General features: G+C 71.0%; 51 protein-coding genes and 2 pseudogenes (2 of these 53 running past the window's edge). 33 read left to right on the top strand and 20 right to left on the bottom strand.

All coding sequences use genetic code 11. The annotated features are described in order from the left end of the window. The 3 genes from UG56_RS01855 to UG56_RS01845 all read right to left on the bottom strand — a co-directional run. Positions 1-1,630 carry the 5' portion of a DUF5107 domain-containing protein gene (locus UG56_RS01855; RefSeq protein WP_071326832.1) on the bottom strand. The gene continues 251 nt to the left of window position 1, outside the view, so the window shows 1,630 of its 1,881 coding nt (coding positions 1-1,630); it begins with the start codon at positions 1,628-1,630; the stop codon falls past the left edge of the window. A gap of 113 nt (positions 1,631-1,743) precedes the next feature. Continuing rightward, positions 1,744-2,688: a hypothetical protein gene (locus UG56_RS28165; protein ID WP_071326824.1), complete on the bottom strand. Its 945-nt coding sequence runs from the start codon at positions 2,686-2,688 to the stop codon at positions 1,744-1,746. Between the two features lie 420 nt (positions 2,689-3,108). Next, a complete protein-coding gene (locus UG56_RS01845; protein ID WP_045551583.1) occupies positions 3,109-3,549 on the bottom strand; it encodes a hypothetical protein in 441 nt (146 codons plus the stop codon). A gap of 352 nt (positions 3,550-3,901) precedes the next feature. Between UG56_RS01845 and UG56_RS01840 the strand changes: the two genes are divergently transcribed. The 4 genes from UG56_RS01840 (at position 3,902) to recD (ending at position 12,790) form a co-directional block, all read left to right on the top strand. Continuing rightward, positions 3,902-4,261 (top strand): hypothetical protein, encoded by a 360-nt coding sequence (locus UG56_RS01840; protein ID WP_045551582.1) that lies wholly within the window; start codon positions 3,902-3,904, stop codon positions 4,259-4,261. Positions 4,262-4,374: 113 nt separating this feature from the next. After that, on the top strand, positions 4,375-7,740 hold the full coding sequence (gene recC, locus UG56_RS01835; protein ID WP_045551581.1) for an exodeoxyribonuclease V subunit gamma: 3,366 nt from the start codon (positions 4,375-4,377) through the stop codon (positions 7,738-7,740). Then, the gene (locus UG56_RS01830) at positions 7,740-11,036 is read left to right on the top strand and encodes a UvrD-helicase domain-containing protein (RefSeq protein WP_071326823.1); all 3,297 of its coding nucleotides are present in this window, start codon (positions 7,740-7,742) and stop codon (positions 11,034-11,036) included. The genes recC and UG56_RS01830 overlap by 1 nt, the downstream gene beginning before the upstream one ends. After that, entirely contained in the window at positions 11,033-12,790 is a 1,758-nt protein-coding gene (gene recD / locus UG56_RS01825; RefSeq protein WP_071326822.1) for an exodeoxyribonuclease V subunit alpha, read from the top strand. The genes UG56_RS01830 and recD overlap by 4 nt, the downstream gene beginning before the upstream one ends. Before the next feature lie 20 nt (positions 12,791-12,810). Here the strand turns inward: recD and UG56_RS01820 are convergent, their stop codons facing one another. The 4 genes from UG56_RS01820 to UG56_RS01805 form a co-directional block, all read right to left on the bottom strand. Then, complete coding sequence (locus tag UG56_RS01820) at positions 12,811-13,422, bottom strand: amino acid-binding protein (RefSeq protein WP_045547942.1); 612 nt, start codon at positions 13,420-13,422, stop codon at positions 12,811-12,813. Positions 13,423-13,496: 74 nt separating this feature from the next. Beyond that, positions 13,497-13,943 carry a nitroreductase family deazaflavin-dependent oxidoreductase gene (locus UG56_RS01815; RefSeq protein ID WP_045547939.1) on the bottom strand — a complete coding sequence of 149 codons (447 nt, stop codon included), beginning with the start codon at positions 13,941-13,943 and terminating at the stop codon, positions 13,497-13,499. Between the two features lie 45 nt (positions 13,944-13,988). Then, the gene (gene trxA / locus UG56_RS01810; protein ID WP_045547938.1) at positions 13,989-14,324 is read right to left on the bottom strand and encodes a thioredoxin; all 336 of its coding nucleotides are present in this window, start codon (positions 14,322-14,324) and stop codon (positions 13,989-13,991) included. Then, positions 14,321-14,695, bottom strand: coding sequence for a MerR family transcriptional regulator (locus tag UG56_RS01805; protein WP_045547937.1), 375 nt, complete (start codon positions 14,693-14,695; stop codon positions 14,321-14,323). The genes trxA and UG56_RS01805 overlap by 4 nt, the downstream gene beginning before the upstream one ends. Positions 14,696-14,767: 72 nt before the next feature. Between UG56_RS01805 and UG56_RS01800 the strand changes: the two genes are divergently transcribed. Next, positions 14,768-15,715, top strand: a complete 948-nt coding sequence (locus UG56_RS01800) for a 1,4-dihydroxy-2-naphthoyl-CoA synthase (RefSeq protein ID WP_045547936.1) — start codon at positions 14,768-14,770, stop codon at positions 15,713-15,715. Here UG56_RS01800 and UG56_RS01795 read toward each other — a convergent pair. Continuing rightward, the gene (locus UG56_RS01795) at positions 15,709-17,184 is read right to left on the bottom strand and encodes an MFS transporter (RefSeq protein ID WP_045547935.1); all 1,476 of its coding nucleotides are present in this window, start codon (positions 17,182-17,184) and stop codon (positions 15,709-15,711) included. The two genes, UG56_RS01800 and UG56_RS01795, sit on opposite strands and share 7 nt — an antisense overlap. Before the next feature lie 156 nt (positions 17,185-17,340). Beyond that, the gene (locus tag UG56_RS01790) at positions 17,341-18,291 is read right to left on the bottom strand and encodes a hypothetical protein (protein WP_052693342.1); all 951 of its coding nucleotides are present in this window, start codon (positions 18,289-18,291) and stop codon (positions 17,341-17,343) included. A 154-nt stretch (positions 18,292-18,445) separates the two neighbouring features. Here UG56_RS01790 and UG56_RS01785 point away from each other — a divergent pair, with 154 nt between their 5' ends. Beyond that, complete coding sequence (locus tag UG56_RS01785) at positions 18,446-19,111, top strand: TetR/AcrR family transcriptional regulator C-terminal domain-containing protein (RefSeq protein WP_045547933.1); 666 nt, start codon at positions 18,446-18,448, stop codon at positions 19,109-19,111. Between the two features lie 473 nt (positions 19,112-19,584). Here UG56_RS01785 and UG56_RS29090 read toward each other — a convergent pair. Beyond that, positions 19,585-19,791: pseudogene (locus UG56_RS29090) on the bottom strand (TetR/AcrR family transcriptional regulator); the annotation flags it as partial. 48 nt (positions 19,792-19,839) lie between these two features. On the opposite strand from UG56_RS29090, the gene UG56_RS01775 reads away from it, so the two are divergent. Next, positions 19,840-20,274: an ester cyclase gene (locus tag UG56_RS01775; protein ID WP_045547931.1), complete on the top strand. Its 435-nt coding sequence runs from the start codon at positions 19,840-19,842 to the stop codon at positions 20,272-20,274. Positions 20,275-20,302: 28 nt separating this feature from the next. On the opposite strand, the gene UG56_RS01770 is transcribed toward UG56_RS01775, so the two are convergent. Beyond that, positions 20,303-20,827, bottom strand: a complete 525-nt coding sequence (locus UG56_RS01770) for a MarR family winged helix-turn-helix transcriptional regulator (RefSeq protein ID WP_045547930.1) — start codon at positions 20,825-20,827, stop codon at positions 20,303-20,305. Between the two features lie 165 nt (positions 20,828-20,992). On the opposite strand from UG56_RS01770, the gene UG56_RS01765 reads away from it, so the two are divergent. After that, on the top strand, positions 20,993-21,751 hold the full coding sequence (locus UG56_RS01765) for an SDR family NAD(P)-dependent oxidoreductase (protein ID WP_256206389.1): 759 nt from the start codon (positions 20,993-20,995) through the stop codon (positions 21,749-21,751). 7 nt (positions 21,752-21,758) lie between these two features. Here the strand turns inward: UG56_RS01765 and UG56_RS01760 are convergent, their stop codons facing one another. Further along, entirely contained in the window at positions 21,759-22,790 is a 1,032-nt protein-coding gene (locus UG56_RS01760) for a LacI family DNA-binding transcriptional regulator (protein WP_045547928.1), read from the bottom strand. Between the two features lie 94 nt (positions 22,791-22,884). Here UG56_RS01760 and UG56_RS01755 point away from each other — a divergent pair, with 94 nt between their 5' ends. Both UG56_RS01755 and UG56_RS01750 read left to right on the top strand, forming a co-directional pair. Continuing rightward, the gene (locus tag UG56_RS01755) at positions 22,885-24,330 is read left to right on the top strand and encodes a purine-cytosine permease family protein (RefSeq protein WP_045547927.1); all 1,446 of its coding nucleotides are present in this window, start codon (positions 22,885-22,887) and stop codon (positions 24,328-24,330) included. Then, entirely contained in the window at positions 24,327-25,958 is a 1,632-nt protein-coding gene (locus UG56_RS01750; protein WP_045547926.1) for an amidohydrolase, read from the top strand. The genes UG56_RS01755 and UG56_RS01750 overlap by 4 nt, the downstream gene beginning before the upstream one ends. Here the strand turns inward: UG56_RS01750 and UG56_RS01745 are convergent. Continuing rightward, positions 25,919-26,644 carry a PaaX protein gene (locus UG56_RS01745; RefSeq protein WP_045547925.1) on the bottom strand — a complete coding sequence of 242 codons (726 nt, stop codon included), beginning with the start codon at positions 26,642-26,644 and terminating at the stop codon, positions 25,919-25,921. The two genes, UG56_RS01750 and UG56_RS01745, sit on opposite strands and share 40 nt — an antisense overlap. A 63-nt stretch (positions 26,645-26,707) precedes the next feature. Between UG56_RS01745 and UG56_RS01740 the strand changes: the two genes are divergently transcribed. Both UG56_RS01740 and UG56_RS01735 read left to right on the top strand, forming a co-directional pair. Next, positions 26,708-28,351, top strand: coding sequence for an acyl-CoA dehydrogenase family protein (locus tag UG56_RS01740; RefSeq protein WP_045547924.1), 1,644 nt, complete (start codon positions 26,708-26,710; stop codon positions 28,349-28,351). Further along, a complete protein-coding gene (locus UG56_RS01735; RefSeq protein ID WP_045547923.1) occupies positions 28,348-29,115 on the top strand; it encodes a crotonase/enoyl-CoA hydratase family protein in 768 nt (255 codons plus the stop codon). Before UG56_RS01740 ends, UG56_RS01735 begins: the two co-directional genes overlap by 4 nt. Here the strand turns inward: UG56_RS01735 and UG56_RS01730 are convergent. After that, the gene (locus UG56_RS01730; RefSeq protein WP_256206388.1) at positions 29,091-29,762 is read right to left on the bottom strand and encodes a TetR/AcrR family transcriptional regulator; all 672 of its coding nucleotides are present in this window, start codon (positions 29,760-29,762) and stop codon (positions 29,091-29,093) included. The genes UG56_RS01735 and UG56_RS01730 overlap by 25 nt on opposite strands. 131 nt (positions 29,763-29,893) lie before the next feature. On the opposite strand from UG56_RS01730, the gene UG56_RS01725 reads away from it, so the two are divergent. Beyond that, the gene (locus UG56_RS01725; RefSeq protein WP_045547921.1) at positions 29,894-30,286 is read left to right on the top strand and encodes a hypothetical protein; all 393 of its coding nucleotides are present in this window, start codon (positions 29,894-29,896) and stop codon (positions 30,284-30,286) included. A gap of 10 nt (positions 30,287-30,296) precedes the next feature. Here the strand turns inward: UG56_RS01725 and UG56_RS01720 are convergent, their stop codons facing one another. Further along, positions 30,297-30,761: an Lrp/AsnC family transcriptional regulator gene (locus UG56_RS01720; RefSeq protein ID WP_045547920.1), complete on the bottom strand. Its 465-nt coding sequence runs from the start codon at positions 30,759-30,761 to the stop codon at positions 30,297-30,299. Positions 30,762-30,845: 84 nt separating this feature from the next. Between UG56_RS01720 and UG56_RS29085 the strand changes: the two are divergent. Then, a pseudogene (locus tag UG56_RS29085) lies at positions 30,846-31,709 on the top strand (EamA family transporter); the annotation flags it as partial. Between the two features lie 21 nt (positions 31,710-31,730). Here the strand turns inward: UG56_RS29085 and aztA are convergent. Continuing rightward, a complete protein-coding gene (gene aztA, locus UG56_RS28750; RefSeq protein ID WP_256206387.1) occupies positions 31,731-32,366 on the bottom strand; it encodes a zinc ABC transporter ATP-binding protein AztA in 636 nt (211 codons plus the stop codon). A 55-nt stretch (positions 32,367-32,421) separates the two neighbouring features. On the opposite strand from aztA, the gene aztB reads away from it, so the two are divergent. From aztB to aztD, 4 genes are read left to right on the top strand one after another with little or no spacing between them, the layout of a single operon-like run. Continuing rightward, on the top strand, positions 32,422-33,309 hold the full coding sequence (gene aztB / locus UG56_RS01710) for a zinc ABC transporter permease AztB (RefSeq protein ID WP_045547918.1): 888 nt from the start codon (positions 32,422-32,424) through the stop codon (positions 33,307-33,309). After that, positions 33,270-34,490: an ABC transporter gene (locus tag UG56_RS01705; RefSeq protein ID WP_045547917.1), complete on the top strand. Its 1,221-nt coding sequence runs from the start codon at positions 33,270-33,272 to the stop codon at positions 34,488-34,490. Before aztB ends, UG56_RS01705 begins: the two co-directional genes overlap by 40 nt. After that, positions 34,487-35,404: a zinc ABC transporter substrate-binding protein AztC gene (gene aztC, locus UG56_RS01700; protein ID WP_045547916.1), complete on the top strand. Its 918-nt coding sequence runs from the start codon at positions 34,487-34,489 to the stop codon at positions 35,402-35,404. The genes UG56_RS01705 and aztC overlap by 4 nt, the downstream gene beginning before the upstream one ends. 13 nt (positions 35,405-35,417) lie before the next feature. Next, entirely contained in the window at positions 35,418-36,599 is a 1,182-nt protein-coding gene (gene aztD, locus UG56_RS01695; RefSeq protein ID WP_045547915.1) for a zinc metallochaperone AztD, read from the top strand. 84 nt (positions 36,600-36,683) lie between these two features. Here aztD and UG56_RS01690 read toward each other — a convergent pair whose 3' ends face one another. Then, the gene (locus UG56_RS01690) at positions 36,684-37,103 is read right to left on the bottom strand and encodes a MarR family winged helix-turn-helix transcriptional regulator (RefSeq protein WP_045547914.1); all 420 of its coding nucleotides are present in this window, start codon (positions 37,101-37,103) and stop codon (positions 36,684-36,686) included. A gap of 84 nt (positions 37,104-37,187) precedes the next feature. On the opposite strand from UG56_RS01690, the gene UG56_RS01685 reads away from it, so the two are divergent. From UG56_RS01685 to UG56_RS01635, 11 genes are all read left to right on the top strand, one after another. Further along, positions 37,188-37,952 carry a crotonase/enoyl-CoA hydratase family protein gene (locus UG56_RS01685; protein ID WP_045547913.1) on the top strand — a complete coding sequence of 255 codons (765 nt, stop codon included), beginning with the start codon at positions 37,188-37,190 and terminating at the stop codon, positions 37,950-37,952. Beyond that, a complete protein-coding gene (locus UG56_RS01680) occupies positions 37,949-39,928 on the top strand; it encodes an acetoacetate--CoA ligase (RefSeq protein ID WP_045547912.1) in 1,980 nt (659 codons plus the stop codon). The genes UG56_RS01685 and UG56_RS01680 overlap by 4 nt, the downstream gene beginning before the upstream one ends. Next, complete coding sequence (locus UG56_RS01675) at positions 39,925-40,824, top strand: 3-hydroxyacyl-CoA dehydrogenase NAD-binding domain-containing protein (protein WP_045547911.1); 900 nt, start codon at positions 39,925-39,927, stop codon at positions 40,822-40,824. The genes UG56_RS01680 and UG56_RS01675 overlap by 4 nt, the downstream gene beginning before the upstream one ends. A gap of 32 nt (positions 40,825-40,856) precedes the next feature. Next, positions 40,857-42,371, top strand: coding sequence for an acyl-CoA synthetase (locus tag UG56_RS01670; RefSeq protein ID WP_045547910.1), 1,515 nt, complete (start codon positions 40,857-40,859; stop codon positions 42,369-42,371). Further along, a complete protein-coding gene (gene couO, locus UG56_RS01665) occupies positions 42,368-43,258 on the top strand; it encodes a 4-hydroxyphenyl-beta-ketoacyl-CoA hydrolase (RefSeq protein ID WP_045547909.1) in 891 nt (296 codons plus the stop codon). The genes UG56_RS01670 and couO overlap by 4 nt, the downstream gene beginning before the upstream one ends. Before the next feature lie 16 nt (positions 43,259-43,274). Beyond that, positions 43,275-44,279 (top strand): AraC family transcriptional regulator, encoded by a 1,005-nt coding sequence (locus UG56_RS01660; protein WP_045547908.1) that lies wholly within the window; start codon positions 43,275-43,277, stop codon positions 44,277-44,279. 100 nt (positions 44,280-44,379) lie between these two features. Next, the gene (locus UG56_RS01655) at positions 44,380-45,900 is read left to right on the top strand and encodes an aldehyde dehydrogenase family protein (RefSeq protein ID WP_256206384.1); all 1,521 of its coding nucleotides are present in this window, start codon (positions 44,380-44,382) and stop codon (positions 45,898-45,900) included. Then, positions 45,897-47,000: an NAD(P)-dependent alcohol dehydrogenase gene (locus UG56_RS01650; RefSeq protein ID WP_045547906.1), complete on the top strand. Its 1,104-nt coding sequence runs from the start codon at positions 45,897-45,899 to the stop codon at positions 46,998-47,000. Before UG56_RS01655 ends, UG56_RS01650 begins: the two co-directional genes overlap by 4 nt. Before the next feature lie 104 nt (positions 47,001-47,104). Continuing rightward, on the top strand, positions 47,105-48,406 hold the full coding sequence (locus UG56_RS01645) for an MFS transporter (protein WP_045547905.1): 1,302 nt from the start codon (positions 47,105-47,107) through the stop codon (positions 48,404-48,406). 163 nt (positions 48,407-48,569) lie between these two features. Then, positions 48,570-50,402, top strand: a complete 1,833-nt coding sequence (locus tag UG56_RS01640) for an acyltransferase family protein (protein WP_177191400.1) — start codon at positions 48,570-48,572, stop codon at positions 50,400-50,402. Positions 50,403-50,428: 26 nt separating this feature from the next. Beyond that, positions 50,429-51,070: a hypothetical protein gene (locus UG56_RS01635; RefSeq protein ID WP_045547904.1), complete on the top strand. Its 642-nt coding sequence runs from the start codon at positions 50,429-50,431 to the stop codon at positions 51,068-51,070. Between the two features lie 8 nt (positions 51,071-51,078). Here the strand turns inward: UG56_RS01635 and UG56_RS01630 are convergent, their stop codons facing one another. Further along, positions 51,079-52,527, bottom strand: coding sequence for a serine/threonine-protein kinase (locus UG56_RS01630; protein ID WP_256206383.1), 1,449 nt, complete (start codon positions 52,525-52,527; stop codon positions 51,079-51,081). Between the two features lie 62 nt (positions 52,528-52,589). On the opposite strand from UG56_RS01630, the gene UG56_RS01625 reads away from it, so the two are divergent. Beyond that, positions 52,590-53,189, top strand: a complete 600-nt coding sequence (locus UG56_RS01625) for an RNA polymerase sigma factor (protein ID WP_045551677.1) — start codon at positions 52,590-52,592, stop codon at positions 53,187-53,189. A 28-nt stretch (positions 53,190-53,217) separates the two neighbouring features. On the opposite strand, the gene UG56_RS01620 is transcribed toward UG56_RS01625, so the two are convergent. Beyond that, the gene (locus tag UG56_RS01620) at positions 53,218-53,688 is read right to left on the bottom strand and encodes a winged helix-turn-helix transcriptional regulator (protein ID WP_045551678.1); all 471 of its coding nucleotides are present in this window, start codon (positions 53,686-53,688) and stop codon (positions 53,218-53,220) included. A 97-nt stretch (positions 53,689-53,785) separates the two neighbouring features. Between UG56_RS01620 and UG56_RS01615 the strand changes: the two genes are divergently transcribed. Then, entirely contained in the window at positions 53,786-54,250 is a 465-nt protein-coding gene (locus UG56_RS01615) for an SRPBCC family protein (RefSeq protein ID WP_045551679.1), read from the top strand. A 3-nt stretch (positions 54,251-54,253) separates the two neighbouring features. Here the strand turns inward: UG56_RS01615 and UG56_RS01610 are convergent, their stop codons facing one another. Further along, positions 54,254-54,700, bottom strand: coding sequence for a hypothetical protein (locus tag UG56_RS01610; RefSeq protein WP_045551680.1), 447 nt, complete (start codon positions 54,698-54,700; stop codon positions 54,254-54,256). A 296-nt stretch (positions 54,701-54,996) separates the two neighbouring features. Here UG56_RS01610 and UG56_RS01605 point away from each other — a divergent pair, with 296 nt between their 5' ends. After that, complete coding sequence (locus UG56_RS01605; RefSeq protein WP_052694200.1) at positions 54,997-56,184, top strand: sensor histidine kinase; 1,188 nt, start codon at positions 54,997-54,999, stop codon at positions 56,182-56,184. Further along, positions 56,181-56,195: the beginning of a response regulator gene (locus UG56_RS01600; RefSeq protein WP_045551681.1), read on the top strand. It continues 648 nt past the right edge of the window; 15 of the gene's 663 nt are visible here — the first part of the coding sequence; the start codon lies at positions 56,181-56,183; its stop codon lies beyond the right edge, outside the window. The genes UG56_RS01605 and UG56_RS01600 overlap by 4 nt, the downstream gene beginning before the upstream one ends.

The raw sequence follows: 56,195 nt of genomic DNA, 5'->3' as shown, positions 1-56,195 counted from the left end.
GGTCGGAGGCGATCAGCGCGTGGAGCAGCTCGATGGTGAGCTCGCGCAGGTCGGTACGGAGGCGGTGAGCCTCGAGCAGGAGGTCCGCCGCGGGTGGGTCCGCGAGATGGGCGAGCGCGCGTAGGGCCCAGGGGTTGGGGCGATCGGCGACCGACCGCTCCAGGACCGTGCGAGCTGCCGTGCGGTCGCCGTCGGCGAGCCGGAGCAGGCCGAGGTGGTACCACGCGTGCCAGTCGTCGGCCGAGGCCTCCAGCAGCTCTCGCCAGTGCGCGCCCAGGACCGGAGCAGCGGGCGGGTCGCTGATCGGCAGCCGGCCGTGCTGCAGCAGCTCGAGCCAGGGCTCCTGGTCCTCGGCGCAGGTCCCGAACGGGCGCAGCGGGTCCGCCGGCACAGCGCCGGCCGCGACCTCGAGCGCGCCCCACCCGGACCCGTGGGCGAGCGGCTCTGCCGGCCCCGTGAAGCCTCCTGCCGCGCTGAGTGCGTCATCCAGCCGGGTCCGCGGCACGAGCCGCTCGAGCGCCTCGTCCACGGCCGCCCGGGCTTCGTCCCAGGAGCCGTGCGCCCGCTCGGGGGCGACCTCGAGCAGGCCGAACGCCTCGGCCCACTCCCAGGTCTCGCCGCCGGGCAGCGGAAGGTGCTCGAGCTGCGTACGTGCCAGGCCCGCCTGGATCTCGAGGTACGCAGCGCCCGGCCCGGACAGCCACTCCTGCCACCTCCGTCCACCCGCGCCGTTGCCCCACTGGAAGAGCTTGCGGCCGATGAGCCGGTCGGTGGAGGCCTGGACGAGCCCGCTGCCGTCGCGGTCGAGCGCGGCGATCCATCGGCGTTCGCCGCCGGCGACGTCCATGAAGAAGTCGGCCGCCCGGGCGAACCTCGCCGGATAGCTCTGGTCTCCGCCGGCCGTCTCCGGAAAGTCGATCAGCCGCAGCTGCTCCGCGTAGTCGAAGTGGAAGGCCCGCTCGGCCGGCGCGACGACACGTACGTCCGGGCCTTCGGGCACCGCGATGTTGGTCCACCAGTAGACCGGGGTCGGGTTCGGTGCGGGGTTGTGGAGCGAGACGTGCACCAGCAGCACCGGGGATCCGGCGGGCAGCCACGCGTCGATCGTGACCACGACCCGCCGCATCCGCTCCAGCTCGTACATCCGCAGGACGGGGCTCCCGTCCGGCGCGGTCAGCCTCACCGCGTGCAGCGGGGAGCAGGTGAGTGGCCAGTGCCCCGTGGCGCCGAGGTTCCACTCGACCCCGCCGGCCACCCAGGCGTCGCGCAGCGCCAGGTTGGCCGGCTGTAGGACGGGGTTGCGGTGCAGGAGCTCCCGGCCCGACGGCCGGTGCACCAGCGACCACAGCCGCCCGCCGTAGCCGGGCAGGAAGGTGGCGGTGAGCAGCTCGTTCTCCAGCGCCAGGGTCGGCAGATCGCGAGGGTCGCGCCGGCGGGTGTAGGAGTCCTGAGCCGTGTAGGGCAGGAGCGTGCTCGGCCGGCCGTACTCGAGGTTCGCCGCCATGTCCGGATACGGCGCGGCATCGGGCTCGAACCCTGGCCGCGGCACACCGTGCAGCAACGGCAGCGGCCCGTCGACCGGGTCCTCCGCTCCCTCGATCGAGAGCCGGTCCGTCCTCAGCGTGGTCATCTCGACCATCCAACCAGGCTGAGGACGCTGACGCCCGGACAATGCGAACCGCCGGCCTCGTCCACGGCGGTTGGCCGTGGACGAGGCCGGCGATTCAGGTGCGAGCGCTGGTCCTACGAGGGGTTGCGGCCGTTCCTGTCGGTGCCGGAGGCGTCGTCCTGCGGTGCGTTCGGGGCCCAGCCCCGGGCCGTCCCGGGGTCCAGGACGTCGCTCGCCGTCTCGGTCCAGTCGTCGGTGTAGTCGGCCTGCCAGTCCTGGTCCTGGCCGTTCCTCTTGTCGTCCTTCTTGCCGCGGCCGCCCGCGCCGGCTCCGCCACGTCCGCCGCGGCTGCCCGCCCCGGTCGCGCCGCCGCGTCCGCCGCGCGCACCTGCCCCGCGGGCACCTGCGCCAGCGCCACGTGCGCCCGCTCCGCGGGCCCCGGCCCCAGCGCCCGCGCGGGCACCGGCGGCGCCGGCCTTCGCGCCCGCTGCCCTGGCCGTGGCTGACCTCGAGGTCGCTCCGGCGGTCGCTGCCTTCGCTCCGGCAGCAAACTTGCTCGCGAGCGCCTTCGCCACGCCGGCACCCAGCAGAGCCCCGCCGCCACCGATCGCGAGCGCAGTCATCCCGCCGCTCCCGCCTGCCAGCGGAGCGAGGCCGTCAGCCGTCTCGACCATCGCGTACGACGTCGAGGGCGCCGGCGTGCCGTCAGCGTTGATCCACCGGGTGCCGTCCCACTCGGGCTTGTTCTCGGCCTCGTAGCCCGCGATGTTCGCCTTCTCCTGGGCGATCAGCTCGTGGCCCCAGCCTTCGGGGTAGAGCGTGCCGGAGTTGTACTTCTCCATCCGGGCCTTGGACGCTGCGATCTGGCTGTAGGAGCCGGGGGACGAGGGCTTCGTCGGCTTACTGTTGCTCTCGGTGTTCGGCTCATCCGTGATCTCGCGGACGGGGGGATCAGCCGTGTAGTTGCTCTTGTCGACCTGTTCGATCTGCTGGGCCGCAGCCTGCTCGGCATCGGCGATCGCCTGTTCCCGGGCCTGCCAGGCAGCGCGATCCGACTGGAGCGCTTTCTGGTTCTGCACTGCCGTCGCAGAATCGACACCGGTTCCGGTTTGGGCGTACTGCGGCGCCGAGGGATCGGGCGCGGGGCCGTGGGAAGCTGGGAGGGACGCTGCAAGCTGCTTGTGGATCTCCTGCGCCTGCGCTGTGGTTGCGCGTGCTTTACTCAGCGCCTCGACGGCCGCGTCGAGTTGAGCGACCTTCTCCTTCAGGTCACTTGACGCTCGCTTGAACGCCGACTTGGCGGCGTCCGTTGTCAGGGACGTCTCCTCAAAAGCATCGGAAACTCTGTTTCCCGCTAGATCCAGGCTTGAGGCGGCTTCACTCATCGCTCTGCGCGCGCGTCGCCACTCAGCCAAGCGGCTCTCAACGTCCTCGGGGGCCGCATTGGCGACGTATTGCTCCAGCACGATCATCATCGTGCCCTTGACTCCGGTCACAGGTCAGTCCTCCTGGTCCTGGCCAAACTCGGATCGAGACACGATCTCCTGCAAGGCTTCGGGAGACAGCGGAAAGAATGGCAATTGGAAGCCCGGCATGTTCGGGCGATCGTCCTTCGTCAGGTTGTCGAAGAAGGGCTGGTCGATCATTTCGACCGCCAACATCATGTCCTTCTTGAACGCCTCCTCGGCCTCTTCATCAGCGTCCTTCACCGCGCGCACGGCGTCGTCGAGCCCGTCGACAAACTTGATCAGCGCATTGGATGTTTGTGACATTGCGGAGTTGATGCGATCGGTCGCTCGGTTCATCAGGCTCTCGAGCGTCGCCGCCGTCGCGCCGCCTCCGAGGGCTTTAGATGCCGGCTTGTCGACGTGGACCTTGTCGATCTCGACCTTCGCGTCGGTGAGGACCTCTTTGATCGTATTGACCAGAGTCTCGTTCACCCCAGTCGAGCGTGCACCTGCCATGTCGGCCTCCGAGTCAGTTCGCGCGGTAGGCAAAGTCTAGACATGGCCGTAGAAGTTGGTCACGCGCAATCATGAGCGAGGTGTACCTACTACGCTCTCGGGCATGATTCCATCTCGGCCGCACCCGGGGGTCCGTTGGCTCACCGCGCTGACCATCTCCGCTGTCGCAACTGCTGTGCTCTCTGGTTGTTCGAGTGGCAGTGGCACGGATGATCCATCCAAGCCACCGAGCTCGTCGACCGCCGCGACGTCATCGGCCGAGCCGACTAGCGATCCGCAGGTTGCTGATCAGAACGGAGCGCAACTCAGCGCTCCCCCGGAGTGGGACGTGCGCTTCGAGGATCCATATTGGCTGATCGATGCCCCGAAGACGGACGGAAGTTCGCCCGGAGGTGCGGTCCTTGACGCGGACACTGCCTCACTAGCCAGGAACACCGACGAACTGGCAGAGGCCCGGCTCAACGCGGCGGGACCGAGCGGGAAGCGGCTCCCCGACGTCAAGTACGGGGGTTACACCTTCTTCCACATTCGTGAGACGAATGACACCAACACCTTCGAGAACTTCGGGGCGCTTATCGAAGGGCACCAGGTAGCCGTGGAGTGGACATTCACCAACGACTTGGCCACACAAGAACAGATCGATGGCCTGATCAACGATGTCATGCCGACGTTCAAGTTCGTCGGCTGAGTCAGGGCAACTCGACTCGGAGTCCAGGCAGGCCGGAGCACAGCACGAAGGACCCAACTAGCTCGATGGAGTCCTGAGGCGCCCTGTCGGCGGTGCCCGATAGGTTGCGGTCTGTGGTCGTACATCTGCACCGCGCGCCGCGGACCGATCTGCTCGCCGACTCGCTCGGCGAGCTGTTGTCGGTGCCGTTGGGGGATCCGTTCGCGACGGAGGTCGTGGTGGTGCCGGCGCGGGGAGTGGAGCGGTGGTTGTCGCAGCGGCTCTCGCATCGGCTGGGGGCGGCAGACGACCGCCAGGACGGGATCTGTGCGGGCATGGACTTCCGGACGCCGTGGTCGCTGTTCGCCGAGATCGCGGGCACGGGGGACGAGGATCCCTGGGCGCCGGAGTCGCTGACCTGGCCGGTGCTGGCGGCGATCGACGCGTCGCTGGACGAGCCGTGGGCGAGGCCGCTCGCGTTGCACCTGGGGCACGGGGACGCGACGGAGGAAGGCGTACGTCGTCGGGGGCGGCGGTTGGCGCTGGCCCGGCGGTTGGCGCGGTTGTTCGCTGCGTACGCGGACCAGCGGCCGGCGGTGGTGGCCGACTGGAGTGCGGGGCGGGACACCGACGGGCTCGGGAACGAGATCGCCGACGACCTCAGCTGGCAGCCGCCGTTGTGGCGGGCCGTCGCCGGGCTGGTCGGCGGGCCGACGCCGGTGGAGCGGCAGGCGGCGACGGTCGCGCGGTTGAGGGAGGCGCCTGGGGAGTTCGACCTGCCGGAGCGGGTCTCGCTGTTCGGGCACACCCGGCTGTCGGCGACCGACGTCGAGCTGGTCGCGGCGCTGGGGGAGCACCGTGAGGTGCACCTGTGGCTGCCGCACCCCTCCGAGGCGCTGTGGGAGGCGCTCGCGGAGCTGGACGGGGTGGTCGCGCGGACCGCGGACCGGTCCCACGATGCCGTCGGACATCCGCTGCTGGCGACGCTCGGCCGGGACACGCGGGAGCTGCAGCGCTCGTTGAGCGGGTTCTCCGGCGACGCGATCACCGACGGCGTTTTCGACACCGACGGCAGACTTCTCGGGTGGCTGCAGGCGGACATCCGCGGCAACACCCTCGGAGAGGCCGCCGGGCGGGTGCTCGATCCGGAGGACCGCTCGATCCAGGTGCACGCCTGCCACGGCGAGGCGCGCCAGGTCGAGGTGCTCCGCGAGGTGCTGCTGGGGCTGCTCGAGGACGACCCGACGCTGGAGCCTCGGGACGTACTCGTGATGTGCCCCGACATCGAGACCTTCGCGCCGCTGATCGAGGCCGGGTTCGGGCTGGGAGAGATGACCGGCGACAAGGGCCACCCCGCCCACCGGCTGCGGGTGAAGCTGGCGGACCGGTCGTTGACGCGTACGAACCCGCTCCTCGACGTGGCCACCAGACTGCTCGACCTGGCCGGTGGCCGGGCGGGGGTGAGCGACGTACTCGATCTTGCTCATCTCGATCCGGTGCGGCGCCGGTTCGGGCTCAACGACGACGCGCTGGAGCAGCTCGAGGAGTGGGCCAAGGACGCCGGGATCAGGTGGGGCTTCGACGCGGAGCACCGCGAGCCCTTCGGGCTGGAGACGTACGTCGCCAACACCTGGCGCTTCGGGATGGACCGGATCCTCACCGGGGTGGCCATGTCCGAGGACTCGGCGACCTGGCTGGACACGACGCTGCCGTTGGACGACGTGGGCAGTGGCAGCGTCGAGCTGGCGGGGAAGTTCGCCGAGCTCGTCGACCGGCTGGTGGAGGTGACCGACGAGCTCGCCGGAGTGCATCCGCTGGAGCACTGGCTGAAGGTCATCGAGGAGGGGGTCGCCGCCCTGACGTCGGTCTCGGCCAACGACGAGTGGCAGTCGGGCCAGGTGACCCGAGAGCTGTCCCGGGTCCGGGACGCCGCCACAGGCCACGAGGTCGACGAGCTGCGCCTCCCGGACGTGCGCGCGCTCCTGGGGGCGCGGCTGGCCGGTCGGGCGACGCGCGCCAACTTCCGCACGGGCACGCTGACGGTGTCGACGCTGGTGCCGATGCGGTCGGTGCCGCATCGGGTGGTCTGTCTGCTCGGCATGGACGACGGGGTCTTCCCGCGGGTCGGGATCACCGACGGTGACGACCTGCTGGCCCGGAACCCGCAGACCGGGGAGCGCGACCTGCGCAGCGAGGATCGGCAGCTGTTCCTCGACGCGCTGCTGGCGGCGACCGAGACGCTGGTGGTGACCTACACGGGCGCCAACGAATACTCGGGACAGCCGCGGCCGCCCGCGGTGCCGCTGGGGGAGCTGCTGGACGCGTTGGACGCGACCGCGGTCTCCGCGGACGGCAGGCCGGTCAAGGAGGTCGTGACGACCAGGCACCCGCTGCAGCCGTTCGACCCGCGCAACCTCACGCCCGGGGCGCTGGTGGCGGGACACTCCTTCTCCTTCGACAGGGCCGCCGAGGCCGGTGCCCTCGCCGCGGTCTCGGACCGCGTGGAGCCGCCGGAGTTCCTGCCCGGCCCGTTGGCGCCACCGGCGACCGGGGACGTGACGCTCGAGGAGCTGCTCGCCTTCTACCGCGCGCCGGTGCGCGCGTTCTTCCGCGACCGGCTGGAGCTGGCGCTGCCGCGCGACGACGACCCGCTCTCCGACGGGCTGCCGGTCGAGCTCGACGGGCTGGGGCAGTGGTCGGTGGGCGACCGGCTCCTCCACGATCTGCTCGCCGGGATGTCGGAGGAGCAGGCGATCCAGCAGGAATGGCGGCGCGGCGTACTCCCCCCGAAGTGGCTCGGCTGGCGCATCCTCACCGACGTGATCACCAAGGCGAAGCCGATCGCGGCCGAGGCGCTGCGGGTGCGCCACGCGGGCATCTCCACGGGACAGGCGCGGGCCGTCGACGTCGAGGTCGATCTCGGCGACGGACGACGCCTGACCGGCACCGTCCCCCAGGTCTACGGCGACCGGCTGGCTCCGGTGACCTACTCCCGCCTGGGCGCCAAGCAGCGGATCGAGTCATGGGTGCAGCTGGTCGCGCTGGCAGCCTCCGACGAGGACCGCGCCTGGAGCGCCTGGACGCTGGGGCGCCCGGGCAACTCCAGGTCGCGTACGCCGTTCGGGCTCTCCCAGCTCGGGCCGCTCGACCACACCGCGATCGACGTGCTGCGCGACCTGGTGCGGCTGCGCGACCGAGGGCTCTCCGCGCCGCTCCCGCTGCCGCTGAAGACCTCCCTCGCCTACGCGCGCCAGCGGCGCACCCAGGCCGGCGTCGACGACGCGCTCTACAAGGCCGGCTGGGAGTGGAACGACGGGCGGTTCGAGGGCGAGGAGTCCGACGTGGAGCAGGTGCGAGCCTGGGGTGCGAAGTCCGGGATCCCGGGGCTGGGCGACCCGCCGGAGCCGGGTGAGGAGTTCGAGGGGGAGACGTCCCGTTTCGGGGCGCTCGCGATGCGGGTCTGGTCGCCGTTGCTCGAGGCCGAGCAGGGGAGCTGGTGATGGACGGATTCGAGCTGACCGGTCCGCTCCCGACCGGCACGACCCTGATCGAGGCCTCGGCCGGCACCGGGAAGACCTTCACCATCGGCGCCCTGGTCACCCGCTACGTCATCGAGGGCGTCGCGACCCTCGACGAGATCCTGGCGATCACCTTCGGCCGCGCCGCCTCCCAGGAGCTGCGTGACCGCGTGCGCTCCCACCTGGTCGAGGCCGAACGGGCGTTCGCGGAGGCCGTCCGCGGACAGCGCCCGACCCCGCTCGACGCCCACCTCGAGCTGCTGCTCGATGTGCCCGACGAAGAGGTCCGCGTACGCCACGAGCGCGTGCGCGACGCGCTCGCCTCCTTCGACGGCGCCACGATCGCGACCACGCACCAGTTCTGCCAGCTCGTGCTGCGGTCGCTGGGCGTGGCCGGTGACACCGACGCCGGCGCCGAGCTGGTCGAGTCGCTCGACGAGCTGGTGGTGGAGGTCGTCGACGACCTCTACCTGAAGTGGTTCGGCGAGGCCCGGGAGCGCCCGCCGTTCGACCGCGACGTCGCGCTCGGGCTGGCTCGGACCGCGGTCGAGGACCCGCAGTCGCGGATCGCTCCGGCGCCCGAAGAGGACCCGGTGGCCGGTGCACGGGTCAGGTTCGCCGAGGCGGTGCGCGACGAGGTCGACAGGCGCAAGCAGATGCGCGGCGTGCTCTCCTACGACGACCTGCTCTCCCGGCTCGCGGTCGCGCTGGAGGACCCCTCCGCTCCCGCGCGGGCGCGGATGAGGCAGCGGTGGAAGATCGTGCTGGTCGACGAGTTCCAGGACACCGACCCGGTGCAGTGGCAGGTGCTCTCCCGGGCCTTCGAAGGTCACGCGACACTGGTCCTGATCGGTGACCCGAAGCAGGCGATCTACGCCTTCCGCGGCGGCGACGTCTTCACCTATCTGACGGCTGCCCGCACGGCCGAGACCCAGGCGACCCTCGACACCAACTGGCGCAGCGACGCCCCGCTGGTCGAGCGGCTCCAGGTGGTCCTGAGAGGTGCCGCACTGGGCTCGCCCGACATCGTCGTCCACGACGTCAAGGCCCATCATGAGGGGTCGAGGCTGACCGGTGCACCGCATCCGTCGCCGTTCCGGATCCGGCGGGTCGGTCGCCGCGGCTTCAAGCTCACCCGCGGGAAGATGATCACCGCCGGTGACGCGCGCACCCACATCGCCCGCGACCTCGCCGGCGACATCGCCGAGCTGCTCGGCTCGGACGCGACCTGGTGCGATCACCCGGTCCAGGCGGGGGACATCGCGGTCATCGTCGCGATCCGTTCCCACGGACTCCTGGTCCAGCGCGTCCTGCAGGAGCACGGGATCCCGGCGGTGATGGCCGGCGGTGGTGACGTCTTCCTGACCCCCGCCGGCGAGGACTGGCTCGCGCTGCTCCAGGCGCTCGACGCGCCCCATCGGGCGCCGTTGGTGCGCGCGGCCGGGCTGAGCGTCTTCTTCGGCTACACCGCGACCGAGCTCGACGCGGGCGGCGAGGCGCTCACCTCCCGCATCGCCGACACCCTGCGCGGGTGGGCGCTGCTGCTGCGTGGCCGGGGTGTCGCCGCCCTGATCGAGGCCGCCGAGGAGCGCGGGCTCACCGCGCGCGTGCTGCAGCGCACCGACGGGGAGCGGTTGCTCACTGACGTACGTCATCTCGGGCAGCTGCTCCACGACATCTCCGTGCGCGACTCGCTCGGGCTGCCGGCGCTGCTGGCCTGGTTCCGCGACGAGCGCCGGCGTTCGGCCGCGGCCGAGCGGCCGCGGCGGCTCGACTCGGACGCCGCGGCGGTGCAGATCGTGACGGTGCACGGCTCGAAGGGGCTGCAGTACCCGATCGTCTACCTGCCCTTCGCCTACGACTTCTTCGTGCGCGACCCCGATGTCGCCCGCTTCCACGACGCCGACGGACAGCGGACGATCGACGTCACCTGCACCGGCGCGCAGTGGGCGCAGCACGCCGAGCGGCACAAGGCCGAGGAGCTCGGCGAGGAGCTGCGCGATCTCTACGTCGCACTGACCCGGGCGCAGTCGCAGGTCGTCGCCTGGTGGGCGCCGACGGCCAACACCGCCACCGGTGGACTGCATCGGCTGCTGTTCGGGCGCGGTCCCGGCCAGGCGGCGGTTCCCGACAGTGTTCCCGTGCCGAGCGACGAGGACGCGGCGAGCCTGCTGGGCAACGTCGCACGTCACGGCGGACCGACGGCCGAGGAATCCGTACCGGTTCCGGCAGCGCCGCCGGTGCGTGCGACTCCCCGTGGCGACCTCGCCGCGCGGGCGTTCACGCGCGAGGTGGACGCGGAGTGGCGGCGTACGTCCTACTCCGGGCTCATCCGGGTCGACGAGGGCGTCACGGCGACCTCGGAGCCGGAGGTCGAGGGCACGGACGACGAGCCGGTCGCCGAGGACGTCGACCTCGTCGCGACCCCCGCACAAGAGGAGCACCTCTCGCCGATGGCCGAGCTGCCCAAGGGTGCCGGCTTCGGGTCGCTGGTCCACGCGGTCCTGGAACACACCGACCCGCAAGCCCCCGACCTGGCCGAAGAGCTGCTGACGAAGACCCGCGAACAGCTGCGGTGGTGGCCGGTGCCGGCCTCCGCCGAGGACCTGGCGACCGCGATCCTGCCGCTCAACCTGACCCCGCTCGGCCCGCTGGCCGACGGGCTGACGCTGGTCCAGATCCCGCTGCGCGACCGGCTGCGCGAGCTCGACTTCGAGATCCCGCTCGCGGGGGGTGACGGCCCTGGCCGAAGCGGAGCCCGAGGCGATCAGCAGGGTGCCCCCGACGTGCGCCTGCGCGACCTCGCTCCGCTGCTGCGAGCGCATCTTCCGGCGGACGACCCGATGGTGACGTACGCCGACCGGCTGGAGACTCCGCCGTTGGGTGACCAGTCGCTGCGGGGCTATCTGACCGGATCGGTGGACGTGGTGCTGAGGCTGCCGAGCGGCCGGTTCGTCGTCGTGGACTACAAGACCAACTTCCTGGGCGTGGAGGCGATGGACTACACCCAGCCGAAGCTCGCCGAGGCGATGCTCCACTCCCACTACCCGCTGCAGGCGCTGCTCTACTCCGCGGTGGTCCACCGCTTCCTGCGCTGGCGCCTGCCCGGCTACGACCCCGAGCAGCATCTCGGTGGCGTGCTCTATCTCTACGTGCGCGGGATGCTCGGCCCGGACACTCCCGTCGTCGACGGCATCCCCACCGGCGTGTTCACCTGGCAGCCGCCCGCGTCCTTGGCGGTCGCCCTGTCCGACCTGCTCGACCGAGGAGCCTCATGATCGAGCGCTGGGAGTCCGACGACCCCTTCGACGCACGCCTGGCCAGGTCAGCGACCGGCCTGTTGGCGTCGTTCAACCAGGAGGGTGTGCTGACCGCGGCCGACGTACACGTCGCGACGCGAGCCGCCGCCCTCGCGGGAGAAGAGCGCGACGAGGTGCGGCTGGCGGTCGCGCTGGCGGTCCGCGCGGTCCGGCACGGGTCGGTGTGCGTCGACCTGGCCGCGCTGCGGGAGACCGAGGAGACGCTGCCCTGGCCCGCCGCCGACGGCTGGCTGGAGGCCGTCGCCGACAGCCCCCTGGCCGCGCAGTCGCTGGTGCAGGTCGAGGACGGCCTGCTCTACCTCGACCGCTACCACCGCGAAGAGGGACAGGTACGCCACGACCTGCTCGCCCGCCTGGCCTCACCCCGGCCCGTGGCCGACGAGGCGCTGCTCGAGGCGAGCGCGGCCCGGCTCTTCCCGGGGGAGGGCTACGCCGAGCAGCGCGCCGCAGCGCTCGCCGCGTCCCGGCAGTCGACGACGGTGCTCACCGGCGGACCCGGCACCGGTAAGACCACGACCGTCGCCGGCCTGCTGGCGCTGCTCACCGAGCAGTCCCCGACGCCGCTGCGGGTCGCGCTGACCGCACCCACCGGCAAGGCCGCCGCCCGGCTGCAGGAGGCGGTCGAGGGCGCCCAGCTCGCGCCTCAGTTCACCGACGCCGACCGTGCCCGGCTCAACGGCCTGACCGCCTCGACCCTCCACCGGCTGCTCGGGTGGCGACCCGGCTCGTCGACGCGGTTCAAGCACCACCGCACCAACCGGCTTCCGCACGACGTGATCGTCGTCGACGAGACGAGCATGGTCTCGCTGACGATGATGGCCCGGCTGCTCGAGGCGGTGCGCCCGGAGGCGCGGCTGATCCTCGTGGGCGACCCCGACCAGCTCGCCAGCGTCGAGGCAGGGGCGGTGCTCTCCGACCTGGTCGCCGGGCTCGCCGTGCGCTCGCCCGACGCGGTCGCCGCGCTCCGCACCACCCACCGCTTCGGCGGTGCGATCGGTGCCCTCGCCGCCGCGCTGCGGGACGGCGACGCCGACGCGGCTCTCGACGTGCTGAAGTCCGACGACCCCGCGGTCGAGCTCGTCGACCCCGCCGACGAGACCCGGACGGCCGAGGTCGAGCGCGAGCTGGTCAGGCACGCCGTCGCCCTTCACGAGGCTGCGCTCGCGGGCGATGCGGAGCGCTGCGTACGGATGCTCGACGAGTCGCGCCTCCTCTGCGCCCACCGCGACGGCCCGTGGGGCGTCGCCCACTGGAACCGGCAGGTCGAGCGCGGCCTCGCCGAGACGACCGGTGAGCCGCTCGGCATCGGCTGGGGCCACGAGTGGTACCCGGGCCGGCCGGTCCTCGTCACCGCCAACGACTACGGCCTCGGTCTCTTCAACGGCGACACCGGCGTCACCTATCAGGACGCCGGCGGAGACCTCCGCGTCGCGATCGCAGGCGGCGCGACGTACGCCCCCTCACGCCTCGGCGACATCGAGACCCTGCACGCGATGACCGTCCACAAGTCCCAGGGCAGCCAGGCCCGGTCCGTCACCGTCCTGCTCCCGCCCGACGACTCGCCCCTGCTCACCCGCGAGCTCTTCTACACCGCGGTCACGCGGGCCCAGGAGCGGGTACGCATCGTCGGCACCCCCGACGCCGTCACCGCCGCGATCACCCACCGCGCCCAGCGCGCCTCCGGCCTCCGCCAGCGGCTCGGCCACGACTGACCGCCCGCGGCCGACCGGGGTCAGGAGCGGGCGATGGAGGTGGCGAGGGAGGCCAGGTGGCCCAGGCGGGCGAGCTCGGAGTCGAGGAAGTCGGGGCCACCGCGGCGGCCGATGATGACGATCTCGTTGCCGTCGATACGGGCGCCGGCGAACATGTTCTCGTCCTCGCCCTCGACCTCGATCCGCTCGGGGCGGTCGAGCTCGATGAAGGGGACGTTCTCGGGCGCGCCGTCGGTGGAGCGGGCGATGCCCTTGACGCGGTGGACGCGGATGGCCCAGTCGGCACGGAAGGTCAGCGGCAGCACGTCCACGAGCCGGTCGAGGGCCTCATGAGCGTTCTCGGTGAGGTCCTCGACCGCCTCGAGGTCGAGGAAGAGGTTGCCGCCGGCGGCGTAGCGGGAGATCCAGACGACCTGCACGCCGTCGAGCTCGTTGCATGCCGAGACGATGGAGTCCGGCATGGTGCCCGGGGAGGTCTCGAGAAGCACGTCGTCGACGGCGAGTCCCTCGGCCTTGTTCTTCTCGACGATCTCGATCGCCTCGATGTCGCCACCGGCTTCACCGATGGCGGAGGCGAGGCGACCGAGGGAACCCGGGACATCGGGCAGCTCGACGCGTAGCAGGAACGGCATGGCCATAGACCCTAGCGTCGTGAACCGACAGCCGTAGCACTGTCCCGGTTACACACCGGTCAATTGGTGACCGTTCAGTCGGCCGGCTCCAGCAGGAAGAGCGGGAAGATCCGGGACGTGTTGGGCTGGTATTCGCCGTACGTCGGCCAGGTCTTCACCGCATAGTCCCACCACTCCTCGCGCTCGGCCCCGGAGAGCTCGCGAGCGACGTACGCCTTCTTGGTGCCGCCGTCCTGGAGCACCATGTCGGGGTACGTGCGGAAGTTGGCCACCCACGCCGGGTTCTTGTCGCTGCCGCCCATCGAGGCGACGGCGAGGTACTTCCCGTCGCGCTCGACCCGCATCAGCGGCGTCTTGCGGATCGCGCCGGTCTTGGCGCCGCGGTTGGTGATCAGGATGATCGGCTTGCCGTCGCGCTCGAGGACGTTGGCCTCGGCGCCGTTGGAGGCCTCGAACGCGGCAACCTGCTCGCGCACCCAGTCGGCCGTGCTCGGGACGTATTCACCTTGCAGTTCGGTCATGCCCTCTACAACACCACGACTCGGCGCCTATTCCGCGCGTCCCGATCAGGCGAGGGCCTTGTCGATCTCGCGGTCGAGATGCGACTTCGGCCGCGCGCCGACCATCTGGAGCACCGGCTTCCCGCCCCGGAAGAGGAGCATCGTCGGCACCGCCATGACCCGGTAGTCGGCGGAGGTCGCCGGGTTCTCGTCCTGGTTGAGCTTCACCACTCGCAGGCTGCCGACCCGCTCGGCGGCGATCTTCTCGAGGATCGGGGCGAGCTGGCGGCAGGGTGGGCACCACTCGGCCCAGATCTCCACCAGCACCGGCGTGTCGGACATGAGTACGTCCTCGACGAACCGGGCATCGGTGATGTCCTCGATCACGGCGGTCTGACTCATCGTTTCTCTCCTTCGGGGTGATAGGACTCGGCCTCGTGCAGCAGCTCGGCGAGCTCGCCGCGCAGGGCGGTCAGCTCGGTGACCCGCCGGTCGATCTCGGCGATGCGCTGCCGATAGGCCTCGAGCGAGGCCGGGCACACGTCGGCGCGGTCGTTGCCGGCGCGCAGGCAGTCGACGAACGGCAGCGTCTCCTCGGCGGTGAGACCGAGCGAGAGCAGGGCGCGGATCTCCCGCACCACCTGTACGTCCACGTCGGCGTAGTCCCGATATCCGTTGCCTGCCCGCCGTGGCGTGAGCAGTCCGCGCGACTCGTAGTAGCGCACGGCCTTCACCGTCACGCCGGCCCGATCCGCGAGCTCCTTGATCTGCACGCCTACGACGGTAGACCTTGACCCTGGGGGCAAGGTCAAGCCTGCGATCAGCCGGCCGGATAACCTCACCCCATGAGCGCCATCGAGGGAGTCTCCGACACGTTCGACCCGAGCCGCTGGGACGAGGTGCCCGGCTTCGAGGATCTGACCGACCTGACCTATCACCGGGCCAAGGAGCACGGCACCGTACGCATCGCCTTCGACCGCCCCGACGTGCTCAACGCCTTCCGGCCGCACACGGTCGACGAGCTCCTCCGCGTGCTCGAGCACGCCCGCACCTCCGCGGACGTCGGCTGCGTCCTGCTCACCGGCAACGGGCCGTCGGAGAAGAACGGCAAGTTCTCCTTCTGCACCGGCGGCGACCAGCGGATCCGCGGCAAGGCTGGCTACCAGTACGAGGAGACCGATGCGTACGCCGCCGGCCGGACCGGCGCGGAGGAGCCCACCCCGATCGACAAGGCCAAGCTCGCCCGCCTGCACATCCTCGAGTGCCAGCGGCTGATCCGCTTCATGCCGAAGGTCGTCATCTGCGTCGTCCCCGGCTGGACCGCCGGCGGCGGCCACTCCCTCCACGTGGTGTGCGACCTGACGCTCGCGAGCGCCGAGAACGCGCGGTTCAAGCAGACCGACGCCGACGTCGGCTCCTTCGACGGTGGCTACGGTTCGGCCTATCTCGCTCGTCAGGTCGGCCAGAAGTTCGCTCGCGAGATCTTCTTCCTCGCCGAGGAGTACTCGGCCGAGGACGGCGTCCGCATGGGCACCGTCAACCGCGCCGTCCCGCACGCCGAGCTCGAGGACGTCGCGCTCGAGTGGGGCCGCAAGATCAACGGCAAGTCGCCCACCGCCCAGCGGATGCTGAAGTACGCCTTCAACCTCCTCGACGACGGCCTCGTCGGCCAGCAGATGTTCGCCGGCGAGACCACCCGCCTGGCGTACATGACCGACGAGGCGCAGGAGGGCCGCGACCAGTTCCTGGAGAAGCGCGAGCCTGACTGGTCGCCCTACCCCTGGTACTACTGATCGGTGGGGTGCTCCTCCGTCGAGTGCGAGTCGGTGAGGGCGAGGGCGCCCATGACCGCGACCAGGCCGACGACGACCGCGAGCACGCCGTAGGTGATCCGCTCGCCGTGGAAGAAGGACTGCACGAGTGCGCTGCTCCACGTGCCGGCCGGGAGCTGGGTGGTGACCAGTGCGGCGATCATGGTGCCGACGACCGCCGTACCCACGCTGGTGCCGATCTCCTGCGCGGTGTCGTTGAGCGCGGTACCCATCGAGGTCCGGTTGGCGGGCATCGCGTCGACGAGCGCGATCGCGCAGATGGTCATCACGGTGCGCAGGCCGATCGTCATCACGACCATGGCGGTGGCGATCGCGGCGTAGCCGTGCTCGACGCCCCAGGCGAGGCCGACCAGCGACCCGGCGAGCGCGAGTGCGCCGATCAGGCAGGCGATCCGGTGGCCGAAGCGAGCGGCGAGGCTCTCTGACAACGGAGTCGCGACGATCATCGTGACGATGATCGGAAGGTTCGCGAGGCCGGCCCGGACCGGGCTCCAGCCGTAGGCGAACTGGAAGTGCAGGATCAGCCCGAACATCGCGCTCGCCATCGCGATCGACGTGCCGATCTGGGCGATGGCGGCACCACGGACGGTGCCGGCAGCGAAGAGGCCCAGATCCAGCATCGGGGATTCGGTACGCCGCTCGCGCCAGACGAACCCGAGGCCGGCGGCCACGGCGCCGGCCACTGATGCGAGGGTGACTGCGGAGAGCCAGCCGTGCTCGACGCCGCTGGTGAGGGACCAGCAGGCCAGGCCGATGGCGGTGATGCTCAGCAGGGTGCCGGGGATGTCGAGCCGGTCCGTGGTCAGGCCTTCGCGGTCGTCGGCAGGGACGCCGAGGCGGACGCCGACGAAGGCGATCAGCGCGATGGGCGCGTTGACGAGCAGCAGCCACTCCCAGCGTACGTGGGCCAAGGCTGTGCCGCCGAGCAGCGGGCCGAGGATGAAGCCGGACATGCCGACGACGATCATCACCGTCATCGCGCGCATCCGCAGCGTCTTGTCGTCGAAGAGCCGGAAGACCAGGGAGTTCGTGATCGGCGCCATCGCCGCGGCGGCGACACCAAGAGCGGCACGCAGCGCGATCAGCTCGCCGGCGGTCTCCACGAGGACGACCAGCAGGCTGAGGAGGCCGAAGACGGCGAGGCCGACCTGCAGCACCCGGCGCCGGCCGAACCGGTCCGCGACCGAGCCGGCGGTGAGCAGCAGGCCGCCGAACGTGAGGGAGTAGGCGCCGGTGACCCACTGCAGCGCCGTCGTGCCGCTGCCGAGGTCGCGGCCGATGGTCGGCAGTGCGATGGACAGCAGCGTGTTGTCGACCATCTCGACGAAGAAGGCCAGGCACAGCGCGGCCATGGGGATCCACGCTGCGCGCAGCGATGAGTAGGTGCGTGACGGACCGGCGGTCACGGTCACGGTTGCGGTGCTGGACATGGTGGTCTCCCTTCGGGTGAGCGTTCGCCCTCCATGCTGAGGAGCACCGGTTTCACACCGGTTTCATGCCGCCTTCAGGTCGCCCTCACGGCCGCCCACCGGAAACCGGTGGTTGAGGTAGCTCGCCCGCCTGCACGTCGCGGGCTGATGTTTCGCTCACCTGCGTTCGAGCAGTCGTTGGTCCAGGCGCCACATGGCCAGGCCCGTCACCGCGACGATGGCGACCAGCCCGATTCGGTCGACGGTGGTGTGGGCCACGGTCGCCAGGCCGCCGATGCTGTGACCGATCAGAGCTCCGGCGATCAGCGCCAGGGTCTCTCGCTCGGTCCACTCGGGCGATGCGGCCATCCGGCGCACGATGAGGTACGACGCCGCGGCCAGTGCCGCGGAAGCCAGCATCGGCACGACCACGACGGGACCGTGGGTGAAGGCTGGCTGCGTGGCGCCGAACATCGGGAAGGTGAGGGCGAAGAACACCAACGTGCCCAACCCGGCGCCGCAGAACAGCCACACCCGGGGAGCAACCTCGACGGTCCCGGGGCTTTCCCGGGTCTGCTGGGCACGCGGCACCAGCCGCAGCGCGACGACCCCGATGGCCAGAACGGCGACGAGGCAGCCGAGCACGAACGCCAGCGGCGCCTGGTAGCCGGGATCCTCCTGAGGCGGGACGCTGCCGCGCAACACGCCGACGCCCAACAGCGCGACCACCGCGCAGACGACCAGGCCGGTGCGACCCAGGTACGGGCGTCCGCGATGTCTCGGGAAGAGCAGGTCGGTCAACGCGATGGGGACAGCCAGGGTGAACACGGCGTGGTAGATGACGTTCGCCTCCCAGTACGGGGCGTTGAACCCGAACACCCGAAGTCCCCAGTCGGCTGCGTCGTAGAGGTGGGGGCTCGTCAAGGCCTGCAGTCCGATCCCGTCCTCGAGGAGCTCGTAGGCGAGGGCCAGCAACAAGATGCTCGGCCAACCTCGCCCACACCTGACGACGAGCTCGCGGATGAGCAGGGCGCCGGCACCGTAGATCGGGATCCACAAGAGCACCAGCCATGCCATCCGGATCGGTGTCGACCCGAGCGCGAGCTCGGCGATCAGCGGTGTGAGCAACAGCAGGGTCCATGCGGCCCGACGGTTCCGCGGTGCTGCTGACCCTGGTGCCCGCTCTGCAGCGTGGTCGCTCATCGGCTCCTCCGGGTGGTTGTCGGTCGTTTCGACGGAAGGTTATCACCGATAAGCATGCTTCTGTCGTACGGTATGCCCCATGCCGCACCCCAAGCGCACCGATCTGCCGGCGATCGTCGCTGCGGCGATCGAGGTGCTCGACGAGCGCGGTCTGGACGGCCTGTCCATGTACGCGATCGCGGCGCGCATCGGGGTCCGTCAACCGGCGCTGTACCACCATGTCGGCGACAAGGAGGAGCTCCTGGCTGCGGTGGCGGCCGAGGTCCTTGATCGCTGGCACACCGACCGCCTGCCGGTCGAGGGCGAGCCCTGGGCCGACTTCCTGACCCGCAATGCCCGAAGCCTGCGCCGGGCGATGCTGTCGGTGCGCGACGGCGCTCGCCTGATCGCCGCCGCGGGTCCCCGCAGCCCGGACCTCGACAACGCGATCGCGCAGACCTCGCTGCTCGAAGCTCAGGGCTTCAGCGGCCCGAACGCGGTACTGGCGTTCATCACCATGGCCCGCTACACCATCGGCGCCACCCTGGAGGAACAGACCGCCCGTGACGGCGCTGCCATCGTGCTGCCGCCTGGTCGCAGTGACGAAGCGGCCGCGCACCTGGCTCACGTGGCAGGTCAGGTGAACGCTCTCGGGCCCGACCACGAGTTCGAGGTGGGCCTCACTGCACTGAGGCATGGTCTGGCCCGTCTACGCGACGTGCTCGAGGAGCCGGCGAACGCGACCCCGCCTCACGCAGACGTCTAGTGCCCCGACGGAGGTACTGCTGATCCGCGTCAGCCGGCCAGCGCCGCGGTGAGCTGAGCCGCCAGCCACTCCTCGTAGCGGGCGCTGGTCCAGCTCGACCTCCGCACCAGCCGGTCGTACACCTCGGGGGAGGTGAGCGTCCAGACGACATCGACCACCTCGTCGAAGGAGCGGGTCGACGGCAGCTCGCCGCGCTCCTCCAGGCCACGGAGTCCGTTGGCGTTGCCGGTGCGCCGCTCGGTGTCGATGGTCGTCACGAACTCCTCCAGCACGGCGTCACCGCCAGGACCGTGGGCGAGGATGACGCCCAGCAGCGGCCCGACCCGGTCCCAGATCATCCGGCACCAGGCGGCGTACGCCCGGGCGTACGCCGCTCGGTCGGTCGCCTCGACCACGGCCCGGAACTGGGGGCGGTCGCTCATCGGCGTCGGGTCGTCGTCGCCGGCGAGCAGGACGTCGTAGACCGCCTTGACGACCTCGGCCTTGCCGCCGACGGAGTTGTAGACGGTCTGCGGACTGACTCCGGCCCGCTCGGCGAGCTGCGGCACGGTCATCGCGAAGAAGCCGTCGGCGAGCAGCAGCTCGCGCGCGGTGTCGAGGATGCGTGCGCGGGTCAGCTTGGCCTGCTCGGCGCGTCGAGCGGTGTTGTAGGGCCTCTTCCCTCGGGAAGCAGATTCCATTAGAGTCCAATTCCATTGGATTGTTGTTCTAACGGAAGGATCATAGCCATGTCCACGACCGCTCTGTCGCGCGCCCTCGCCGTCTTCGACGCGATCAACTCCGGCGACCTCTCCTGCCTCGACGATGCCGTCACTGCGGACTTCGTCGACCACGGCTCGCCCATCCCGCTCCCGCCCGGCCCGGAGGGCTACCGGCAGATCCTCACCGTCGTGCACGACGTGCTGCAGATCCGGTACGTCATCGAGGACTCGTTCGCGACCGATGACCGCGTCGTCATCCGCGCGGTCGCCCACGGCGTCGGGGTCGACGCCATCCACGGCGCGGGCGCGGCCGGAAAGACGTACGTGATGCCGACGGTCCACATCTACCGCGTGGAGGACGGCCGGCTCGCCGAGCACTGGGGCGTGCGCGACGAGTACGGCGCGCGGATCCAGCTCGGCACCGCGATGGCGCCGATGTTCCCTGCGCCCGAGCCCTTCTGAGTTCGCCTCCTGTCGGATCTCGTCCGGCTCAGCTGGAACGCTCCGCCCGTGATGCTGGTGCCCAGCCGTCCTCGTCACGGATGGCTCGCATGATGCGGTGGCTGATCTCGCGCAGCTGGCGAGCCTGGGACTTCGTCAGGCGGTCCAGGACGAGCCGGCGGACGACCTGCACGTGGCCGGGGGTCGCCTGCCGGACCTTCTCGCGCCCGGGTTCGGTGAGGATGGCCAGCGTGTAGCGCCCGTCGTCGGGGTCGGGGGTGCGGCGCAACCACCCTCGGGACTCCAGCCGCACCGCTGCGCGCGAGAGCCGCGAGAGCGTGCTGTTCGCGTAACCGGCCAGCACGCTCATCCGGAGCGTGCTCTCGGGCGCCTTGGCCAGGGCGTACAGGACGCCGTACTCGAAGTGCGTCAGCTGCGCGTCGCTCTGGAGCTGACTGTCGAGGACCGGTGGCAGCCACTCCAGCACCGTCGCCAGAGCGGCCCATGTCTCGAGGTCCTCGCCGGTGAGCTCCGGGGGAGTGGCGGGAGTGGCGGGCCTGGTGGCGTCGGGCATGTCCGCAGCGTACGCGAAAGTGCCGCTTGGGTGTCGCCTTATTGACTTGCTTGGGAAAGTCATCTGATCTACTTTTGACTTGCCTGAGCAAGTGAATTCAACGCCGGAGGCGGCAATGGAGAGGCGGGAATCATGGAGTTGGGCCTGGCTGGCAAGAGGGCATTCGTGAGTGGGTCGACGCAAGGCATCGGCTTCGCGATCGCAGGAGTCCTGGCTGCGGAGGGGGCGGCTGTCGTCGTCAACGGGCGCACCGCGGAGCGTGTCGACGGGGCAGTGGCGCGGCTCAGGGTCGCCGTGCCGACGGCGGACGTCACCGGGATCCCGGCCGACTTCGCGGACCCTGGTCAGGTGCGTGCACTCCTGGGGTCGCTCGGTGAGGTCGACATCCTGGTGAACAACGTCGGCGTCTTCGAGGTGAACGCCTTCGAGCAGATCTCCGACGCGGACTGGCAGCGATACCTCGACGTCAACCTGATGAGCGGTGTCCGTATGTCGCGGCACGTGCTTCCCGCGATGTTGGCCAAGGGGTGGGGCCGGGTCATCTTCGTCGGCAGCGAGTCCGGCGTGAACGTCCCCGCCGACATGACCCACTACGGGGTGACCAAGGCCGGCATGCTCGCCCTGAGCAACGGCCTGGCCAAGCTCACCCGTGGCACCAGTGTCACCGTCAACACGATCCTGGGCGGACCGACGTACTCCGACGGCGTCGCCGAGGCCGTCGGGCACCTCTCCCGGGCCCAGGGGATGCTCCCCGAGCAGCTGAAGAGCGCCATTGCAGCAGGCAACACGACGTCGTTGTTGGAGCGCTTCATCGAGCCGGAGGAGATCGCCCATCTGGCCGCCTACCTGGCCAGCCCGCTCTCCTCGGCCACCAACGGTGCTGCGCTACGCGCCGACGGAGGAGTCCTGACCGGCATGCTCTGATGCCCGGTCATCGATCGCGGGTCGATCCCCGCGCGACGATCCGGCCGGTGGCCAGCTCGGCGGGCTCCGGATGGTCCGTGCCGTCCAGCATGTTGACGAGCCGGGTGACGGCGAGCTCGGCCAGCAGCTGGGGCTGCAGGTCGACCGTGCTGATCCGGGGCTCGGCGGCGCGCAGGTGCGAGGAGTCGGAGCCGCACAGCAGCTGGACGTCGTCCGGCACCCGCCGCCCGAGCGCGTGAAGCCGGGCCTGGGCTCCGGCGGCGTGCGGGCCGGTCAGGCAGTAGATCGCATCGAGGTCAGGAGAGGCGGCGAGCAGCTCGTCGACCGCTGCCGCGCCACCGCTCCCCTCGCTCCGCTCCGGCTGCCGCGAGATCAGCGGCGGCGCTCCGTGCTCGGCTGCCCAGGCGGCGTACGTCGTCTCGGTGTCGAGGTACCAGGCGTTGGGTGTGTCCGAGCTGATGAGCGCGATGCGCCGGGCGCCTCGCTCGTGGAGGAAGTCGAGGACCCGCCGGGTGATCGACTGGGTGAAGATGTCGAGCGCCGGCGCTTCGTCGATGCCGGGCACGCGGCCGACGGTGAGGTAGGGGAGACCGTCCTGCTGCAGGACGGTGACGAGCGGGTCCGCGCGGAGGGGCTCGGTGACGATGAACCCGTCGCAGGCCAGCGCGGTGGAGGGTGCGCCGTCGGCGGTGGGGTCCGCCACGAGCATGAGGCCGTAGCCGTGCCGCATCGCGTTCACCGCGGCAGCCCCCGCGAACTGGAGAACGTAGTCGATGCCCTCGGGCAGCGTCGGCCCGCCCTCGAGCGTACGCAGGACGAGGGCGATGACGCCGAGGCGGCTGCTGCGCAGGCTCCGGGCGAGCACGTCGGGTCGGTAGCCGAGCTCGGTGGCGGCGGTGCGTACGCGTTCGCGGGTCGCGGGCGCGACGGTCCCCTTGCCGCTGAACGTGTGCGAGACCGTCGTCGGTGAGACCCCGGCGCGACGGGCGACGTCCTTGATGCCCGGTCGCGCGCGACGCTCGGCGTCGGAACCTGTCATGGGCCGCAGACTAAACTTCCCGCCATCCTCTTGTCCAAAACGATTTGGGTTCCTACCGTCACATGCCATCCAAAATTGCTCACCAGGAGTTCCGATGGCACTGACCGACTCGACCGACCGCGACGAGCAGCCCGACGCGCCGCTCGCGGTGGAGGCCCACAGCATCGACTTCATCCCGGAGTCGGAGCGACATGGCCGACCGCGTGACCTCTTCGCCGTCTGGGTCGCGCCGAACGTGAACTACCTCAACCTGCTGATCGGCGGCCTGCTGGTCGCCGTCTTCGGGCTGACCCTGTGGCAGGCCGTGGGGGTGATCGTCGTCGGCAGCCTCTTCACGCTGTTCACCGGTGTCGCCGCCTCGAGCGGGCCGGCCGCCGGCGCTCCGAGCGAGGTCATCATGCGAGCGCTCTTCGGTGTACGTGCCAACCGCGTCGCAGTCCTGGTGAACGGCTGGTTCATCAGCGTCTGCTACCTCGCGATCAACTGGGCCACGGTCGCCGTCGTCACCTTCGAGCTCGCGCACCGGGCCGGTCTGGCGACCGACGACCGGGTCAAGGTCGTGCTGATCCTCGCGGTCTCCGCGGTGACGCTCGTGATCAGCGTCTACGGTCACGGCCTGATCCTCAGGCTCTACCAGCCGCTCGCATGGGCGCTGCTGGTCGTGTTCGTCGTCGCCTCCGCGTACGTCGTCGGCCACGCCGACTGGGGCTATCGCCCGGCCGAGCCGCTCCACGGCATCGTGCTGTGGGCGTCGCTGGCGGCGGCGGTCGCCACGCTGGCGTCCGCTCCGCTGTCCTACAACAACAGCGCCGACTTCGCGCGCTACCTGCCCACCCGTACGTCGCCGGCCGCCGTCGCGTGGTGGACCGTCATCGGGTCGGTGCTGCCGAACGTGATCTTCACGCTCGTCGGCGCGCTTGCTGCCACGGCCCTCGACATGACCGATCCGGTGGCCGCGCTCGACGGCATCCTGCCGCGCTGGTTCGGCCCGGTCTTCATGCTGGCCGTCATCCTCGGCACGGTCGCCAACAACGCCATGACGGCCTACAGTTCCGGTCTGTCGCTGCAGGTGGTCGGCATCCGCTGGCCGCGGACCCGCACCGTCCTCCTGGACGGCACCGTGGGCACCTTGATGACGCTGTACGCCGTCCTCGTCTCCGACTTCCTCTCCACGGTGCAGAACGCGCTCCAGCTCGCGGTCGTCATCCTGGGCCCGGTCATGTCGGTGTACGTCGCCGACGTCGTCTGGCGTCGCAACAGGTACGACGGACCGGGTCTCTGCGACACCTCGGCGACCAGCCCCTACTGGTATTCCGGGGGCCTCAACCTGGTCGGCGTCGGCTGTGCGCTGGCCGGGGTCGCGGTGAGCGTGATGGGTGCGGCCGTCGTGTTCGAGACCGGTGGCAGCTTCACCGGATGGATCGCGAGCGCTCTCGGTGGGATCGACGTGTCGGTGTGGGTCGGGTGCCTGCTGCCGGGCCTCGCCTACCTCGTCCTGATGCCCCGCTACGCGGCCGCGCGCCGTTCGGTCGTCCGATGAGTGCCGGCACGGTGACCGTCTACCGCAACGGACGGGTCTTCACGGGTCCCGGAGCGACGGCGTCGACCCTCGTCGTCGACGGGGAGTCGATCGCCCATGTCGGCGACGACGTGCCGGCGGCGTACGCCGACGCCGAGGTCGTCGATCTCGACGGTGCCGCGCTGCTGCCCGGGTTCGTGGACGCGCACACCCACCTGATCGGGCTCGGGACCTCGCTGCAACAGGTGGACCTGCTGCCCGCGACCGACCTGGCAGACCTCCAGCGGCGCATCGCTGCTGCGGCCGCAGCCGACCCGGAGGCCCCCAGGATCGTGGGCCGGAGCTGGCTGTTCGGCCCGCTCGAGGGACGTACGCCGACACGGCACCTGCTCGACGAGGTCGTCCCCGACCGGCCCGTCTACCTGATCTCCAACGACGTGCACAGCGGCTGGGTGAACACCGCGGCCCTGCGGGAGCTCGGCATCGACGACGAGACCCCGGACCCGATCGGCGGATCGATCGCCCGCGACACCGACGGTGTGGCGACCGGGATGCTCTACGAGACCGCCGCGCTCGGCCTCATGCGCGACTTCCTCGAGGGCACCGAGACGGACGAGTCGATCGACGCGGCTCTCGATGCGGCCTTCCGGCACTACCGTGCGGCCGGTGTGACCGCTGCGATCGACATGGGCCTCGGTGAGCTGGAGGTGCCGGCGTTCGAGCGCGCGTTGCGGCGTCACGGCGGCCGCCTGCCGATCCGGGTGGCCGGGCACTGGCTGGTGACCCGGACCGACTCGGTCGAGGGCAACCTCGAGCAGGTACGTCGCGCAGCCGAGCTGCGCGACCGCCTGACCGGTCCCTGGCTGCGGGTCAACGGCATCAAGATCATGGTCGACGGCGTCATCGACAGCTGCACCGCCGCGATGAAGCGACCGTTCGCCGACGGCAGTCACCCGGGTCCGATCTGGGACCTGGACGCCCTCGTCCCGGTCGTCACGGCCGCGGATGCCGCCGGCCTCCAGATCGCCCTGCACGCCATCGGCGACGAGGCGTCGGACGTCGCGCTCTCCGCGCTCGAGCAGGCTGTCACGGCCAACGGTCCGCGCGAACGACGTCACCGCATCGAGCACCTCGAGACGGTGACCGAGGAGAACGTCGCCCGGCTCGCGGACCTCGGAGTGATCGCCTCGATGCAGCCGGTCCACGCGGACCCGCTGATCCAGGATGCCTGGCGGGCGATGCTCGGCGACGATCGTGTCGAGCGGGGCTTTCCCTGGCCCGAGTTCACCCGGGCCGGCGCGCGGCTGGCGTTCGGCACCGACGCCCCGACCGCGCCGTACGCCCCGCTGCCCAACATGTACGTCGCGACCACCCGACGGTCCGCAGTGGCGCCCGACCTGCCCGCCAACCTGCCCGAGTACGCGCTCGGGCTCGGCGAGGCACTCGCCCACGCCACGGCCGACGCCGCCTACTCCGGGGGATGGGAGGCGATCACCGGCACCCTGCGTCCCGGCCTGGCCGCCGATCTCGTCGTCCTCGACCGCGGTCTCTTCGCGGGGGCGCCCGAGGAGATGCTCGAGGCGCGGGTCGTGATGTCCCTGGTCAGCGGTCAGCGGGGGAGTGCGGCGAGCTCGCTCAGCTCGCGCTGATAGGCGCTGTACGTCTCGCGCAGGGCGGCGGCCGGCCAGTCGGCCGGGCGGAGCTCGACGGGGAGGAGCGGGTCGTCGCTGAGGTGGCGCACGATGGCGGCCGCGGTGGCGAGCCGGAGTGCGGGCTGCGTGGTCGAGGCCAGGCGCTCGAGCAGGTGCTCGGCCGCGCGCGTCCATCCGGTCAGGTCCCACAGCGAGGCGGCCAGCTCGGCCGGATCCTGATCGGGCACGGCGGTGAAGGTCTGCAGCACCGGGTCCGAGAAGCGCGGACGCCGGAGGTTGGCCGGGCGGGTCCAGACGCCTTCGCGCAGCTCGGCGAGGCGGTGCGCCTTGAGCGCGTCGCGCAGGACGGCACGCTCGGTGCCGGGGCGGCCGCCGGCGACGACGACGGCCATCTCCCAGGAGCCGTCCCAGGGCTTGTCGGCCGTGTGCACCGCCTCGTCCTGGTGCGCCTGGCGCTGGATGAGCCGTTCGCCGAGACGGTAGCCGTCGTCGGTACGTCGCAGGTCACCGTCGCTGACCGCGCGGGTGAGCGCGACGCGCACGGTCGCCGGGGCGATGCCGAAGAACTGTCCGGCGCGGGCGAGGTCGGCGGGAGTCAACGGGGTCGGATGGGCGCCGAGCATCAGGCTCAGGATGGCAGAACGGGCGGAGAGCGGAGCCAGTTCGTCGCGCGCGGTAACCACCCGCGCATCCTCTCATGCAACATTCATGGACACGACTGTCGGAAATTATGTAACGTCGTCATCATGAGCAGCGCGCACGAGGCCTATTCCACCCATGTGGTCAGCAACCAGGTCCCGCCCTTGGTGGGTCACAACACGGCCGGTGACCCGGTCCTGCGGGAGGGTCTCGAGCGGGAGGGCGCTGCGTGGGCGCTTCCGGAGATCGACGAGCTGGGCCGACTCGCGGGCACCCAGGAGGCGCAGGACTGGGGCCGGCTCGCCGAGCGGGTCCCGCCGCGTCTGCACACCCATGACCGCTACGGGCACCGGGTCGACGAGGTCGAGTACGTCCCGGCGTACCACCAGCTCATGCAGACCGCGGTCGAGCACGGTCTGCACGCCGCCCCCTGGGCCGACGACCGGCCCGGAGCCCACGTCGCGCGGGCCGCGAAGTTCTACGCCTGGAACGTCGACGCCGGGCACGGCTGCCCGATCTCGATGACCTACGCGGTGGTCCCGGCGCTGCGGGCCAACCCGGAGCTCGCCACGCGGTTCGAGCCGCTGCTCACGAATCGGGAGTACGACTTCGGTCTGCGCGACCCCGAGACGAAGCGCGGCCTGATCGCCGGGATGTCGATGACGGAGAAGCAGGGCGGCTCCGATGTACGCGCGAACACCACGACCGCGACGCCACAGACCGACGGAACGTACGTCCTGCGCGGTCACAAGTGGTTCACCAGCGCGCCGATGAGCGACCTCTTCCTCACCCTCGCCCAGACCGAGGCCGGCGTCTCCTGCTTCCTCGTCCCGCGCGTCCTGCCCGGCGGCGAGCGCAACGCGATGCGCTTCATGCGTCTCAAGGACAAGCTCGGCAACAAGTCGAACGCCTCCTCCGAGATCGAGTACGACGCGGCCACCGGCTGGCTCGTCGGCGAGGAGGGCCGCGGGGTGCGCACGATCGTCGAGATGGTCAACATGACCCGCCTCGACTGCGTGATCGGCTCCTCGGCCGGGATGCGCACCGCGCTGACGATGGCGGCGCACCATGCCAAGCACCGCTCCGCGTTCGGCAAGCTGCTGATCGAGCAGCCGGCGATGCGCAACGTGCTGGCCGACCTGCAGGTGGAGTCCGAGGCGGCGACGACCGCGATGCTGCGGCTCGCGGGGGCCAACGACCGGGCGATCCGTGGAGACGAGGGCGAGGCCGCGCTGCGCCGGATCGCCCTGGCCGTCACCAAGTACTACGTCTGCAAGCGGGCGCCGTTCATGGTCAACGAGGCCCTGGAGTGCCTGGGCGGGAACGGCTACATCGAGGACTTCGACGTCGCGCGCATCTATCGCGAGATGCCGCTCCTCTCCATCTGGGAGGGGTCGGGCAACGTGGCGGCCCTCGACGCCCTGCGAGCGCTCGCGAAGGAGCCGCACACGCTGGACGCGTTCCTGGCCGAGGCCGAGCTCGCCGCCGGTGCCGACGCCCGCTACGACGCCGCGCTGGACCGGTTGAAGAAGGAGTTCACCTCCTTCGACGACCTCGAGCTCCGGGCCCGGCGGATCGTCGGGCAGCTGGCCCTGGTCTTCCAGGGGTCGCAGCTGCTGCGGCACGCACCGGCAGCCGTCGCCGACGCGTTCTGCTCCTCGCGTCTCGGCCGGGACTGGGGCGGTGCGTTCGGCACGCTGTCCCCTCGCGGCGACCTGGACGCGATCCTCGAGCGGGCGCTCCCGGTATGACGGTCGAGGTCACCAAGGACGGCCCGGTCACCACGATCGGGATCAACCGTCCCGACGTACGCAACGCCGTCGATCGGGCGACCGCGGAAGCCCTGGTGGCCGCGTTCGAGGAGTTCGACGCCGATCCCGACGCTGCCGTCGCGGTGCTGCACGGCGAGGGCGGCACCTTCTGTGCCGGGGCCGACCTGAAGGCGGTCGCGGGCGGTGACCCCAACCGGTTCGAGCCCGACGGGCACGGCCCGATGGGTCCGACCCGGATGCGCCTGGGCAAGCCCGTCATCGCCGCCGTCGCCGGTCACGCGGTCGCCGGCGGCCTGGAGCTGGCGATCTGGGCCGACCTGCGGGTCGTGGAGGAGGACGCCGTCTTCGGTGTGTTCTGCCGGCGTTGGGGCGTACCCCTCATCGACGGCGGCACCGTCCGGCTGCCGCGGCTGATCGGCACCAGCAACGCCATGGACATGATCCTCACCGGCCGTCCCGTCGGTGCTGAGGAGGCGCTACGGATGGGGCTGGCCAACCGTGTCGTCCCGCCCGGTCAGGCCCTTGCGGCCGCGCAGGAGCTGGCGCGCCAGCTCGCGGCGTTCCCGCAGACCTGCCTGCGTCACGACCGGCTCTCCGTGCTGGAGCAGGAGGGGCTCGGCGAGCAGGACGCGCTGGCCGCGGAGTACGCCCACGGCGTCGTCTCGGTCACCGCCGACACCGTCGCCGGAGCGACCCGGTTCGCCGGCGGGGCCGGACGTCACGGTTCCTTCGGCACCGACTGAGTGACGTACTGGCCGAGCAGCACCTGGATCAGCCGGCGGCCGACGGACGTGGCGTGGGTGCGGTCGGAGCCGGCGAGCCCGAGGAGCGGGTCGAGGCCGCGTACGTGAGGGCCGAGGGCGATGTGGGGAAGCAGCATGATGATGGCGGCGACGAGTGCATCGCGGTCGGTGTCCTCGCGGAGAGCCCCGATGGCGATGCCGAGATCGATCATGCCGCCGATGACCTCGAGGTAGTCGACGTAGACGGCCTCGCGGACGGCGGCGAGCGCGCTGGGGTTGTGCTCGAGGTTGGCCGAGACCAGCATCTGCCGGTGGCGCGGGTGGTCGTAGAAGTAGCTGATCCAGGCATCCATGAGCAGGTTGACCGAGCCGAAGTAGTCGGTCATCCACGGGAGATCGGTGCTCGCCGCCTCCATCGCCGATCGGATGTCGTGACTGGCCCGGGCGATCAGATGGACGAAGAGGTCGGCCTTGTCGGGGAAGTACTGGAACAGGCTGCCCTTGGAGATCCCGGCCTCTCGACAGATCGTGTTGAGGCTGGCCGCGTTGTAGCCCCGGACGCCGAACTCCTCCTCGGCGGCGCGGCGCACGGCATCGCGTTTGGCCTCCGGGAGGCGCTCCCAGGTCGGCGTAGGCACTGGCGCCACCCGCCCCCTCTCATGGCTGGACGCTCGCATCGTAGCGTGCTGCCGAGATGTTCCTTGACCGTGCTGCGGCGGCGCCCCTAGTCTGTGACCGCTGGTCATATGACCACTGGTCACGTTCGGGCGGAGGCGCGATGTCGAGCACGGGGAATGACATTCTGAGGCGCCGATCCCAGGCGGTCGCCGAGGCGGTCGCGTCCCGCTTCGCGCCGACGACCTACACCCAGGTGGACCGCGTCGGTCGCACCGAGGTGCGGTTGGAGATGCCGCATCACCTCGTCGAGTTCGAGCTGGACTGGATGGACGACCTGGTCGAGGTCTTCGTCCAGCCGCTGGGGTCGGGGAGACTTGCCCGGCGGCGGCTGGTCGGGATGCTTCCGGCCTACGACCGCGCGCTGTTCGAGAGCGAGACCAGGCGAGCGGTCGCTCGCGGCGGCCTGCGCGGCATGGCCGCCCAGATCGACGCCGCCGCGCGCGCGTTCGAGCGGCTCTACGACACCCCGGCCAGCCGCGAAGCCAGCTCCTGACCCCGGGCGGTCATCCCAGCGGCAGCGGGGAGCTCTCCTTGGTGTTGCCGAAGGCGAACGTGGTCTCGATCGAGGCCAGCGCGGGCATGGTCCGGAGGTTGTCGCGCAGGAACTGCTCGTAGGTCTCGAAGGACGGCGTGACGATCTTGAGCAGGTAGTCGTGGTCGCCGGCCAGGACGTACGCCTCGGTGATGTCGGGGATGGCGCGCAGGTGCTCCTCGACGGCCTCGACGGCGGCGTTGGTGTGGGTGGCCATCTTGATGCGGACGAAGGCGGTGATGTTCATGCCGACGGCGTGCGGGTCGATGACCGCGCGGTATCCGCTGATCACGCCGGCCTCCTCCAGGGCGCGTACTCGGCGCAGGCACGGCGAGGGGGAGAGGCCGACGCGGTCGGCGAGCTCCTGGTTGGTCAGGCGGCCGTTCTGCTGGAGCTCCCAGAGGATATGCTTGTCGGTGTCATCGAGGACGCGCATGGTGGCAGATTCTGCCACGTATCGACATGAAGGTGGCAGATCCGGCAATCATATGCGCCTCGGTTTTCCCTATCGTGGCGCTCCATGGGGATGCGACAGGAGAGCGGCACGCCAGCGCTGGCCGGGTGGGCTGCACTGGGGATGACGGTCGTGCTCTGGTCGTCGTTCGCGCTGAGCACGCGCGGCATCGGCGGGTCGAGCCTGACCGTCGCCGATGCCGCGTTCCTCCGGTTCATGACGCCGGTCGTGCTGCTCGCGCCGCTGCTGCCGAGCACGATCCGAGCCGTACGCCGCGAGCGGCCGCAGGTGCTCGCCCTGCTGCTCGTCGGCGGTCTCCCGCACTTCCTCGTCTTCGCGTTCGGCGCCCGGCTGACCAGTGCCGCGCTCACCGGGATGCTGGTCCCCGGCACGGTGCCGCTGTTCGTCACGCTGCTCGCGATGGCACGTGGCCGGGCCTCGCTGCCGCCGCGACGGTTGCTGGCGCTGGGGCTCATCACGGCGGGGGTCGCGGTGAGCGGGTTCCTGGTCGGCGGCGGTGCCTCGCTCGGCGGGGTCGGCCTGCTGCTCGTCGGTGGGTTCGCCTGGGCCGTGTTCACGACGGGCCTGCAGCGTACGAGCCTGACGCTCCTGCAGATGGTGCTGACGATCTGCACGGTCTCGAGCACGGCGGTGCTCGTCCTGGCGGTCTCCGGCGTGATGCCGTCGCACCTGCTCACGGGGACGGCCGAGCTCGGTGACGTCGTTGCCCTCACCGTCCTCCAGGGCATCGGGACCGGGCTGATGTCGACGCTCTGCTACGCCTTCTCCGTCAAGGCGCTCGGCAGCAGCCGCGCCTCGGTCGGTGGCGCGGTGAGCCCGGTGCTGACCGCGGTCGTCGCGGTGCCTGTCTTCGGTGAGCGGATCGGTCTCGGGCTCGCCGTCGCCCTGATGCTCATCGTGGCCGCCGTGGCCATGTTCAACGGGCCCGCATCACCCGACGATGCGGCCGTCCTCGAACCGGAGGACGTGGTCCGAGGCGGCGATGCTCTCCTCGTCGTGGGTGACGCACACGACCGTGGCCCCGCGGGCGGCCTCCTCGGCGAGGATCTCGCGGGTGCGCTGCCGGCTGGCGGCGTCGAGCCCCGCGGCCGGTTCGTCCAGGAGCAGGATCTCCGTGTGCTGGACGATGCCCTGAGCCAGTAGCGCGCGCTGGCGCTGTCCGCCGGAGAGCTCGCCGAACGTACGCTGCTCGAGGCCGGTCAGGCCGACGCGGTCGATCGCCTGCGCGATCGCCGTCTGCCGGTCGGCCCACCGGACTCGGCGGCCCCATGTGCCGATCGCGACGACGTCGCGGACGGTCACCGGCAGCGTGTCCGGGGTCGAGGGTCGCTGCACGACGAGGGCGAGCCTTCCTCGGCGGGTGATCGAGCCGCGCCGCGGGTTGCGTACGCCCGCGAGCAGCTCGACGAAGGTCGACTTCCCCGACCCGTTCGGCCCGGCGACGGCCGTGACCGTGCCGGGCGAGAAGTCTGCGCTGACCTCGTGGATCACGTCCTGACTGTCGTAGCCGAAGCAGAGGCCGTGGGCGGACAGGTGTGGGGTATCGGTCTGGTCGAGGGCGAGCACGCGCAGCACTATAGCAATTGGTAACCATTCTCATTAACCGCTAGAGTCCCGCCCCGTGTCACCGATCATCGAGCCGTTCCGGACCGACTTCATGCTGCAGGCGCTGGCCGGCGGGGTGCTGGTGGCGGCCATCTGCGGGGTCGTCGGCACCTGGGTCGTGATCCGCGGGATGGCCTTCCTCGGCGAGGCGATCGGCCACGGGATGCTCCCCGGCGTCGCCCTTGCGACCGTCCTCGGCGCCCCCGTCACGCTCGGCGGCGCGGCGAGCGCGATCGTGATGAGCGCGACGATCGGCGCCCTCCAGCGCCGGGGGCGGCTGACGTACGACACCAGCATCGGGCTGCTGTTCGTGGCGATGCTCTCGCTCGGCGTCATCATCATCTCCCACTCGCGCAGCTTCGCCACGGACGCGACGGCGATGCTGTTCGGCGACGTACTCGCCCTCGGGCCCGACGACATCACCGTCCTCGCGGTCGCCCTGGCGGTCACCCTGGCCGTCGCGCTCGGCTTCCATCGCGCGTTCGTCGCCTCGGCCTTCGACCCCCGGATCGCCGGTACGTTGGGCCTGCATCCGCAGCTGGCACAGGTGATGCTCGTCGGTCTGGTCACCCTCGCCGTGGTCGCGTCCTACCAGGCGGTCGGCTCGCTGCTCGTGATCGCACTGCTCCTCGCGCCGGCCGTGGCCGCCGGCCGGTGGACCAACCGGATCCCCACGACGATGGCCTGCGCCGCCGCCATCGGCGCGGTCGCTGTCCTCATCGGCCTGACCGCGTCCTGGTACGCGGGCACCGCCGCCGGTGCGTCGATCGCCTGCGCGGCCATCCTCGCCGCGGTCGTCTCCGGGCTGCTCCGCAGCGGTCTCGATCTCCTTCGACGTCTGTCCCCCACCTCCGAAAGGACGCCATGCACCGCAGGACACTCGCCGGCATCGTCACAGGGCTGACGCTGGCCGCCACGGGATGTGGCAGCACCGCCACCCCGGCCGATGACACGGACGCCGACCCCGGCTCCGGCAAGGATCATGGCGCCGTCGAGGGTGCGCGGGAGGTTGCCGAGCCACAGCTGCACCTGACCACGATCGACGGCACCGGCAACGTCGCCCAGCTCGACCTCATCGAGGGGAGCTCGGCGGAGGTGGGCCGGATCGGCGAGCCGAGCGCGGTCGCCTCCGACGGCCGCTATCTGTTCGCGACCACGGCCGAGGGCGTGGAGGTCGTCGACAGCGGGATGTGGACCTGGGACCACGGCGACCACTTCCACTACTACCGGGGCGAGCCGAGGCTGCTCGGCGCGGTGGAGGGTGAAGGCCCGGCGACGGTGGCGACCGGACCGCTGTCGACGGCCGGCTCGACCGGCGTGTATTTCGACGGGAGCGGAGATGCGGTGCTGCTCGACAACAAGGCCCTCGCCGGCGGCGAGGTGCGTGAACGGTTCCGGGTGGACGGCGAACCCCATCAGGGCCTGGTCGCGCCGCTCGGCAACGGCGCCCTGGTGACCGTCGCCGAGGACGGTGCGGTGACCGGGCTGCGCTATCACGGTGCCGACGGCGATCCGGCCGGGGCGCAGATCCCCTGCGCCCGGGCGAGCGGCACGATCACCACCAAGGTCGGTGTGGTCGTCGGCTGCGCCGACGGGGCGGTGCTGGCGACCGAGACTGACGGCCGGCCCGGCTTCGAGCGGATCGCCTACCCGAAGGGCATCGCCGCCCCGCGGGCGACAGCGTTCGACGGCCGCAAGAGCCGCCCGACCGTCGCGGCGCTGTCGGGGAGGACGGGCATCTGGCTGCTCGACACCCGCGAACGCACGTGGACCCACCTCGATGCGAGAACACCCCTGCGCCAAGTGGTCGCCGCCGACGACGAGGACGGACACGTCCTCGCGCTGGACACCGCCGGCCGGGTCCGCGTCCTCTCCGCCGAGGGCGGCAAGCAGCTCGCCGTGACCGAGCCGCTCGTCGACCCGAGCGACGGGGGAGTAGACCTGGTCGTCGACCAGGAGCGCGCCTACCTCAACGTTCCGGCCGAAGGAGTCGTCCACGAGATCGACTACGCCGACAGGGCACGGATCGCGCGGACGCTCGAGACGCCCACCGCGCCGGTGTTCTTCGCGGAGACGGGCCGATGAGGCGCCTGGTCGGAGGCGTGGTCGTCGCGATGACCCTCACCGGCTGCGCCGGAGCAGCCGACGGCGACGACCGCCCGCACATCGTGGTGACCACCAACATCCTCGGCGACGTCGTCGCCAGCACGGTCGGCGACGCCGCCCGGGTCACCACCCTGATGCGCCCGAACGCCGACCCGCACTCCTTCGAGATCTCGGCCCGCGAGGCCGCGACGATGCGCGAGGCCGACCTGCTCGTCTCCAACGGGCTCGGTCTCGAGGAGGGCCTCCAGCGCCACCTCGACCAGGCGGCCGAGGCCGGCGTCGAGACGTACGTCGCGGGCGAGCAGATCGACGTCCTCGACTACTCCGACGGCGACGCCGCGGGCACCCCGGACCCGCACTTCTGGACCGACCCGGCGCGGATGCGTGACGTGGTCGACGGCCTCGAGGCGGCGGCGAAGGACATCGACGGCATCGACGAGCAGGCCGTGGAGCGGGCAGCGGCGGCGTACGACTCCGAGCTCGAGGAGCTCGACCGGGAGATGACCGACTCCTTCGCGAGCATCCCGGAGAAGCACCGCAGCCTGGTCACCAACCACCACGTCTTCGGCTACCTGGCCGATCGCTTCGGGTTCCGCGTCGTCGGTGCGGTGATCCCGGGCGGGACGACCCTGGCCGCACCCAGTGCTGCGGACCTGCGCGAGCTGACCGCGGCGATCGAGCAGGCGGACGTACCGGCGATCTTCGCCGAGTCCTCCCAGCCGGACCGCCTCATCCAGGTGCTCGCCGACGAGGCGGGTGTCGACGTCGGGGTGAGCGAGCTGTTCACGGAGTCCCTGACCGAGAAGGGCGAAGGCGCTGACACCTACCTGACCATGATGCGCGCCAACACCGAGCGCATCACCAGCGGGCTCTCACCAGGGCCCACCGAGTGAAAGGCACACCCCCATGAAAACCCCACAGCATCGCGCCCTCCGGGCCGTCACGGCGGTGGCCGGCGTATCGCTGGCGCTCTCGGCGTGCGGCTCCACCGCCGAAGGCGAGGAGTCGACGACCACCGAGGCCGACAAGGGCAGCCGCCTCGCGGTGTCCTACGCCAACGGGATCGCCGTCCTCGACGGGAAGACGCTCGAGGTCGTCGACGAGTTCGAGACCGAGGAGTTCGTACGTCTCAACCCGATCGGCGACGGTCGCAACCTCGCCGTCACCACCAGCAAGGGCTTCCAGGTGCTCGACACCCGCACGCCCGAGCTGACCGACCTCGTCTTCCCGGCCGACACCGGCGGCCACGTCGTCCACCACGGCGACACGACGGTCCTCTACGCCGACGGCACCGGTGAGACGACCATCTTCGACACCGCCGCCCTGGGTGATGCCGGCAAGCTCCCGGAGACCACGACCTGGACCGCTCCCGAGGCGCACCACGGCGTCTCGATCGTGCTCGAGGACGGCACCCTGCTGACCACGGTCGGCACCGAGGAGAGCCGCTCGGGCGCGATCGCTCTGACGCCCAAGGGCAGCAGCTTCGAGCAGGTCGCCGCCAACGATGCCTGCCCCGGCATCCACGGCGAGGGCACCGCGGCCGGCGAGGCGGTCGTCTTCGGCTGCGAGGACGGCGCGCTCCTCTACCGCGACGGCGCGTTCGAGAAGCTCCAGGCGCCCGACGAGTTCGGCCGGATGGGCAATGCGTACGTCTCCGAGACCAGCCCGCTCATCGTCGGCGACTACAAGACCGACCCCGACGCCGAGGGCTACCTGCTCGACGCGGTCACGCTCATCGACACCGAGAAGAGCACCTTCAAGCCCGTCGCGCTCCCCGAAGGTGTCGAGTACACCTTCCGCGACGTGGCGCGCGGCCCGGAGGACCTGGCCTACGTCCTCGCCACCGACGGCTCGATCCATGTCCTGGACCCCGCGACCGGCGAGATCACCGACGAGTACCCGGTCGTGAAGCCCTGGGAGGGCCCGGCCGAGTGGCAGGACCCGCACCCGGCGATCAAGGTGAGCGGCGACATCGCGTACGTCACCGAGCCCGCCGCCAAGACGGTCCACGCCGTCGACCTCACGACTGGTGAGATCACCGCCTCCGTCGAGCTCGACGAGCAGCCGAACGAGATCGCGGTCACCTGATCTCACCGAGCGCCGAGTCGGCGCGTCTGTCCCAAGCCTCCCTCGGACCTGGGACAGATGCGCCGACTCGGCCGCTTTCGCGCGTCAGGACAGGGCGCGGCGGGCGGTGTCGAGGAACGTACGGAAGGCCTTGCGGTCGTCGGGGCCGAGGTCGGCGAGCATCTGCTCCTCGAGCTCCTCGACGCGCGGGTCGTAGGTGTCGAGGAAGGTGCGGCCCTCGGCGGTGAGGCTGATCAGCATCCGGCGCCGGTTGTCGGGGTCGGTGCGGCGCTCGATGAGGCCGCGGCGCTCGAGGGCGCCGATGAGGTCGGCGGCGGACTGGGCACGTACGAACGACGCGCGGGCGAGGTCGGCGGCGCTCATCGTCGGGCGGCGCTCGAGCACGGAGAGCGCGGTGTACTGCAGGGCGGTGACCCCTGATTCCTTCAGCACGGCGTCGAGGCGGGCCCGCGTGGCGAGCTCGAGCTGCTTGACGACGTAGAGCAGCAGGGGCGCATCGGTCATGCGGTCATTCAAGCATCGCCGCGCTTGCGAGGGACGCGTACTTCTGCGATTATCAGGATTCCTGTCAATCACGAGGAGTTCATCATGCCCCTGCGAGCCGAGCGCATCGACGACATCGCGGTGCTGACCCTCGCCCGCCCGGCGAAGCGGAACGCGCTCAGCGACGAGGCCGTGCTCGGGATCGAGCGGTTCTTCGACGGGCTAGAGCCGGACGTACGCGCCGTCGTCATCGACGCGGACGGCGACCACTTCTGCGCCGGGCTCGACCTCGCCGAGATGACCGAGCGCGACACCCTCGCCGGGGTCACCCACTCGCGGATGTGGCACCGGGTCTTCGAGAAGATCGAGTTCGGGCCGGTCCCGGTCGTTGCGGCGCTGAAGGGCGCCGTGGTCGGGGGCGGGCTGGAGCTCGCTGCCGCCGCGCACGTCCGGGTCGCGGAGGAGTCGACGTTCTACGCCCTGCCCGAGGGACAGCGCGGGCTCTTCGTCGGCGGCGGCGCCTCGGTCCGCGTCCCACGGCTCATCGGGGTCCCGCGGATGGCCGACATGATGCTGACCGGGCGACGCTACGACGCGCAGGAGGGGCTGGCGCTGGGCCTGAGCCAGTACGCCGTGGCCGATGGTCTCGGCCGCAAGACCGCCCTCGAGCTGGCCGGCCGGATCGCCCAGAACGCGCCCCAGACCAACTTCGCCGTCGTCCAGGCGCTGCCGCGCATCGCCGAGGCCAACCCCCGGGACGGCTTCCTGATGGAGTCGCTGATGGCCGCGATCGCTCAGGGGACCGACGACGCCAAGGGCCGGATGCAGGACTTCCTCGACGGCCGCGGCAAGAAGGTGACGGACCAGTGAGCATCGAGCAGGGTGACGTCGTCTGGTCCCCGCCTGCGGACATCCTCGAGACCTCCCGGGTCGGTGAGTTCCTGGCCTGGCTCGCCCGCGAGCGCTCGCTGGAGATGACCACTCATGAGGAGCTGTGGCGGTGGTCGGTGACCGACCTCGACGGCTTCTGGTCGGCGGTGTGGGAGTTCTTCGGGGTGCGGGCGCACGCTGCGTACGACACCGTCCTCGCCTCCCGCGAGATGCCCGGCGCGCGCTGGTTCCCGGGCGCGACCCTCAACTACGCCGAGCACGCGCTCGGCACCGACGAGGACCTCGACCGGGTCGCCGTGCTCGGTCGCTCGCAGACCCGCGACGACGTCGAGCTGACCTTCGGTGATCTGCGCGACCAGGTGGCCCGGGCGCGGGCGGCGCTGAAGAGGCTGGGCGTACGCCGCGGCGACCGCGTCGCCGGCTACCTCCCCAACATCCCCGAGGCCCTGGTCGCCTATCTCGCCACCGTCAGCCTGGGTGCGACCTGGGCGAGCTGCGCCAGCGAGTTCGGGCCGCGCAGCGTGATCGACCGCTTCGCGCAGATCGAGCCGGTCGTGCTGCTCGTCGCCGGTGGCTACCGCTACGGTGCCAAGGACGTCGACCGCCGGGAGCAGGTGGCCGAGATCCGGGCCGAGCTGCCGTCGGTACGACAGGTGATCGACGTGGAGTACGGGGCACACCGGGTGGATGACACCCTCTCCTGGACCTCGCTGCTCGGCGAGGAGGACGAGGCGGAGCTCGCCTTCGAGCCGGTGCCCTTCGACCATCCGCTGGTGGTTCTCTTCTCCTCCGGCACGACCGGCCGGCCGAAGGCGATCGTCCACGGCCACGGCGGGATCCTGCTCGAGCACCTCAAGAACCACGCGCTCTCGTGGGACATGGGGCCCGAGGACCGGATGCTCTGGTTCTCCACGACCGCCTGGATGATGTGGAACGCCCTGGTCTCCTCGCTCCTGGTGCGCTCCTCGATCGTCATGGTCGACGGCAACCCGATGCACCCCGACCTGACCTGGCAGTGGCGGCTCGCGGCCTCGACCGGGGCGACGATCATGGGTGCCAGCCCGGGCTTCGTGATGGCCTGCCGCAAGGAAGGTGTCGAGCTGAAGGACCTCGGTGACCTGCGGATTCGTGTCCTCGGCTCGGCCGGGGCGCCGCTGCCGCCGGAGGGCTACGCCTGGCTCGCCGACCAGCTCCCCGACGCTCAGATCAACGTCGGCAGCGGCGGCACCGACGTCTGCTCCGGCATCGTGCAGAACAACCCGCTGCTCCCGGTCTACGCCGGCGAGATCTCCGGCCCCTGCCTCGGCGTCGACGCCCACGCCTACGACGAGTCCGGCCGCCCGGTCACCGGCACCCTCGGCGAGCTGGTCATCACCTCGCCGATGCCCTCGATGCCGGTCGGCTTCTGGGGCGACACGGACGGTTCCCGTTACCGCGAGGCCTACTTCGACCACTATCCCGGGGTCTGGCGCCACGGCGACTGGATCCTCTTCCACGACAACGGCAGCTGCCACGTCGCCGGCCGCTCCGACGCCACCCTCAACCGCGGCGGCGTACGCCTCGGCACCGCCGAGTTCTACCGCGTCGCCGAGGAGGTGGACGGTGTCGCCGACTCGCTCGTCGTCCATCTCGAGGACCCCGACGGCGGCAACGGCGAGCTGCTGCTCTTCGTCGTCACCGACGAGGGGTTCCGGCTCGACGACGCGCTTCGCGCCCGGCTGGTCGGCGCGCTGCGCTCCTCGCTCTCCCCGCGGCACATCCCGGACCAGGTGATCGAGGTGCCCGCGGTGCCGCGCAACCTCACCGGCAAGAAGCTCGAGCTGCCGGCCAAGCGCATCCTGCAGGGGGTCCGCATGGAGGACGTCGCCAGCCGAGACGCGCTCGCGAACCCGGACTCGCTCGACCCGTTCGTCGCGCTGGCGAGGTCCGGCGCCCTGCAGAAGGTGGACGCATGAGAAGCGGTGACAGCGTTCGTACGCTCGGGGTCGTCGGCACCGGCGCGATCGGCGTCAGCTGGGTGGTCCTCGGGCTCCAGCACGGGCTCGACGTCGTCGCCTGGGACCCGGCCGACGGTGCCGAGGAACGGCTGCGGGCGCAGGTCCCGGAGGGTGGGCTGCGGTTCGCGGACGGCCTCGAGGAGGTCGGCGCGGCCGCCGACCTGGTGCTCGAGAGCGGACCCGAGCGCCTCGACGTGAAGCGCGAGATCTTCGCCGCGCTCGACGAGGCGGCACCGGCTGACGTACTGCTGACCAGCAGCTCCTCGGGGCTGATGCCGAGCACGTTCCAGGACGCGTGCGCGCACCATCCGGAGCGGGTGCTGGTCGCCCATCCGTTCAACCCGCCGCACCTGGTGCCGCTGGTGGAGGTCGTCGGAGGTGCGGCGACGAAGCCTGAGGCCATCGAGGCGGCCCTGGACACCCTGCGCCACCTGGGCAAACGCCCCATTCACATCCGTCGCGAGGTGCCCGGGCACGTGGCCAACCGGCTCCAGGCGGCGCTGTGGCGCGAGGCCTACCACCTCGTCGACCAGGGCATCGTCTCCGTCGCCGACATCGACACCGCGATCGCCGACGGGCCGGGGCTGCGCTGGTCGCTGCTCGGACCCTTCGCGACCCAGCACCTCTCCGGCGGTCCCGGCGGGCTCGGCCATGTGCTCGAGCACCTCGGCCCGCCCATGGTCGAGTGGTGGGACGACCTGGGTCACCCCGAGCTCACCGCCGGCTTGGTCGAGAAGCTGGTCGACGGGGTCGACGAGGAGTTCGACGGCACCTCCGCCGAAGACCTGGTCGCGCGCCGCGACCAGGCGCTGCGGCGACTGCTGGAGATCAAGACCGACCTCGGGCTCGGCTGACACCCGAGCCCACGAGACGAACGAGGATCGACATGTTGGACAGCGGCATCGGATCGTGGCCCGCCCGCCGGGCCCGGATGACCCCTGGCGCGCGGGCGTTCGTGCAGGACGACGCAGTGGTGACGTACGCCGAGGTCGACCGCCTTGTCGAGGCGGTCGCCCACGGGCTGCGTGCGCGCGGCGTCGCAGCCGGCGACCGGGTCGCCTTCCTCGGCCTGAACTCCATCGAGCTCGCGGTGACGCTCTTCGCCACCGCGCGGCTGGGGGCGGTCTTCCTGCCGCTCAACACCCGGCTGGCGCCGCCCGAGCTGGCCTGGATCCTGAACGACGCCGAGCCGGCGCTGCTGATCCACGCCGACGACTTCCAGGAGGCGGTCGCGACCCTCGACCTGCCGAGGCATCGGTTCACGGCCGCCGGCGGACACGGGCTGGACGCCCTGGCCGTCGAGTCGGCGGGGGAGCGGATCGACGTCGAGGTCGGCTTGGACGACGTCTTCATGATCCAGTACACCTCCGGCACCAGCGGCCGCCCCAAGGGCGTGATGTTGACGCACGGCAACATCGCCTGGAACGCGTTCAACCTGCTCGTCGACGTCGACATCCGATCGGACGAGATCGCCCTGGTCACCGCACCGCTGTTCCACACCGCCGCGCTCAACCAGGTGCTGCTGCCGACCTTCCTCAAGGGCGGCACGTCCCTGATTTCGGCCCGCTTCGACCCGGCCACGGCGATCGCGACCATCGAGCGGGAGCGGGTCACGCTGCTCTTCGGTGTCACCTCGATGTACCAGGCCCTCGCCCAGGAGCCGACCTGGGCGACCGCCGACCTCGGCAGCCTCCGCTCGGCGCTGAGCGGCGGCGCGCCGATCCCGCGCACCCTCCTCGACACCTGGCAGAGCCGCGGCCTGCACATCATCCAGGGCTACGGCCTCACCGAGGCCTCCCCGGGGACGACGATGCTGCGGGCCGGCGACGGCCTCGAGAAGCTCGGCTCCGCCGGCACCCCCTGCTTCTTCACCGACGTACGTGTCGTCGCCCCCGACGGCGAGGACGCCACCCCCGGCCAGCCGGGTGAGGTGCACGTCAGCGGTCCCAACGTGACACCCGGCTACTGGCACAACGGCGCGGCGACGGACGCCGCCTTCGACGGGCCCTGGCTGCGTACGGGCGATGTCGCGGTCCTCGACGACGACGGCTTCCTCTACGTGGTCGACCGGGTCAAGGACATGTTCATCAGCGGCGGCGAGAACGTCTACCCGGCCGAGGTCGAGCAGGCCGTCTACACCCACCCCGACGTCGCCGAGGCCGCCGTCATCGGCGTCCCCGACGAGCGCTGGGGCGAGGTGGGACGAGCCGTCGTCGTACGCCGCCCCGACTCCGCGCTCACCCAAGCTGACCTGCTGAAACACCTCGACGGACGGCTCGCCCGCTACAAGATCCCCAAGGCCGTCGTCTTCGTCGACGAGATCCCGCACAACGCCTCCGGGAAGCTGCTGAAGTCCCGGGTGCGCGAGCTGTACGGCACCCCGGAAGGACCCATCCGATGACCCGCTACGAGCCCCGTATCGACACCGGCGCGATCCAGGCCCTCGACATGCACACCCACGTCGAGGCCGACCACCACGGCCACCTCTCGCTCGACCAGGAGCTGATGGACGCCTCGGCGGCCTACTTCCGCGGCGACCACCCGCGCACCCCGACCGTCGACGACCTCGCCGCCTACTACCGCGAGCGGACCATGGCCGCGGTGATCTTCACCGTCGACGCCTCGACCGGCCTCGACCACCCGCCGCTGTCGAGCGAGGAGATCGCTGAGCGCGCGACCGAGCACGCCGACGTGCTGATCCCGTTCGGCTCGGTCGACCCCCGCAAGGGCGACGCGGCCGTGAAGCAGGCCAGGAGGCTGGTCGAGGACTACGGCGTACGCGGCTTCAAGTTCCATCCCGGCCTGCAGGCCTTCTCGCCCGCCGACCCCGAGTTCCGCCCGCTCTGGGCGACACTCGACGAGCTCGGCGTGATCGCCCTGTTCCACACCGGACAGACCGGGATCGGCGCCGGCCTCCCCGGCGGCCGGGGGATCAAGCTGCGCTACTCCGACCCGCTGCTCCTCGACGACGTCGCCGCCGACTTCCCCGACCTGCAGATCGTGATGGCCCACCCCGCCGTCCCCTGGGTCGACGTGCAGATCTCGATCGCCAGCCACAAGGCCAACGTGCACATCGACCTGTCCGGCTGGTCGCCCAAGTACTTCCCGCCGCAGCTGGTCAAGCAGCTCAACGGCCCGCTGCGCCACAAGGTCCTCTTCGGCTCCGACTTCCCGGTGATCACCCCGGACCGCTGGTTCGCCGACCTCGAGAAGCTCGAGATCAAGGACGAGGTCCGCCCTTTGCTGGTGAAGGACAACGCGATCCGGCTTCTCGGACTGGGATCCTGACCATCGGGAGCACGCCATGCCGAACTCGAGGACCATCTCCGCGGACATCACCGACATCGACGAGGCACGCACGGTCGGCGGCAAGCTCTTCTATCCACACGACGTCGAGGTCACCGACCGCGGCGGCCAGTTCGGAGTCCATCTGGCCGTACGCTCCTTCGGTCCGGTCACGGTCGGCAGGCTCGCCTACGAGTCCGCTGTGCGGGTCGGCACCGGCCCGCTCGGGGACGGCTATCAGGTCAACGTGCCGGCCACGGGCGCGATCCGCACCGCCTACGGCCGGGACACCGTCCTCGCGACGCCGACCATGGCGGCCGTGCACAGTCCGCACAGGCCGACCTGCCTGGAGGGATGGGGCGGCGGCGAGGACGTCATGACCCTGAAGCTGGACCGGTTCGTGGTCGAGGACACCCTCGAGCGGCTCCTCGGCCACCCGCTGCGAAGCCCGCTCGAGATGGCGCCGGGCCTGTCCGTGGACCGCGGGCCCGGCCAGCAGGTGTGGCAGCTGGCCCGTGTGCTCATCCACCAGGTGTACGCCGTCCGCGCGGATGAGCACGGGGCAGCCGCGGGCGAATCAGTCTTCGACGCGTCGCCCTTCACCGACTCGCTCGCCCAGAGCATCATCACCGGCCTGCTCTACGCCCACGAGCACAACTACGCCGAGGAGCTCCGGCGTCCCGCGGCTGCCAGTGGCCCGGCCGCGATCCGAGCGGCGGTCGCCTACATCGAGGAGCACGCCGCCGAGCCGATCGGGGTCAGTGACGTGGCGGGCCACGCCGGCCTCTGCATGCGTGCGCTCCAGCAGGGATTCGCCCGACATCTCGAGACCACTCCCAGCGAATTCCTGCGGCAGGTGCGGCTGGGGCGGGTGCGCGACGCGCTTCTCACGAGCGACGCCGAAGCCACCACTGTCGCCACGGTGGCCTCGAGCTGGGGGTTCTTCAGTCTCGGCAGGTTCGCGGCGCAGTACCGCGAGGCGTACGGCGAGACGCCGTCGCAGACGCTGCGCCGCAAGCCCTGAATTCGCGTAACGAACAGAGCCGTTCGTCTTCCGGATATCAAGCGGGCCGGGCGCTCTCTAGCATCGGAGTGACAGCCGTCACAGCGACCAGGAGGACCCGATGTCCCGCACCTTGCCACCCGATGTCCCCGAACAGATGTCCGCGACGTACGAGGACCGGCAGCTGTTCATCGATGGCCGCGACACCGCCTCGGCGGCCGGGCGCCGGATGGACGTCATCGACCCGAGCACGGGCAACGTGCTGACGACCGCTCCACTCGGCGACGCGGCCGACATCGACGCCGCGGTCGTCGCTGCGCGACGGGCGTTCGACGAGGGTCCGTGGCCGCGGATGAGCGGCCGGGACCGAGCCCGGGTCTTGCACCGGGTGGCGGACCTGATTCGGGAGCGGGCCGACGAGCTGGTCGAGATCGAGAGCCGCGACGTCGGCAAGCCGGTGACGCTGGCGCGACACGTCGACGTCGAGACCGCGGCCCAGCAGTACGAGTACTGCTCCGCGCTGGCGCAGACCCTCGACGGCTCGGTGCGGGACACCCCGATCCCGGCGCTCGCCTACACCCGGCGCGAGCCGTTGGGCGTGGTCGGCGCGATCACCCCGTTCAACTTCCCGCTCATCCTGTCGAGCACCAAGATCGCGGCCGCGCTTGCGGCAGGAAACACCGTCGTGCACAAGCCGGCCGACGACACCCCGCTCAGCGCGCTGTTCATGGCCCGGCTGCTCGCCGACGCCGGGGCGCCCGAGGGCGTGCTCAACGTCGTGACCGGGACCGGCCCGGAGGCCGGCGACGCGCTGCTGCGCCACCCGGGAGTCGACAAGATCGCGTTCACCGGCTCGACCGCTGTCGGCCGCCGGGCCGCGAGCGTTGCCGGCGAGCACCTGAAGCCGGTCACGATGGAGCTCGGCGGCAACGGCGCGCACCTGGTGTTCGCAGATGCCGACATCGAGTCGGCCGTCGGTGCCGTGATCAAGGCGTTCGTGTTCAACACCGGCCAGTTCTGCATGGCCGGTCCCCGGCTGCTTGTCGCCGCCGAGGTCCACGACGCGGTGGTCGAGGTGCTGCGGCAGGCGGTCCCGGGCGTACCCCTGGGTGATCCGCGGGACCCGGCCACGGTGATCGGCCCGATGGCCGGCGACCAGCACCGCAAGAAGGTCGAGGAGTACGTCGCCCTGGCCCGCCAGGAGGGTGGCCGGATCGTCACCGGCGGTGGCCGTCCCGAGCTCACCGGCGACCTCGCCGGAGGGTTCTACGTCGAGCCGACCGTGATCACCGGTCTGCCCGCGGACTCACGAGTCGTCAACGAGGAGGTCTTCGGGCCGGTCCTCACGGTGCAGTCCTTCGCCGACGAGGACGAGGCCGTCGCGCTCGCCAACTCCACGGCGTACGGCCTCGCCGCGGGCTTGCACACCCGAGATCTTGCCCGGGCTCACCGGGTCGCCGGACGGCTCGACGCCGGCATCGTCTGGGTCAACGACTGGGCGATGCTCGACCCCGCCGTGCCGTTCGGCGGCGTCAAGCAGTCCGGGTTCGGCCGCGAGTACGGCCCGGAGGCGCTCGAGGCGTACACGAAGACCCGATCCGTCGTCATCTCCCTACCGACCCCACCCCAGGAGGAGTCATGAGCACCACGACCCAGGCCGCGGTCGTCGAGTCCGCCGGCGCGCCCTTCACCGTCGGAGAGGTCGAGCTCGACGCGCTCCGTCCCGATGAGATCCTGGTGCGGATGGTCGCCGCCGGGCTCTGCCACACCGACCTCGGCGTGGCCAGCGGCGGGCTGCCGTTCCCGCTCCCGGGCGTTCTCGGGCACGAGGGCGCGGGTGTCGTCGAGGAGGTCGGATCCGGAGTACGCAGCCTCGTACCCGGCGACCAGGTGCTGCTCTCGTTCAGCTCCTGCGGGACCTGCGCCCCATGTCGTGACGGCCATCCGGCCTACTGCGACGTCTGGCTCCCCGCCAACCTCATCGGCGGTGCCCGCATGGACGGGACCTCGCCGGTGCGGAGGAAGGGGGAGTCGATCGGGGGCCACTTCTTCGGGCAGTCCTCCTTCTCCCGCCTAGCGGTCGTCGACGAGCGCAGCGCCGTACGCGTCGGGCCAGAGGCCGACCTGTCCCTGCTCGCGCCGCTCGGGTGCGGTGTGCAGACCGGCGTGGGAGCGGTGTGGAACGTGCTCGCGCCGCGGCCGGGCTCCTCGGTGGTGGTCCTCGGGGCCGGTGCCGTCGGTCTCTCGGCGGTGATGGCGGCGCGGTTGACCCCGGCCACCCGGATCATCGCCGTCGACCGAGTGCCCGAGAGGCTCGACCTGGCTCGCGAGCTGGGTGCGACCGACGTCGTCGATGCCGGCCAGGTCGACAATCTGACCGCGGCGCTCACGGAGCTGACCGGCGGCGCCGACGGCGTCGTGGAGACGACCGGCAACCCAGGCGTACTCCGGCAGGGCATCGACGCCCTGGCGGCCCGCGGCACCGCCGTCGTCGTCGGAGCGCCTCCGTTCGGCACGGAGGTCGCGGTCGACGTCAACGCGATGCTCCCTGGCAAACGGATCACCGGCCTCACCCTCGGCGACGCCGAGACGCGCACGCTGATCCCGGCGCTGGCGCGCCTGGTGGCGGACGGCCGGATGCCGCTGGAGCGGCTGGTCCGGCACTACTCGTTCGAGGAGATCCAGACGGCCGTCGCCGACATGGTCTCGGGCGCCGCGGTGAAGCCGGTGCTCACCTTCTAGGTCGGTCATCGTTCGGTCGGAGGGGGCTCCTTGACAGGCGTGACATACATCACTCAGAATCGACAGGAATCCTGATAAACAGGAATCCTGAATGGAGCCCCCACATGACCCTCACCTCCGGTGGCAGCACGACCGGCTCACGCACGCAGATGGGCCGGATCGTCGCCAGCAGCTTCACGGGCAGCTTGATCGAGTACTACGACTTCCTGCTCTACTCGACCGCCTCGGCCGTGGTCTTCAACCAGGTCTTCTTCTCCAACCTGGACCCGGTGACCGGCACGATCGCGTCGTTCGGCACCTTCGCCGCCGGCTACCTGGCCCGCCCGCTCGGGGGCGTGGTCTTCGGCCACTTCGGCGACCGGCTCGGGCGGAAGAAGATGCTGGTCCTGACCATGCTCATCATGGGCGTGGTCAGCTTCCTGATCGGCTGCCTGCCGACGTACGGGCAGATCGGTGCGGCCGCGCCGGTGCTGCTCATCCTGCTCCGGATCGTCCAGGGCGTCGCGGTCGGCGGCGAGTGGGGCGGCGCGGTGCTGATCACCGCCGAGCACGCCACCTCCCGGCGCGGGCTGTGGGCCTCGTTCACGAATGCCGGCGCCCCGGCCGGCATGGTCCTCTCGACCGCGGTGATGGCGGTCATGGCCTCGGTCACCACGCCCGAGCAGTTCACCGCGTGGGGCTGGCGGGTGCCGTTCCTGCTCAGCATCCTGCTGCTCGCGGTGGGCCTGTGGATCCGCCTCAGCGTGACCGAGTCGCCGGCCTTCGAGGCGATGAAGGACCGCAAGGCGGAGGCGAGGACGCCGTTGCTGGAGGTCCTCCGCAACCACCCGCGTACGCTCCTGCTGGCCGTCGGCGTCGGCCTCGGTGCCTTCGTGGTGCAGGGCACCCTGACCACCTTCCTGATCGCGTACGCCCTCGGCGCCGGCTTCGAGCGGCCCACGGTGCTCAACGCGCTCACGGTCTCCTCGGCCGGTGCGGTCATCGGCATCCTCGGCTGGTCCGCGCTCACCGACCGCGTCGGCCGCCGCCCCGTCGTGCTCACCGCCGCCCTCGCGACAGCGGTCTTCGCGTACCTGCTCTTCCCGATGCTCGACAGCGGCTCGGTCGCGCTGCTGGTGCTCGCGGTGGTCCTCGGCCAGTCGGTCATCCACGCCGCCTTCTACGGCCCGCTCGCCGCGCTGATGAGCGAGGTCTTCAAGACCTCCTCGCGCTACACCGGTGCCTCACTCGGCTACCAGCTCGCCGGCATGGGCGCGGGTCTGTCCCCGCTCCTCTTCGCCTCGCTCCAGAAGGCCGGCGCGAGCACGGTCATGCTCTCGACCGTCATCGCGGCGTTCTGCCTGCTGAGCGTCTTCTCCCTGGTCCGACTCGGAGAGACCAGCTCCCGGGAGCTCGTCGACGCCTGACCCCATGGCCCACCGCGCCCGCCGTGCGAACCGCGGCGGGCACGGTGAGTCGACGTGATCCGAAGTCGAAACCTCTCCGCGACAACTTCTCTGCCACTCGACGCATCGAACGGAACGAGCCGGCATCAGCCGGCCGCAACGTTTGATGTGGAGGAGAGGCATGTTGGCACGCAGGGGAGGGGTCGCCGCCGAGGTCGCCCGAGGCGGCTCGGCGGCGGCGGTTGAGGGTCGGATCGACGCGCTCGACGGGATTCGCGCGATCGCGGTGACGGCGGTCGTCGTCTACCACCTGTTCCCCGATGCGCTGCCGGGCGGGTTCCTCGGGGTCGATCTCTTCTTCGTGCTCAGCGGCTACCTGATCACGCGCGGCCTGGCGCAGCGGATCGCCTCCGGAAAGGGTCTCGGGCTCGCCCGGTTCTGGTGGCGGCGTACGCTCCGGCTGCTTCCCGCGCTCGGCATGATGCTCGTGGTGGTGGCCGCGGCGACGGGCATCGTCGGCGGCCCGGCGGCGGTCCGGCTCCGCCCGCAGCTGATGGCCGCGCTGACCTACACCAGCAACTGGTACCAGGCCGGCGCGGGGCTGTCGTACTTCGAGCGCACCGAGCCGCCGGTGCTCCAGCACCTGTGGTCGCTCGCGGTCGAGGAGCAGTTCTACCTGGTGTGGCCGCCGCTGTTGATCGCGATCGTGCTCCTCGCCGGGAGCGCGCGGGCCGCCGCCGGAGCGACTGCCGTGCTCGCTGCGGCGAGCGCGGTCGCCATGGCCGTCACGTTCGTCCCCGGGGAGGACCCGAGCCGGCTCTACTTCGGCACCGACACGCACGGATTCTCGCTGCTGATCGGCGCTGTCGCCGCGCTGGTGTCGCTGAGCCCCGGCGCGTGGGCCGCTCGCTGGCTCGCCGCGCCCATGGACGGGCGGGACAAGGCGCACCGGCTCGTCGTCGTCTCGACGCTCGCGGTGTGCGTGCTCGGCATGGTCCTGATCGGCGAGACCTCGACGTTCGCCTATCGCGGAGGGATCGTCCTCGTCGACCTGGCCGCCGCGATCGCCGTCGTCTCGGCCGCGGTGCCCGGACAGGTCGCCCCGGTGCTCGGGTCCCGCCCGCTGGTGTGGGTGGGCCGGCGCAGCTATGCGATCTACCTGTGGCACTGGCCACTGATCGTCCTGCTCGCGACCGGTGCTCCCGTCCCGGAGGGCGTCCGGGCAGTGCTCGTGGTCGGACTCTCGCTGGGGCTCGCGGCGCTGAGCTGGACGTACGTCGAGCGCCCGGTCCAGCGGCTGGGTCTCCTGGGCTGTGCGAAGCGGTTCGCCGCGCATCTGCGGTCGGGCGGATTCGTCCCGGTCGCCGGGATGGTCGTCGTGGCGATCACGGTGTGGGCCGCGGCCGGGGGCATCGTCCGGTCGCCGGCCACGACCTCGGCCGAGTCGTACGTCGAGGCCGGACAGGACGCCATCGGAGCCGCCGCGGAGGTGCGACCGACACCCGACATGCCGGGAGCGTCCGTCAACCCACGACGCCCGCTCGGGAAGCAGACCACGATGATCGGCGACTCGGTCACGCTGGCGAGCGCGAAGGGCCTGCTCGCTGCGCTGCCGGGCATCGACATCCGGGCCGAGATCGGCGAGCAGATGTGGAACGCCCCGGACGTCGTCCGGCGGCTGCGTACGTCGGGCGTGCTGCGGCCGGTCGTGGTGATCGCGCTCGGCACGAACGGCGACTTCAACAGCGACATCATCCACGAGGTCGTCGAGGCGGCCGGGCCAGGACACGTGTTCGTCTTCGTCACCGCACACGCGCGCCGCGACTGGGTCCCGTCGGTCAACGCCAAGCTGCGGGGGCTGCCGGACGACCAGCGGTCGGTCGCCGTGGCCGACTGGGACGCAGCCGCGTCCGAGGTCACGGACTTCGCCAGCGACGGCATCCACCCGGGTCCCCAGGGCGGGCGCGCGTTCGCCCGCGTGGTCGAGGACGCGATCGCCTCCCTCGTCCGGCGATGACGCGGCACGACGATTACCATTCCGGCATGAGACTGGTCAGGATCGGCCTGCTGCTCGCGCTTGCGGCGGTCGGCGGGGCCGGCGGCTATCTCGTCTCCACGGACGACGCCGGGACCACCTCGTTCTCGGGTCCGGAGCCGGTCGCCGCGGTGTCGCCGAGCTACCCGGTCGACCCGGTCGTGGTGCTGCCCGACTCGGACCGGCCGGCGTTGAAGCCGGACCTGCCGCTGCACCGGGCGACGGTGGGCGCGGCGCCCTTCGATCTCACTTTGCCGGTCCCGCGGGGATGGGATCGCAGCGTCCCGAGCGCGGGCGAGTGGCGCTGGTACCCGCCGCCCGGCAACGTCGTGAACACCTACTTCCTCCGGGTCCGGCTCATCGGGAACCAGTACCAGCCCGTCGACCGCGCGGTCGACGCCCGACTGGACGCGCTCCGTTCCTCCGAGAACGTGAAGGGTCTCGAGGTCCTGTCGAGGACGGACACCTCGTTCGTCGCGGAGTACGTCAGCGACGGCTATCGGCGAGTCACGATGGAGGCCTATCTCGCCAAGGAGGACTCCGAGGACTCCGAGGCCGCCTACGCCTGGATCGCCCTGGTGGGCAGGCGTGCCGACCGCGACGGCATGAACGACCTCTTCGACCGGATCGTCCCTGCTGTCAGGACCTAGTGGAAGATCTAGTGGAAGCCGTGGGTCTCGACGCCGTCGAGGACCCGGTTGGCGGTGGCGGTGTCGTGGCTTCGCACCTGCACCCACAGCAGCTGGTTGTCGGCGACCTGGACCGCCCGTTCGACGGTGACCCCGTCGCCGCAGTCGGGATAGAGCACCGTGATGACGTCGCCGTCGTCGGTGCTGTCGGTCACGGGATCCCGAGGCGGGCCGCACTCGGGGTGCTGGGGCATCTGGTCCGGTAGCTCGGTGCCGGCGAGGATGCCGAGGAAGACGCCCTGGCCGTCCGGCTCGGACGCCCAGCCGGCCGAGGTGCCGACCGACAGGGCCGGGTGGTCCCGCTTCTCGGTCGGCGGAACCCAGCCGTCGACGGCGGCGGCCCGGTTCCATTCCGAGGGGATGCTGACGCTGAGGGACCCGGTCTCGTCGGACACATCTGCCCACGTGCTGTCCTCCGGCGCGAGCCGGGCCGCGCCGTAACCTGCACCGGCGCCGGCCACCAGGGCGACCAGCCCGGCCAGCAACCACCGGCGTCGACGCGAGCGACGCGGGCGCGCGGCGGTCGGCTCGGTCGGCGCCTCGTCGACCGCGGTGGGGAGGCTCGGACGCACGTCCTCCTGGATCACGTCCGGTGGTCGCCGCATGGTCGTTGTGCCGCCGGTCGTCTCGCCCAGGGCGTCGGCCAGCGCCGTGACGTACGCCTTGACGTCGGGGTAGCGCTGGTCGCGATCCACGGCCAGGCCCCGGGTGACGACGGCGGCGACGGCAGCGGGGACCGGATGGTGCTCGCTCGACAGCGGTGGCAGCGGGCCGGGATCGGACGCGGCGGCCAGCGAGGCGTGCCGATACGGCGGCCGGCCGGTGAGCAGCAGATAGGTGATCGCCGCGAGGGAGTACTGGTCGGCGCGGGCGTCGAGCGACTCGCCGCGCGCCTGCTCGGGCGCGACGTACGTCGGTGTGCCGGCGATCAGGGTGAGCCGCGACGAGACGTCCAGCGACTTCCCGAGACCCAGGTCGGCCACCATCGCGTGCACCTGGCCGTCGACCGTCCGGAACAGCACGTTGGCCGGTTTGACGTCGCGGTGCAGCACCGAGCGGTCGTGCAGGGTCTGCAGCCCGAGGCCGACCTGGCGCACCACGTCGAAAACCTGCGCCATCGACATCGGCTCGGTGCCGATCCGGTCGGCGAGCGTGCCCTGGTCGGCGTAGGTCATCACCAGATAGGGCCGGCCGTCGTCGAGCTCCCCGGCGTCGTACACCGTGACCACGTGGGGCGACTCCACCCTGCGCAGCATCCGGCCCTCGTCGAGGAAGCGGCGCCGGACGTGGTCGTCGCCGCTCCAGTTCTCGGCGAGCACCTTCACCGCGACCGGCGAATCCAGCTGGTCGTCGAAGGCCATCCACACGGTGGCGAACGCGCCCGCCCCGATCCGTCGCTGAACCGCGTAGCGACCCAAGATCCGGTCCGGACACCCCGACATTATGCACTGCCCGGCGGGTTTGTCAGGTGCCCGGCCCTATGCTGGGGGCGCCCGCATCACCCCAGCACGAGGAGTCTCCCATCGCGAGCGACGCGCTTAGCCTGGACGACATCGACGAGCTCGCCCGACGCGCCAAGGACGGCGACCGCGACGCCCTCGAGGCCCTGCTGAGCGCGGTGCGTCCGCGGGTGCTCAGCACGTGCCGTGGCGTGCTCCCGCACCTCGCCGACGCCGAGGACGCCTGCCAGGAGGCGCTCATCTCCGTTGCCGCGAAGATCGGCACCTGGACCGGCAGCGCCAGGTTCACCACCTGGCTGCACGTCGTCGCGGTGAACGCCGCGCGATCGACGTACCGACGACTGAAGAGGCAGGCTGTCCCGGTCGAGGTCATGCCGGCCGACCGTCCCGACCCGCGCACCACGAGTGTCATCGCCGGCACCCGCCTCGACCTGCTCGAGGCCATGGAGAAGCTCGAGGTCGACCACCCGCAGCTGGTCGAGCCGCTGCTGCTGCGCGACGTCTACGGCCTGCCGTACGACGAGATCGCCGGCCTGGTCGACGTCCCGCTCGGGACCATCAAGGCACAGATCCACCGCGGACGCCGGCTCGCTCGGCCGCTGCTGCGCGAGTCGGAGTGAGCTGCGCGCCGGGGGAGTCACCGCTGCGTCATCGGTCCCGGACCGGCCGACGGGCTGCCAGGTAGTCCGCGGGCATGCCCGGCCCGGGCCGCACCACGATCTGATCCGGCGGGACCTTCCCGTGCTGCTCGCAGCGCGTCTGAAGGTGGACCGGCTCGCCGCAGTCGGCGTGCAGGTAGTCGATGGGCCGCCCGTCGGGCGCGAACCAGGTGTCGCCCCACTCGGTGAGCGCGATCAGCGCCGGTCGTAGGCCCTGGGCCATGGCGGTGGGCCGGTAGTCGCCGGCGTCGTCGCGGGTCATCAGGCCGGCCTCGACGAGCGTGGCCAGGCGCGTCTTCAGGATGTTGGTGGCGATGCCGAGGTTGTGCTGGAAGTCGCCATAGCGCGTCACGCCGGCGAAGATCGCGTCCCGCAGGATCAGCAGTGTCCAGCGCTCGCCGACCACCTCGAGGGATCGGGCGATGGAGCAGATCTGGCCGTCGTACGTCTTTCCGAGCACGGGGACGACTCTAGCAAATCACTTGCATGATGAAAGTTCGGGTGTCTACGGTGTTGCTTGCATGATGCAAGTCACATCCGATCTCAAGGGGACAGCCATGAACGACCTGACCGCGACCTTCACCGTCGACGCCACACCGCAGGAGGCGTACGAGGCCATCAACGACGTACGTTCCTGGTGGGGGCACCACATCGCCGGTCCCACCGACCGGGTCGGTGCCGAGTGGTTCTACCTGGTGCCGGACATCCACTACTCCAAGCAGCTCGTGTCGGAACTGGTTCCCGGCGAACGCGTCGTGTGGGATTTCACCGACGGCTACCTCGACTTCATCGCGGACAAGAAGGAGTGGATCGGCACGACCGGCCGCTTCGACATCGCCGTCGATGGCGATCAGACCCGCGTGACCTTCACCCACGAGGGGCTCGGGCGTGGGGACGAGTGCTTCGACGTCTGCTACGACGCCTGGACCCACTACATCACCGTCAGCCTGAAGGGCCGGATCGAGTCCGGCCAGGGCACCATCCGGACCCAGGACGAGGACAAGGCCGCCGTGGGACGGTGACGCTCAGCCGAGGACGCCCCGGATCTCCTCGATCGTCCGGACCAGCAGCGCGCCGGTGTGCGGCTTCGCCACACCCATCGTCGGCTCCGGCCAGAGGGTGAGGGGGACGCTGCGACCGTCGGCCGAGGTGATCACGAATCCTTCGACGACCCGCGCGGTGTTGATCCTGACCTCGGCCGCCGCGACGGTCGCACCCCGGGCCGGAAACGCGAGCAGCTGCGTCGGCTGCCCCGGGCCGCTCTTCCAGAGGGACACCTCGTCGGGGCTCACCACCAGGATCGTCGCGGAGAGCTTCCACATGCCCATCTGGGGTCGGGTGAAATAGGCATGCGCCGTCTCTCGGAACGCCGCGAGCGTCTTGCGCTGCCCGCGGACCGTCGCGGCGCCGTACGCGACGAAGCCCGCCACGACGGCGAGCAGGGCGATCACGATCAGGATGAGCACCAGCACGGCGGGTAGTCCACCACACCTGATGGTGGGAAATGGTCGATTCGGGCCAGCCGGAGGCGCTCGGGAGAGCCCAGATCGACCACTACTCGAGCGACGGAGTCGGGACCCCTTGTGGCTCGGGCGCGTGAACGAACTTTCATTCACCTCGGGCGCGTGAACGAATCTTCACTCACCGAGAAGGCAGGATCAGGTTTCGCTCCATCGCTGAGCCATGGAGGAGGAGGCAAGCGCTCGGTTCAGCGTGCAGGGGCTTCTCCGGGGCATGGGCCAGGCATCGTCCTGGTATTACTGAAATCATGCTGAAGACCTGGGCCGGGCGCGGACGACTGGCTGTCTACGTCGCCGCGATCGTCCTCGGAATCGTCGAGTCCGCCATCCTGAGCGACGAATACTCGGTCGCCGGGGGAGTCGCGCTGCTGCTGGGCGGAGCTCACGCCGGGTCCATCGCGCTCGCGCTGTGGCGTCCGGTCGAGGCAGCCGGTCTGTCCCTGGTCGCGGTGACGCTCACCGCGTTGGCGATGATCAGTCTGGGCCGCGACGGCTGGCCGTGGATGGTGCCGCCACCGACCCTGACGCAGCTCCTGGTGCTGATCGTGCTGACCCTGGTCGCCGGCTGGCGGCTGGCGGCGATCACCCTGGGCATCCAGGTCGCCGCAGGGGTCGTGCTGGTTGTGATCGGCTCCTACTGGAACGACTTACTCGCCCCGCTCGGCGAGGTGGCCAATTTCGCCTCGCTCGCGCTGATGCTCGGGGCGCTGGCCACCGTCGCTCGCCGGCTCTCGGAGAGCCGCAGCGCACTGCGCGAGGAGCACGAGCGCCGCTCAGTCGTCGAGGAGAAGGCGCGGATCGCCCGCGAGCTGCACGACGTGATCGCCCACAACATGTCGCTGATCACCGTGCAGGCCAGATCGGCTCCGCACCGGGTCGACGACGTCAGCCCGGCGGCGGAGGCTGAGTTCGCCGAGATCGCCGACCTGGCGGCCTCTGCGCTGCGGCAGATGCGCGGGGTGCTCGACGTGCTGCGTACCGAGGAGGGGCAGTCGGGCCGCGTCCCGGTGCCGGGCATCGACGGGCTGGGCGAGCTGTTCGAGAGCGCCCGCGGGACCGGGCAGCGGGTCGAGGTCCGCGGCGACCTTCCGGAGCTCACCGACGTGGCGCCCGAGGTGGGCACCGCGGCCTACCGGATCGTGCAGGAGGCGCTCAGCAACGCCCGCCGCCACGCTCCCAGCGAGGCGGTCGGCGTCGACCTGACGCTGGGCGAGCAACACCTCGAGATCCGGGTCACCAACACGCTCGACGGTTCCTCACCCACGGCCGAGAACACCGGCGGCGGTCACGGACTCATCGGGATGCGCGAACGCGCCGCGGCCGTCGGCGGCAGCATCACCGCCGGATCGGTCGGCGGCGAGTTCGTCGTCGAGGCCCGACTCCCGGCCGAAACGTCCGTGCGCACCCCCTCCAAACGCGGTAGGAAGACCCCGTGACGGTGAAGATC

The organism is Nocardioides luteus (genome assembly GCF_000960475.2).
Lineage (GTDB): Bacteria > Actinomycetota > Actinomycetes > Propionibacteriales > Nocardioidaceae > Nocardioides > Nocardioides luteus_A.
This window is presented reverse-complemented; position numbering and strand designations above follow the sequence as displayed.

What these genes read in the sequence shown, in the direction of transcription:
- UG56_RS01830 (WP_071326823.1), top strand. Translation starts at nt 7,740, where the DNA reads ATGGACGGATTCGAGCTGACCGGTCCGCTCCCGACCGGCACGACCCTG.
- recD (WP_071326822.1), top strand. Translation starts at nt 11,033, where the DNA reads ATGATCGAGCGCTGGGAGTCCGACGACCCCTTCGACGCACGCCTGGCC.
- UG56_RS01820 (WP_045547942.1), bottom strand. Translation starts at nt 13,422, where the DNA reads ATGCCGTTCCTGCTACGCGTCGAGCTGCCCGATGTCCCGGGTTCCCTC.
- UG56_RS01815 (WP_045547939.1), bottom strand. Translation starts at nt 13,943, where the DNA reads ATGACCGAACTGCAAGGTGAATACGTCCCGAGCACGGCCGACTGGGTG.
- trxA (WP_045547938.1), bottom strand. Translation starts at nt 14,324, where the DNA reads ATGAGTCAGACCGCCGTGATCGAGGACATCACCGATGCCCGGTTCGTC.
- UG56_RS01800 (WP_045547936.1), top strand. Translation starts at nt 14,768, where the DNA reads ATGAGCGCCATCGAGGGAGTCTCCGACACGTTCGACCCGAGCCGCTGG.
- UG56_RS01795 (WP_045547935.1), bottom strand. Translation starts at nt 17,184, where the DNA reads ATGTCCAGCACCGCAACCGTGACCGTGACCGCCGGTCCGTCACGCACC.
- UG56_RS01785 (WP_045547933.1), top strand. Translation starts at nt 18,446, where the DNA reads ATGCCGCACCCCAAGCGCACCGATCTGCCGGCGATCGTCGCTGCGGCG.
- UG56_RS01775 (WP_045547931.1), top strand. Translation starts at nt 19,840, where the DNA reads ATGTCCACGACCGCTCTGTCGCGCGCCCTCGCCGTCTTCGACGCGATC.
- UG56_RS01770 (WP_045547930.1), bottom strand. Translation starts at nt 20,827, where the DNA reads ATGCCCGACGCCACCAGGCCCGCCACTCCCGCCACTCCCCCGGAGCTC.
- UG56_RS01760 (WP_045547928.1), bottom strand. Translation starts at nt 22,790, where the DNA reads ATGACAGGTTCCGACGCCGAGCGTCGCGCGCGACCGGGCATCAAGGAC.
- UG56_RS01755 (WP_045547927.1), top strand. Translation starts at nt 22,885, where the DNA reads ATGGCACTGACCGACTCGACCGACCGCGACGAGCAGCCCGACGCGCCG.
- UG56_RS01750 (WP_045547926.1), top strand. Translation starts at nt 24,327, where the DNA reads ATGAGTGCCGGCACGGTGACCGTCTACCGCAACGGACGGGTCTTCACG.
- UG56_RS01740 (WP_045547924.1), top strand. Translation starts at nt 26,708, where the DNA reads ATGAGCAGCGCGCACGAGGCCTATTCCACCCATGTGGTCAGCAACCAG.
- UG56_RS01735 (WP_045547923.1), top strand. Translation starts at nt 28,348, where the DNA reads ATGACGGTCGAGGTCACCAAGGACGGCCCGGTCACCACGATCGGGATC.
- UG56_RS01725 (WP_045547921.1), top strand. Translation starts at nt 29,894, where the DNA reads ATGTCGAGCACGGGGAATGACATTCTGAGGCGCCGATCCCAGGCGGTC.
- UG56_RS01720 (WP_045547920.1), bottom strand. Translation starts at nt 30,761, where the DNA reads ATGCGCGTCCTCGATGACACCGACAAGCATATCCTCTGGGAGCTCCAG.
- UG56_RS01705 (WP_045547917.1), top strand. Translation starts at nt 33,270, where the DNA reads ATGCACCGCAGGACACTCGCCGGCATCGTCACAGGGCTGACGCTGGCC.
- aztC (WP_045547916.1), top strand. Translation starts at nt 34,487, where the DNA reads ATGAGGCGCCTGGTCGGAGGCGTGGTCGTCGCGATGACCCTCACCGGC.
- aztD (WP_045547915.1), top strand. Translation starts at nt 35,418, where the DNA reads ATGAAAACCCCACAGCATCGCGCCCTCCGGGCCGTCACGGCGGTGGCC.
- UG56_RS01690 (WP_045547914.1), bottom strand. Translation starts at nt 37,103, where the DNA reads ATGACCGATGCGCCCCTGCTGCTCTACGTCGTCAAGCAGCTCGAGCTC.
- UG56_RS01685 (WP_045547913.1), top strand. Translation starts at nt 37,188, where the DNA reads ATGCCCCTGCGAGCCGAGCGCATCGACGACATCGCGGTGCTGACCCTC.
- UG56_RS01675 (WP_045547911.1), top strand. Translation starts at nt 39,925, where the DNA reads ATGAGAAGCGGTGACAGCGTTCGTACGCTCGGGGTCGTCGGCACCGGC.
- UG56_RS01670 (WP_045547910.1), top strand. Translation starts at nt 40,857, where the DNA reads ATGTTGGACAGCGGCATCGGATCGTGGCCCGCCCGCCGGGCCCGGATG.
- couO (WP_045547909.1), top strand. Translation starts at nt 42,368, where the DNA reads ATGACCCGCTACGAGCCCCGTATCGACACCGGCGCGATCCAGGCCCTC.
- UG56_RS01660 (WP_045547908.1), top strand. Translation starts at nt 43,275, where the DNA reads ATGCCGAACTCGAGGACCATCTCCGCGGACATCACCGACATCGACGAG.
- UG56_RS01655 (WP_256206384.1), top strand. Translation starts at nt 44,380, where the DNA reads ATGTCCCGCACCTTGCCACCCGATGTCCCCGAACAGATGTCCGCGACG.
- UG56_RS01650 (WP_045547906.1), top strand. Translation starts at nt 45,897, where the DNA reads ATGAGCACCACGACCCAGGCCGCGGTCGTCGAGTCCGCCGGCGCGCCC.
- UG56_RS01645 (WP_045547905.1), top strand. Translation starts at nt 47,105, where the DNA reads ATGACCCTCACCTCCGGTGGCAGCACGACCGGCTCACGCACGCAGATG.
- UG56_RS01635 (WP_045547904.1), top strand. Translation starts at nt 50,429, where the DNA reads ATGAGACTGGTCAGGATCGGCCTGCTGCTCGCGCTTGCGGCGGTCGGC.
- UG56_RS01625 (WP_045551677.1), top strand. Translation starts at nt 52,590, where the DNA reads ATGCTGGGGGCGCCCGCATCACCCCAGCACGAGGAGTCTCCCATCGCG.
- UG56_RS01615 (WP_045551679.1), top strand. Translation starts at nt 53,786, where the DNA reads ATGAACGACCTGACCGCGACCTTCACCGTCGACGCCACACCGCAGGAG.
- UG56_RS01605 (WP_052694200.1), top strand. Translation starts at nt 54,997, where the DNA reads ATGCTGAAGACCTGGGCCGGGCGCGGACGACTGGCTGTCTACGTCGCC.